The 53,706-nt window shown below is 38.4% G+C and carries 44 protein-coding genes, 1 pseudogene and 1 CRISPR repeat array (1 of these 46 cut by a window edge); of the genes and pseudogenes, 12 read left to right on the top strand and 33 right to left on the bottom strand.

From position 1 onward, the window contains the following. The 6 genes and pseudogenes from gntR to I6F40_RS11425 form a co-directional block, all read right to left on the bottom strand. Nucleotides 1-91 carry the 5' end (the start) of a gluconate operon transcriptional repressor GntR gene (gntR, locus tag I6F40_RS11400; protein ID WP_197192937.1) on the bottom strand. 920 nt of this gene lie to the left of the window's left edge, so only the first 91 of its 1,011 coding nucleotides appear in the window; it begins with the start codon at nucleotides 89-91; the stop codon falls past the left edge of the window. A gap of 225 nt (nucleotides 92-316) precedes the next feature. Beyond that, the gene (locus I6F40_RS11405; RefSeq protein WP_197192938.1) at nucleotides 317-1,588 is read right to left on the bottom strand and encodes an O-acetylhomoserine aminocarboxypropyltransferase/cysteine synthase family protein; all 1,272 of its coding nucleotides are present in this window, start codon (nucleotides 1,586-1,588) and stop codon (nucleotides 317-319) included. Nucleotides 1,589-1,918: 330 nt separating this feature from the next. Next, nucleotides 1,919-2,986, bottom strand: a complete 1,068-nt coding sequence (locus tag I6F40_RS11410; protein ID WP_197192939.1) for a hypothetical protein — start codon at nucleotides 2,984-2,986, stop codon at nucleotides 1,919-1,921. 527 nt (nucleotides 2,987-3,513) lie between these two features. Next, nucleotides 3,514-3,834, bottom strand: a pseudogene (locus I6F40_RS11415) (S46 family peptidase); the annotation flags it as partial. 23 nt (nucleotides 3,835-3,857) lie between these two features. Then, nucleotides 3,858-5,948, bottom strand: coding sequence for a sensor domain-containing protein (locus I6F40_RS11420; protein ID WP_197192940.1), 2,091 nt, complete (start codon nucleotides 5,946-5,948; stop codon nucleotides 3,858-3,860). Nucleotides 5,949-6,405: 457 nt separating this feature from the next. Continuing rightward, a complete protein-coding gene (locus I6F40_RS11425) occupies nucleotides 6,406-8,193 on the bottom strand; it encodes a M61 family metallopeptidase (RefSeq protein WP_197192941.1) in 1,788 nt (595 codons plus the stop codon). 203 nt (nucleotides 8,194-8,396) lie between these two features. Between I6F40_RS11425 and I6F40_RS11430 the strand changes: the two genes are divergently transcribed. The 8 genes from I6F40_RS11430 (at nucleotide 8,397) to ilvN (ending at nucleotide 18,160) form a co-directional block, all read left to right on the top strand. Further along, nucleotides 8,397-9,932: a GGDEF domain-containing protein gene (locus I6F40_RS11430; protein WP_197192942.1), complete on the top strand. Its 1,536-nt coding sequence runs from the start codon at nucleotides 8,397-8,399 to the stop codon at nucleotides 9,930-9,932. 65 nt (nucleotides 9,933-9,997) lie between these two features. Continuing rightward, nucleotides 9,998-11,341 carry a nucleotide 5'-monophosphate nucleosidase PpnN gene (gene ppnN, locus I6F40_RS11435; protein ID WP_007580678.1) on the top strand — a complete coding sequence of 448 codons (1,344 nt, stop codon included), beginning with the start codon at nucleotides 9,998-10,000 and terminating at the stop codon, nucleotides 11,339-11,341. 10 nt (nucleotides 11,342-11,351) lie between these two features. Further along, entirely contained in the window at nucleotides 11,352-12,125 is a 774-nt protein-coding gene (gene xni / locus I6F40_RS11440) for a flap endonuclease Xni (RefSeq protein ID WP_197192943.1), read from the top strand. A 69-nt stretch (nucleotides 12,126-12,194) separates the two neighbouring features. Next, entirely contained in the window at nucleotides 12,195-12,578 is a 384-nt protein-coding gene (locus tag I6F40_RS11445; protein WP_197192961.1) for a DUF3192 domain-containing protein, read from the top strand. An 11-nt stretch (nucleotides 12,579-12,589) separates the two neighbouring features. After that, entirely contained in the window at nucleotides 12,590-14,278 is a 1,689-nt protein-coding gene (locus tag I6F40_RS11450; RefSeq protein WP_197192944.1) for a hypothetical protein, read from the top strand. Nucleotides 14,279-14,485: 207 nt separating this feature from the next. Beyond that, entirely contained in the window at nucleotides 14,486-15,493 is a 1,008-nt protein-coding gene (locus I6F40_RS11455; protein ID WP_024598103.1) for an isocitrate dehydrogenase, read from the top strand. A 442-nt stretch (nucleotides 15,494-15,935) separates the two neighbouring features. Continuing rightward, nucleotides 15,936-17,663, top strand: coding sequence for an acetolactate synthase 3 large subunit (locus I6F40_RS11460; RefSeq protein ID WP_197192945.1), 1,728 nt, complete (start codon nucleotides 15,936-15,938; stop codon nucleotides 17,661-17,663). Beyond that, the gene (gene ilvN / locus I6F40_RS11465; RefSeq protein ID WP_149592936.1) at nucleotides 17,663-18,160 is read left to right on the top strand and encodes an acetolactate synthase small subunit; all 498 of its coding nucleotides are present in this window, start codon (nucleotides 17,663-17,665) and stop codon (nucleotides 18,158-18,160) included. Before I6F40_RS11460 ends, ilvN begins: the two co-directional genes overlap by 1 nt. 92 nt (nucleotides 18,161-18,252) lie before the next feature. On the opposite strand, the gene I6F40_RS11470 is transcribed toward ilvN, so the two are convergent. The 15 genes from I6F40_RS11470 to I6F40_RS11540 all read right to left on the bottom strand — a co-directional run bounded on the left by I6F40_RS11470 (nucleotide 18,253) and on the right by I6F40_RS11540 (nucleotide 29,534). Beyond that, a complete protein-coding gene (locus I6F40_RS11470) occupies nucleotides 18,253-18,528 on the bottom strand; it encodes an HU family DNA-binding protein (RefSeq protein ID WP_002962474.1) in 276 nt (91 codons plus the stop codon). A 210-nt stretch (nucleotides 18,529-18,738) separates the two neighbouring features. After that, nucleotides 18,739-19,278 carry a DUF3833 domain-containing protein gene (locus I6F40_RS11475; protein ID WP_197192946.1) on the bottom strand — a complete coding sequence of 180 codons (540 nt, stop codon included), beginning with the start codon at nucleotides 19,276-19,278 and terminating at the stop codon, nucleotides 18,739-18,741. Between the two features lies 1 nt (nucleotide 19,279). After that, a complete protein-coding gene (locus I6F40_RS11480) occupies nucleotides 19,280-19,768 on the bottom strand; it encodes a chalcone isomerase family protein (RefSeq protein WP_010552972.1) in 489 nt (162 codons plus the stop codon). A 54-nt stretch (nucleotides 19,769-19,822) separates the two neighbouring features. Then, entirely contained in the window at nucleotides 19,823-20,323 is a 501-nt protein-coding gene (locus I6F40_RS11485) for a DUF2878 domain-containing protein (protein WP_197192947.1), read from the bottom strand. Next, nucleotides 20,301-21,563, bottom strand: a complete 1,263-nt coding sequence (locus tag I6F40_RS11490; RefSeq protein WP_197192948.1) for an SAM-dependent methyltransferase — start codon at nucleotides 21,561-21,563, stop codon at nucleotides 20,301-20,303. Before I6F40_RS11490 ends, I6F40_RS11485 begins: the two co-directional genes overlap by 23 nt. A gap of 37 nt (nucleotides 21,564-21,600) precedes the next feature. Continuing rightward, a complete protein-coding gene (locus tag I6F40_RS11495; protein WP_197118948.1) occupies nucleotides 21,601-22,338 on the bottom strand; it encodes a DUF1365 domain-containing protein in 738 nt (245 codons plus the stop codon). Beyond that, complete coding sequence (locus I6F40_RS11500; RefSeq protein ID WP_197192949.1) at nucleotides 22,331-23,587, bottom strand: NAD(P)/FAD-dependent oxidoreductase; 1,257 nt, start codon at nucleotides 23,585-23,587, stop codon at nucleotides 22,331-22,333. Before I6F40_RS11500 ends, I6F40_RS11495 begins: the two co-directional genes overlap by 8 nt. After that, nucleotides 23,584-24,294, bottom strand: a complete 711-nt coding sequence (locus tag I6F40_RS11505; RefSeq protein ID WP_024591087.1) for an SDR family NAD(P)-dependent oxidoreductase — start codon at nucleotides 24,292-24,294, stop codon at nucleotides 23,584-23,586. The genes I6F40_RS11500 and I6F40_RS11505 overlap by 4 nt, the downstream gene beginning before the upstream one ends. A gap of 2 nt (nucleotides 24,295-24,296) precedes the next feature. Beyond that, entirely contained in the window at nucleotides 24,297-24,725 is a 429-nt protein-coding gene (locus I6F40_RS11510; protein WP_007580706.1) for a nuclear transport factor 2 family protein, read from the bottom strand. A gap of 1 nt (nucleotide 24,726) precedes the next feature. Beyond that, nucleotides 24,727-26,121, bottom strand: a complete 1,395-nt coding sequence (gene phrB / locus I6F40_RS11515) for a deoxyribodipyrimidine photo-lyase (RefSeq protein ID WP_197192950.1) — start codon at nucleotides 26,119-26,121, stop codon at nucleotides 24,727-24,729. After that, nucleotides 26,121-27,074, bottom strand: a complete 954-nt coding sequence (locus I6F40_RS11520) for a YbgA family protein (RefSeq protein ID WP_197192951.1) — start codon at nucleotides 27,072-27,074, stop codon at nucleotides 26,121-26,123. The genes phrB and I6F40_RS11520 overlap by 1 nt, the downstream gene beginning before the upstream one ends. Nucleotides 27,075-27,082: 8 nt before the next feature. Further along, nucleotides 27,083-27,763: a ChrR family anti-sigma-E factor gene (locus I6F40_RS11525; RefSeq protein WP_165728012.1), complete on the bottom strand. Its 681-nt coding sequence runs from the start codon at nucleotides 27,761-27,763 to the stop codon at nucleotides 27,083-27,085. Next, complete coding sequence (locus I6F40_RS11530; RefSeq protein WP_010552978.1) at nucleotides 27,756-28,379, bottom strand: sigma-70 family RNA polymerase sigma factor; 624 nt, start codon at nucleotides 28,377-28,379, stop codon at nucleotides 27,756-27,758. Before I6F40_RS11530 ends, I6F40_RS11525 begins: the two co-directional genes overlap by 8 nt. A gap of 68 nt (nucleotides 28,380-28,447) precedes the next feature. After that, the gene (locus tag I6F40_RS11535) at nucleotides 28,448-29,026 is read right to left on the bottom strand and encodes an LON peptidase substrate-binding domain-containing protein (RefSeq protein ID WP_197192952.1); all 579 of its coding nucleotides are present in this window, start codon (nucleotides 29,024-29,026) and stop codon (nucleotides 28,448-28,450) included. Between the two features lie 235 nt (nucleotides 29,027-29,261). After that, entirely contained in the window at nucleotides 29,262-29,534 is a 273-nt protein-coding gene (locus I6F40_RS11540; protein ID WP_197192953.1) for a hypothetical protein, read from the bottom strand. A 298-nt stretch (nucleotides 29,535-29,832) separates the two neighbouring features. Between I6F40_RS11540 and I6F40_RS11545 the strand changes: the two genes are divergently transcribed. Beyond that, the gene (locus I6F40_RS11545) at nucleotides 29,833-31,524 is read left to right on the top strand and encodes an alkaline phosphatase D family protein (RefSeq protein ID WP_197192954.1); all 1,692 of its coding nucleotides are present in this window, start codon (nucleotides 29,833-29,835) and stop codon (nucleotides 31,522-31,524) included. 60 nt (nucleotides 31,525-31,584) lie between these two features. On the opposite strand, the gene I6F40_RS11550 is transcribed toward I6F40_RS11545, so the two are convergent. Together I6F40_RS11550 and I6F40_RS11555 are read right to left on the bottom strand one after the other, a co-directional pair. Beyond that, nucleotides 31,585-33,069, bottom strand: a complete 1,485-nt coding sequence (locus tag I6F40_RS11550; protein ID WP_166376594.1) for a cellulase family glycosylhydrolase — start codon at nucleotides 33,067-33,069, stop codon at nucleotides 31,585-31,587. 400 nt (nucleotides 33,070-33,469) lie between these two features. Next, nucleotides 33,470-33,820, bottom strand: coding sequence for a hypothetical protein (locus tag I6F40_RS11555; protein ID WP_166376593.1), 351 nt, complete (start codon nucleotides 33,818-33,820; stop codon nucleotides 33,470-33,472). 185 nt (nucleotides 33,821-34,005) lie between these two features. Here I6F40_RS11555 and trhA point away from each other — a divergent pair, with 185 nt between their 5' ends. After that, nucleotides 34,006-34,635: a PAQR family membrane homeostasis protein TrhA gene (trhA, locus tag I6F40_RS11560; protein WP_166376592.1), complete on the top strand. Its 630-nt coding sequence runs from the start codon at nucleotides 34,006-34,008 to the stop codon at nucleotides 34,633-34,635. 75 nt (nucleotides 34,636-34,710) lie between these two features. After that, a CRISPR array of direct repeats spans nucleotides 34,711-38,039; the repeat unit is 28 nt; unit sequence TTTCTAAGCTGCCTGTGCGGCAGTGAAC. 128 nt (nucleotides 38,040-38,167) lie between these two features. Here the strand turns inward: trhA and cas6f are convergent. From cas6f to I6F40_RS11605, 9 genes are all read right to left on the bottom strand, one after another. Further along, complete coding sequence (cas6f, locus tag I6F40_RS11565) at nucleotides 38,168-38,821, bottom strand: type I-F CRISPR-associated endoribonuclease Cas6/Csy4 (protein WP_166376591.1); 654 nt, start codon at nucleotides 38,819-38,821, stop codon at nucleotides 38,168-38,170. Between the two features lie 27 nt (nucleotides 38,822-38,848). After that, nucleotides 38,849-39,883, bottom strand: coding sequence for a type I-F CRISPR-associated protein Csy3 (gene csy3 / locus I6F40_RS11570; protein WP_166376590.1), 1,035 nt, complete (start codon nucleotides 39,881-39,883; stop codon nucleotides 38,849-38,851). A 26-nt stretch (nucleotides 39,884-39,909) separates the two neighbouring features. Further along, complete coding sequence (gene csy2 / locus I6F40_RS11575; protein ID WP_166376589.1) at nucleotides 39,910-40,851, bottom strand: type I-F CRISPR-associated protein Csy2; 942 nt, start codon at nucleotides 40,849-40,851, stop codon at nucleotides 39,910-39,912. Continuing rightward, on the bottom strand, nucleotides 40,848-42,104 hold the full coding sequence (gene csy1 / locus I6F40_RS11580) for a type I-F CRISPR-associated protein Csy1 (RefSeq protein ID WP_197192955.1): 1,257 nt from the start codon (nucleotides 42,102-42,104) through the stop codon (nucleotides 40,848-40,850). The genes csy2 and csy1 overlap by 4 nt, the downstream gene beginning before the upstream one ends. A gap of 2 nt (nucleotides 42,105-42,106) precedes the next feature. Then, nucleotides 42,107-45,520 carry a type I-F CRISPR-associated helicase Cas3f gene (gene cas3f, locus I6F40_RS11585; RefSeq protein WP_197192956.1) on the bottom strand — a complete coding sequence of 1,138 codons (3,414 nt, stop codon included), beginning with the start codon at nucleotides 45,518-45,520 and terminating at the stop codon, nucleotides 42,107-42,109. Then, nucleotides 45,517-46,494 carry a type I-F CRISPR-associated endonuclease Cas1f gene (gene cas1f / locus I6F40_RS11590; RefSeq protein ID WP_197192957.1) on the bottom strand — a complete coding sequence of 326 codons (978 nt, stop codon included), beginning with the start codon at nucleotides 46,492-46,494 and terminating at the stop codon, nucleotides 45,517-45,519. Before cas1f ends, cas3f begins: the two co-directional genes overlap by 4 nt. A 132-nt stretch (nucleotides 46,495-46,626) precedes the next feature. After that, on the bottom strand, nucleotides 46,627-47,469 hold the full coding sequence (locus tag I6F40_RS19850) for a WYL domain-containing protein (RefSeq protein ID WP_166376585.1): 843 nt from the start codon (nucleotides 47,467-47,469) through the stop codon (nucleotides 46,627-46,629). A 122-nt stretch (nucleotides 47,470-47,591) separates the two neighbouring features. After that, nucleotides 47,592-47,903 carry an MGMT family protein gene (locus I6F40_RS11600; protein WP_166376584.1) on the bottom strand — a complete coding sequence of 104 codons (312 nt, stop codon included), beginning with the start codon at nucleotides 47,901-47,903 and terminating at the stop codon, nucleotides 47,592-47,594. Further along, on the bottom strand, nucleotides 47,887-48,789 hold the full coding sequence (locus I6F40_RS11605; RefSeq protein WP_166376583.1) for a LysR family transcriptional regulator: 903 nt from the start codon (nucleotides 48,787-48,789) through the stop codon (nucleotides 47,887-47,889). Before I6F40_RS11605 ends, I6F40_RS11600 begins: the two co-directional genes overlap by 17 nt. Before the next feature lie 122 nt (nucleotides 48,790-48,911). On the opposite strand from I6F40_RS11605, the gene I6F40_RS11610 reads away from it, so the two are divergent. Both I6F40_RS11610 and I6F40_RS11615 read left to right on the top strand, forming a co-directional pair. Next, nucleotides 48,912-49,994, top strand: coding sequence for an efflux RND transporter periplasmic adaptor subunit (locus I6F40_RS11610; protein ID WP_197192958.1), 1,083 nt, complete (start codon nucleotides 48,912-48,914; stop codon nucleotides 49,992-49,994). A gap of 2 nt (nucleotides 49,995-49,996) precedes the next feature. Continuing rightward, on the top strand, nucleotides 49,997-53,065 hold the full coding sequence (locus tag I6F40_RS11615; RefSeq protein ID WP_166376581.1) for an efflux RND transporter permease subunit: 3,069 nt from the start codon (nucleotides 49,997-49,999) through the stop codon (nucleotides 53,063-53,065). A gap of 109 nt (nucleotides 53,066-53,174) precedes the next feature. Here the strand turns inward: I6F40_RS11615 and I6F40_RS11620 are convergent, their stop codons facing one another. Continuing rightward, complete coding sequence (locus tag I6F40_RS11620) at nucleotides 53,175-53,507, bottom strand: PBPRA1643 family SWIM/SEC-C metal-binding motif protein (RefSeq protein ID WP_024592175.1); 333 nt, start codon at nucleotides 53,505-53,507, stop codon at nucleotides 53,175-53,177. Nucleotides 53,508-53,706: the final 199 nt, after the last annotated feature.

Consider the following 53,706-nt stretch of genomic DNA (forward strand, 5'->3'; position numbering starts at 1 on the left):
CGGGATTACGTAAATAACGACTCACCGTCATTTTGGTTACACTAACCGCATCGGCAATATCTTGAAGAGAAGAACGTTTGTTTTTTTTCATCACACACAATTAAATAAAATGTTACTTGTAACATACCAACTATTGTGAAAAATCACTACTTTTAGCCCTTTTTATTTGGGTTAAAGTAATAAATATTTAGCCTACCGCCTGTATTTAAACTGTTGCTAAATGAATGGCTAAAAAGGTTTAGAAAACCTAAACCTTTTTAGCAAACGATACTGTATTTACAGTAAAGCTGAACAAGCATTTCTAATTAATGTAATTTTAAGCTTTATCGAGCGCTTGGCTTACATCTGCCATTATATCTACAATGTTTTCAATACCGACCGACAAACGAATTAAATCGCGGCTTACGCCCGCATTAGCAAGCTCTTCATCATTTAATTGGCGGTGTGTAGTTGACGCAGGATGACACGCAAGCGACTTAGCATCGCCAATATTAACTAAGCGTAAAATCATGTTTAGCGCATCAATAAAACGAGTACCTGCTTCTAGGCCACCAGCAATACCAAAGCTTAAAATACCCGATGCTTTACCACTGGTGATTTTTTGACTCATTTCGTTATACGGGCTTGATTCAAGCCCTGCGTAATTAACCCAAAGCACTTTTGGATGATTTTCTAAATACTCAGCCAAGTGCTGTGCATTTTCGCAGTGGCGATCCATTCTTAAGCCTAAGGTTTCAAGGCCGATTAAAATGTCAGATGCGTTTTTAGGGGCAAGCGCTGCGCCGGTATTTCTAAGTGGCACTACTCTGCAGCGACCGATAAATGCAGCTTCAGCAAAAGCTTCGGTATAAACCACATTGTGATACGACGGATCGGGCTCGTTCATCATTGCAAAACGCGTAGCATTCGCTTTCCAATCAAATTTACCTGAGTCGACAATCATGCCGCCAATAGCAGTACCGTGCCCGTTTATATACTTTGTAAGTGAGTGAACCACTATATCGGCGCCCAGCTCAAATGGGCGGCATAAATACGGCGTAGCCACGGTATTATCAACAATAAGCGGCACACCTTTGCTATGTGCAATACTTGCTAAACGTTCAATATCAACAATATTACCTGCCGGATTACCAATAGACTCACAAAAAACGGCGCGGGTGTTGTCGTCAATGGCATTCTCGAATGCTGTAAAGTCATCAGCTTTAATCATGCGCGCTTCAATACCTTGCCTAGGTAGTGTATGAGCAAATAAGTTATACGTGCCACCATACACTTGGCTGGTACTCACAATATTAGTGCCTACTTCGCACAAGCATTGAATAGCATACGTAATAGCGGCCATCCCAGAGGCAACAGCCAGCCCACCAATACCCCCTTCCATCGCGGCAATACGTTGTTCAAGTACGGCATTGGTTGGGTTCATTATGCGGGTGTAAATATTTCCAGGTACTTTTAAATCGAATAAATCAGCGCCATGCTGCGTATTATCAAATGTATAAGAAGAAGTGTGATAGATAGGCACAGCAGCCGATTTGGTCGTAGGCTCAGATTCGTAACCGTGGTGCAGTGCTAATGACTCTAATTTCATAATTATTTCCTTCAATTAATTTACCACTAAGCTAGCACTTCTTGGTTATAAAATGCACATGAAATATATTAAAGGGTGTTGAGGTGCTTTGATTTAAGTTAAGGGCAAGCGGCCAAGATGTATGAAATCAAGATTTGAGCCCTTTGTTTATTATATTAATAGATAATTGATTACTTAAACCGCTAATGCTGAGCTTGTTGTTTTAGTTATTAGATTGAGATCTAAAAATCAAATATTACGTTCGTTTTTTTGCCATTGTTATACATTCTCTTATTATTTATAAGTAGGAAATAAATACTATTTAACTCGTCGTTTAAACGACCCTTTGATTTATTTTTTATTGAACAGCTTAAATATCTTAGAAAGATCAATTGAAGCATTATCATTTTTACCTATTTTTTGAACTTTATTTACTTTTAAAATGCCACCTAAAACCTCGAATTTACCTTCTTCCTTCAGGCTATTGATAAGCATAAGTTCTGAATCTTTTTCGCTAATTTCATTTATTAAGCTTCTGTTTGTTGCTTGATAACTTGCGATCACAGAGTCTTTCATTTGTATTTGTGTTTCTAGGTGTTGTACTTGCATCTTTACTACATGATAAACATGTAATTCTTGCGGGGTTAAGTTTGACTCTGGCGGTAATAACTCTGAGTATGGAAGTGATAGATATTGATAAAATAGCTTTTCTATTTCCGTGAGCAATTCAGGACATTCGTCTGGAGATACTATAAGCTGAGTTTGGTTTTTGCTTTGGTTTGTTGATACAGTAGCATCTATTCCTAAGTTCTGTAGAAACTCACCAAACCATATTAGATACTGTGAACAGATGTTTTTATATTCCGGAGGAAATTCAAAAACCTTGATGAATACATCATCTCTGGTTTGTTCAATTAAGATCTTTTCTGCTTCTAAATAACATTTTTTTAAATAACTATAAGCTTCGGTTAATTCAGGGAGTATGCTTTGATTTTCAATTTTATAAGAGTCTAAATATAGTTTAACACTGTAAATGAATTCTGAATTAAAAGGGCCATCTGTTAAAAGCTTTGTAAAGTATGTATTGAATTCAATAAAACTGTAACTATTTGCCCACTTTTCTAGATCATGCTCGACCTCCAGTGATATTTGGGAACAGTCTATTGAAATAGCAATTGAAGCCCCATTTATTGTTTTATAATCTTCTTTATGAAAATCAAAACATGCTGGAATTTCAGATAAAGATAAATTTAAAAGATCGTCTATTTCATCGTTCTCAAGTTCAAAATCATTATATAAAACATAACTAACATCACCAATAATATGGGATGCGGGCACCTCTCTAATATAATGTGTTACTTCAGTACCATCCACAAATAGGCAAATTCCTTTTTCCATTTCTTTGAATTCAACAGTCATACCTTTTACACCTTAGTCCTTTGAAGTACTCGTTCTAAATAATCAAGTACTGTAAACCTTGCGGATTCAATATATTTAGTCTCAATAATAAAGCCAAAGTAAACACTATTGACACTAGTCATTTTATAGTACTTACTTTTAAAGTCGTACTCAATACACCTTCAATAATATCATGGGAAATTAGGATGATACCGTTCTTAATAAAAAGAATTAGAATGACACCCATCTAAATAATTTTGGTTTTTCACCTTACTGCGCGCGAGGTAAACTCGCGACTACGGGATTCGTGTTATATTTGTAGGCGCGGCTTTATGCCATGTTTTTGGTTTTTCACCTTACTGCGCGCGAGGTAAGCTCGCGATTACGGGATTGGGGTTATATTTGTAGGCGCGGCTTTATGCCGCGTTTTCACCTTACTGCGCGCGAGGTAAACTCCCGCCTACACAAGAAAAACAATTAACGGTTAACTCCCAACAAAAAAGGCGCTTCCTTCATGGTAAGCGCCCTTCTCTTATTTCACTAATTACTTATTTTACGATTGTCATTTCGTCTAACAAGTTTTGTGCATTATCTACTTTATCCATTACCCACAGCATGTAGCGTGAATCAACGTGGATAGAGCGATTAAGCTCAGGGTTGTAATCCCAATCACCAATAATACTTTCGTAAACACCGTCGAACAGTAAGCCTACAAGCTCTGCTTTACCGTTAAGTGTTGGCGAACCTGAGTTACCACCGGTAGTGTCTACATTTGATAAAAAGTTTACTGGTACTGTATTCATGCCCCCCGTGTAATCATCGTAAAGCTTGGCTTTAATTTGCTCTTGTAACTTTTTAGGTGCAGTGAATTGTTACAATCGAGTATTTAATCTTACTTTTTATCAAAATTCATCGAAAAATCAAGAAACTGTTTTGCTGGTATTGGTTTGCTAAAGTAAAAACCTTGCATAAAATCACAGCCCAACTGTTTTAATAAAGTATGCTGCTCTTTTGTTTCTACACCTTCGGCTACAACTGTCAGTCCTAAACTGTGCGACATAGCAATTATTGCTCTTACGAGGTTAAAATCTTCTTTATTTAATACGATGCCATCAATAAAACTTCTATCTATTTTGAGTACATTAAAAGGGTACTCTCTCAAATAACTCAATGATGAATAACCAGTACCAAAGTCATCCAGTGATAAGTTAATGCCTAATGCAGTGATTTCAGTCAATATATCAACAACATTAGTATGACAACTCATCAATACTCCCTCCGTAATTTCAAATTCTAAACTTTCGGGATTTACATCAGCGTCGATCAGTGAGTTTTGAATAAAACGAAGTAATTCCTCATCTCTAAACTGACGAGGAGATAAATTGACTGCCATTGTATATTTTTGCTCGTGTTTACAACTACCTTGCCACTCATTTAAGAAGTGTAATGCTTGGCTAATCACAAACTTGCCAATAGGCACTATTAACCCAGTATTTTCAGCAATAGGTATAAATTCATCTGGTGTTACGTTGCCTAATACGGGGTTATGCCACCTTAATAAAGCTTCTGCGCCAATAATATGTTTATTTTTAACATCAAATTGGGGTTGATAGAATAATTCGAACTCATTGCGTTCAAGCGCTGAACTCATTTGCTCTTCAATTGCTAAACGCCGTTGGATAACTACGTTCATTTGTTTTGCAAAAAAAGAATAAGTATTTCGGCCGAATGCTTTAGCTTGATACATTGCGGTATCTGCATTACGTAGTAAATCCGAAGCTGAACTGCCGTTTTCAGGATACATAGCAATGCCAGCACTCAACGTAACCATTAATTCGCGGCCTTCTATTTTAAATGGTTCTCTAAAGTTTTTAAGTAATTTATCAATTATAGCTAGCGCACTTTTTGCACAGGTTAAGTTTGGTAATAATACAATAAACTCATCGCCTCCTAGTCTTCCTACCATACCGCTATCACTGATAGTTCCCTGAAGCCTTGCAGCTGCTTCAATTAATAGTTTATCGCCAACTTCGTGCCCAAGTGAATCGTTTATTTTTTTAAAATCATCTAAATCAAGAAAACATACAGCGGCATTAACTTTATGTTCATTTGCACTTTTCAAAATTTCAGATAACTTATCTAAAGCTAAAAAACGATTAGGAAGTGATGTTAAGCTATCAAAATAGGCTTGATGGCGTATCAGTTCATCTGATTTATGTTGTTCAGTAATATCACGTACAATAACCATAACTTGCTCATATTGAGGTACATGATTTATACGAGCTTCAAAATATACGGTGCCTTTAGGCAGTTTTAGTTCATATTCAAAGCTAACCATTACTTTTTGTTTTAGTGCTAGGGCAATATTAACCTGAAATTTAATCGCAATTTCATCAGGTAATACTGCAAACATTCTTTTACCAATAAATTCATCTGGATTAACATATAGGTTATTCTCATTGCTGGCGTGGTAGTCAACTATGGTGCCATCTTCTTGCATTAAGAAAAATAAATCAGGAATTGCTTCGAATATGGTTTCGAGCATTTTTTCTTTGAAGACAGCCTGCCCTTGGGCCTTTTTTACATCGGTTAAATCAATATCTATGCAATACATTTGTTTAATATTATATTGATTTATAAACATTACATGACTTGAAAAAACACACACCTGCGCGCCATTTTTACGCTGCAGAATAAGCTCCGCTGCAGGGATTTCTTCATCATTATTAAGCCAATTTGTATGAGCAGATACAACCGCATCTTGCATTGGGGGAGGAATAATTAAATCTTCAAGTTTTTGTCCAGAAGCTTCCTGTGCACTATAGCCATAAAGATACTCACTACCTTTATTCCAATAAATTACACGTCGTTGTTCGTCATACCCTTGCACAGAAATAGCATTAACCGCATCAAATAATTGATGGAGGGGGTCATTTGTAACAAATTGATGAGTTAGCGCATTTACAACTTTATCTATTTTCATTTCGATGACAGGGATCAAGAAGAACTTACTAATAATAATAGTATTTAATGACTAATTTTTCTCTAAAAAATGCGCTTAAATTAGTAATTAGTTTGATTTTAGCAATAAAACAAGATGATCGTTTGTTTTTAATACAGCAACTTTATCTAAACAGATTCTGTTTGAGTCAAAATGTAGCTGTATGCTCTGAATTATCAGGCCTAATAGCTCACTCTATTATTTTATGGTACTAATTTAGTCTTGAAATTACTTTTGATAAACTCAGTGCAAAGAACATGACAACTTTCCTCTGTTAACATTATTTCATTTTTTTAACATACCTAATTTCAATACACTAAAATTCAAGATTTACTTATCTTTATATATGAAACTAAAACTACACCAACACATAACGTGATCCACACTGTAATACTGTGAATCACGTTATGAAATCAACATAACAATATAAGTATTATAGTTATTTGCTAATTATATCATTTGGATGCTCTACGCCTATCCACGCTTTAAATAGCGCTTTTTGCTCATGTGTTGCGTCTTTATTGATAACTACTTTTTTAGGTTTATCAAAATCTTCTGATAATACTAATGTTAAGCTTTCAAGAGCATCGCGACGAAGATAGTCAATGGTTACTTTATCACCTTTTTTAAACGTTTCTAAGCTGGTTTTTAAATCTTTACCTACGTGATGCTTGTTTATTGCGACAATTTTATCATCGGTAGTTAAACCGGCTTTCCATGCACTACCATCACGGCGAACGTAACTTAGCGTAAGTAACTCGCCCGTGTTTTTAGCAGTAGCGTCAATACTTGCAAGCGCTTTTGCTTTTTCAGGCCGCTCAAATTTCAAGCCTACTTTTGAAAGTAAGTCATCAAAGTTGATACTGGCAGGCGACTCTACATTGTCTTGCCACCAGCTCGAGTAATCACGTCCTGTTAAATCTTTTAAGATATTAAGCACGTCTACGTCTGTAAAACCAGCTGGCATTTTATAATTGTTATAAAGTGCTTTGTGAACGTCGCGATAGCTTATTTTACCTTGGCTTTTTTCAAGTAGGTCGATATCTAAAGCTAAAGAGAGTAACGAGCCCTCTGAGTAAATGTTGGTGCTGTAGTTACGTGCATGATCGCCACCTTGGTTAATCCATTTATCAAAGCTTGTTTCGCTTGCGCTTTGCACTTCACGACCCGGTGTTTGTAAATGGCTATTAATGGTTTTGCTCATCACTTTAAAAAATTCATCTGTGGTTTCAATACCAGAGCGAACCATCAAATGGTCTTCAAAATAACTTGTTGAACCTTCAGCGATCCACAGTAGTTTTGAGTAGTTCATGTTTGTGTAATCGTAAGGCACTAAACCCTGTGGCCGATATGCTTTGACATTCCACGTATGAACAAACTCATGCGCAGCGGTACTTATAAAGGCTAGGTAATCTTCGCGGCTACCAAATCGGTCTCGTGGACGTTGTATAATCGTTGAGTTTAAATGCTCTGTAGCACCACCCGCTCCCGATGTAGCATGAACCATAAATACATAACGTTCATACGGATAGCCATCCCAAATTACATTGCCAGTAGCAACTAATTTTTTAAGATCGGTAAGCATTTGCTCTACGTCGTAGTTACCCTCGCCCCATATAACTAAATCATATTCACGGCCATCTACTTCGAATGTGTGTAGTTGGTTAATGCCCGTTTCGATTGGTGAATCAACAAGCACGTCGTAGTCGGCTGCTTTAAATGAATTTTTACCTTTTAAATTGTCCATACCCGACACAGAGCGCCACTTTTTAGGCACGTCTAAATTAACGGTTACTGGCTCTTGGCGAAATGACTCGCTAAACATAAAAAAGCCTGACGCATCTATAAATGCATGACTGTCGTCAATGTGGCGAGCGCGCTTACCAAGTTCGTTTGCATACACTTGATAGTCAACATTAACTTCTGTTGGCTCATTGAGGTGTATACGCCATGTGCTATGGTCAATTTTTTCCCACTTTAACTCTTTGCCGGCTTCATCTTTAGCTTTGAAATAACGAACGCCATTGGCAAGGTTCAGCATTTCATAGCGACCTGTTCGCCAAGCTGGAAGTTTTATATCAAGATGTGCTTGCGCTGTTTTTGGAAACTCTACACTTACATCACCTAAATGATGTTGTGGTTGCGAGATTTCTAAAGAATAATTTACGTCGGCAAATACAGGCGCTGAGCATGCAGCTAGAATAGAAAGGACTAATAACTTTTTCATAGAGACTCTTAGTGGAAACTTAATTGCCACAAGACTAACAAGCCCCTACCTAAAAGCGAATTAAATACGATAAATTACCTCATATACAAGTTTATGTGTTCTAGAGCATTAAAATTTTTAAGTTTTTTACTGGATTACTACACTTAACAAAAATTTGTTGTAAACTAAAGATAATAAAATTAATTTTATGGCGGTATGCTTAGGTGTCCGAAAGTTCTAATGCAACAGAAAAAAAACTCAAACAAGCAATTGATGCTCGTATGGCTGTTGAAAGTGCACGTAAACATCAAGTAGATATCCTGTGTGATTTTACGGCAAAATTATCGTTGAGCTGTAAAGGGCTCGATACTGAATTAGATAACCGCCTTGCAAAATTTAGAAGTGCGCTAAATAAGGGTGTAAGCTTTGAACACCTCTCTCCGCTTATTAGTGAAATTTTAACGCTACTTAAAAATCAAGAGTCGACTCAACAAACTCAGCAACGAGATCTGTTCAACAGTGTACAAAATGCAGGCAAGAAATTACAAAAAACCAAAGGTTTACCTGACGATACTCGCAGAACACTAAGAAACTTAATTGATAACGAAATTAATAATGTCCAGTCAACTCATGGCTATATCCCACTTCTTGATCAACTTATTACTTTTTATCATCAGGCTTTAATAACTAAACAAGACCCTGAGGTTGATAAGAAACGCCGAGCGAAACAAACTCATGCAAAGAAGCTGCTTGAGCTAGCTAATGAACTTGTTCTTGAAGAAGAAGCTACACTGCAAATTAATAATATAAAAAATAACATTACTGAAAGCGACACAGTCGATGCGTTACTCGACGTCGCGATCAACATAATTGAAGTCGTAGTAAAAAACATCAGTAAAGAGCGTAAATCGGCGCAAAGCTTTTTAGTTTCATTGAATCAAACCCTCGAGGACTTACATAATTCCATTGTCTCTACTAGCAGACACTCTGAGTCGATGAGTATTGAATTTGATTCGTTAAATAAAAGCATTGAACTAAAAATTAAAAACCTCAACAAACAAACGCAAAAAGCAACATCAATTTCATCTTTAAAAGAACTCGTGGATAACGAATTAAAATCACTAAGCGAAGACTTTCTAGTAAAAGAGAAGCTAGAGCAAAAAGATAGAAAAATGCTTAGCACTAGCTTTGGTGAAATAAATAAACGAATTGTTACTTTAGAAGAAAAATTAACAACCTATAAAAAACGTTTAAACGAACAGCGCTTTAAAAGTTTACTTGATGGGCTTACAAAACTGCCTAACCGAGCTGCATTTGATGAACGTTACAATCACGAAATGCATTTGTTTAATGTGCAGCCATCAGATGTTACGCTTGCAGTTATTGATGTTGACCACTTTAAATCTATAAATGATAGATTTGGCCATACAGCTGGCGACATAACTCTTCAGGTTATATCAAAAGCATTGCAAAAATCAGTCAGGAAATCTGATTTTATAGCGCGTTATGGCGGTGAAGAATTTGTACTTTTAATGCCTGGGGTGTCGCTAGAAAACGCAACCTTACCCTTGGATAAAGTAAGAGAAGCAATTAAAAGTATACCCTTCAAATTCCGAGATAAACAAATTGAAATCACTATTTCAGTTGGTGCAACTCAATTTAAAAAAGGCGATACCCCGCTCATAGCATTCGATAGAGCCGATGACGCTCTTTATAAGGCCAAAAACTCGGGACGAGATAGACTTTGTACCAGTAAATAATGTCATAGCCATTATAAATTTTATGACAAGTAGTTTTTTACGATTTAGCAGTAAGGAGAACGTCTATGTTAATACAGTTAAACCCAACTGGGGTTTTAGATTTACTGTCGCAATTAGAAGTTGATTTATTAGAGCAATCTTCTGCTAGTGAGCGTTATAAGTTATTTAGAAACTGCGTACTAGCAGTGCTTAATGTAGGTAGCCATACCGACGAAAGTAGCGATATATACGACAAATACAAAGATTTTGATATTCGTTTAGTAAGCCGCGAACGAGGCATTAAAATTGAGCTTGAAAACCCACCCGAAACCGCATTTGTTGATGGCGAAATAATTACCGGAATTCACGAGCATATATTTTCTGTTATTCGCGATATTTTGTTTATTTGTCAAAAATACGAAAAAGATTTAAAAGAGCAAAAAGCCATTACTCATATGGTATTCGATATGCTCAGAAATGCCGGTGCTTTGCGTGTTAATAGCGAGCCAAGTATGGTTGTTTGCTGGGGCGGACACTCAATAAACGAAGTTGAATATAAATACACAAAACAAGTGGGTTACGAGCTTGGCTTACGTGGATTAAATATTTGTACTGGTTGTGGCCCTGGTGCCATGAAAGGTCCAATGAAAGGTGCCACTATTGGCCATGCAAAACAGCGCAATACCAATAACCGTTACTTAGGCCTAACAGAGCCAAGCATTATTGCTGCAGAGCCACCAAACCCTATTGTTAACGAATTAGTTATTTTACCTGACATTGAAAAGCGCCTTGAAGCTTTTATAAGAACAGCTCACGCTATTATCATTTTTCCTGGTGGCGCAGGTACTGCTGAAGAATTGCTATATTTATTAGGCATATTACTTCATCCAGATAACACCAAACAATGTTTGCCTGTGATTTTAACTGGCCCTAAAGAAAGTGAAGCGTACTTTAAAGAGCTGTGTGAATTTGTTGAAATGACGCTTGGTAAAGAAGCATTAGATAAGTTTGAAGTTATTATTGATAATCCTGAGTTAGTTGGACAAAAGCTAAGATCGGCTATGGCCAATGTTCGTGATTACCGTAAAAGTGAAGGCGATGCCTACTACTTTAACTGGACGTTAAAAATCGATAACGATTTTCAACAACCTTTTGCCCCAACACACGAAAATATGGCAAGTCTTGATTTACATCTTGATCAACCAAAGCAGTTATTAGCGGCTAATTTACGCAGAGCTTTTTCAGGTATTGTAGCTGGAAATGTAAAAGACGAAGGCGTTAAAGCCATTAAGCAAAACGGTCCATACATTTTAAGTGGCGAGCCTGCCCTTATGGAAAATATGGATACGTTATTACAAGCATTTGTTGATCAAGGCCGTATGAAACTCCCTGGCAGCAAATATATTCCGTGTTACAAAATAAAAGCATGAGTTTTATAGTTTGAAACCCCATTTACTTCTTATTGATGCGCTTAATTTAATTAGGCGCATTTACGCCGTTGACGCAAATCAAAAACATCACAGTGATGAGCAAATGATACAAACGTGCTGTGCACGTGTAGCTCATGCGTGCAAAAAGCTTTTAGATACAAGCAATGCAACCCATGCCATTGCTGTGTTCGATGGAGACAAAAGCTGGCGTTATCATTTTTATAAAGACTACAAACACTCGCGCGCGCCAATGCCCCAAGTATTAAAAGACGCTCTATTGCACTTTAAAACTGCAATTGAAGAAACCGGCATTGTTGTATTTGAGCCTATTAACGATGAAGCCGATGACATTATTGCAACGCTTGCGTTTAAGGCATCAAATAATCAAATAGCTAATACTGTTGTTTCTACTGATAAAGGCTTTTTACCGTATATAGGCACTTATATTACAGTGTATGATTACTTTAAAAAACTATACCTTGATGAGACAAGTATAAAAGAGCGCTTTGGTGTTGAGCAAAATAAGCTTGTTGATTTTTGGGCTTTAGCGGGTGATAAGACAAATGATATTCCTGGCGTAAAAGGAATAGGTACTAAGTCAGCGCAGCAAATCGTTAATAACTACAATTCAATTGAACAAGCGGCAGAAGATGAGTCCCTAAGCCCGAGCATTAAAACAAAGTTAGCCGCTAATATGGATATGTACGTAATTTCAAAACACTTAGTTAGTTTACGCACTGATATAAACTTAGGTTTTAGTTTAAAGCAGCTAAGGCTTCATTAATCGCAAGTTGATAGCCTCTAAAGATTACAAAACGTATACTATTACCAGTTACTGGAGTCAGAGTAAGCCATATTGAAAAAATTTATCCGATATTTAATTTTAGGTTTAGGGCTATATGCGCTGATAGCTGCATTGGTGATCACCTTCTATAAAGACGATCCTCAGGCCATGATTTGGCAAGACAGAGAAGCTTTCAATAAACGTTATATAGAAAAATTATCACTTGAACAGCCAACAACATTAAATAGTGTTCTCGATTATTTAGGCAGTCCCGATCTTACTTATGCTAAACGAGATGGTGAACAAGTATTCCAGATAGTTTTTTACCGTACACAGCATATAACATCTGACGGTATAACCACTATGGATGAATGTACTGGGCTATTATTTAAAAATGGGCAGCTGTTTTTATGGGGCCCGAGTGCATACAATAAATATCAAGAACAAAATTAGGTGAAGGTTTAATGGATGAAGCTGTTTCAACTACTTTAGAGCAGCTGCTTAATAATACGCAGCTGTTTTTAAGCTATTACAATAATAAACAAAAATGGACAGCCTTATACCCCATGGCAAGTAAGCTAGCTGAGCAATATAGAGTGCTCTATAGCGAACAGCCATTCGCATTACAAGCTCGTTTAACGCTTTATAATCCTAATTATTCTTATGCCACCAACTTAGTTGTTAGTCAGAGTGTAATAACCGCTGCACTTTGTAAATCTCAACACTATAACAATGCCCTAAGCGAGCTATACATAGCAGCTTCACTCATTGAGCATTTATGTGTTGGAGCTCAATTAAACAAGCTCTATGAGCAAACACCTTTTCAAGACTATGATAAAAAAATTTGGCAAATGCGTCATCAGTTAGCTGCAAAAGTGATGTTAGCGGGTGGCAATTCAGCCAGACCCGTTACGCAATTACTAGCTAAGTTAAGTAAATATAAACAAGCATTGGTAAGCACCCCTAAAATAATGCTTTACGATGGAGGCATAACGCTGATTGCTTTAGCAAATATTATTAGTATGAATATTACTAGTAACACAGCTAATAAACACATTAGTTTATTTAAAGCACTTACTGACTTATATATTCGCACACCAAACGTGTTTGCATTACAGCTAATTAAATCACTCGTGGCGCATTTAGGGCCCTTATTACCAGGAAGCCGTGTTTTATATGCCGAGCAAACCATGATTTATTTAGCGACTGATGCACAGCAAAGGCATGTTTTAATTAGTACCGAAAATGCAAATAAATTAGCTTGGTATAGAGTAAAAGCAACACTTAACGATAGTCCAAAACAATGGCATTGCACTGATAAAACAATTAGCTTCAAAGTATTTAACAGTGAGCATGTAAAATTAAAAAGTACGATTGACGTTGATAAAGCACACTCTTTACTTGAACTAATAAGTAATATTAAGCTGCAACACGAATATAGCTATAAAGGATTAAGTCGTTTGTTGGCTGCTCATCCTCACGTGATTGCTAGTTTGTGTGAAGCGGTAAAACCTTATAATAAAGAACACCAGGCTGCTAGAGACTTAAAGCATAGTTTATCTATGGTCGGCTACTATAATGCACCTGCAATAATTCAACGGGTTGTTTTTGAAGAATTAGTTAATGTTACCCCACACCCTTTACAAGTCTATGTTGCTAACAGATTAAATGGATTTGTAAAAATAATGGCCTTATTGATGAGCAAAAATAAACACGACCAATTTGAGCACATCACTTTACCTTTATACGCTTATGCCCATTTTTTATTAACACAATGTAGTACGCAGCTTTCTCGTAAAACACTCATTGATGACACACCAAATAAAACACTAAGTGCGCCTATTTGTTCGTTTTTTGGGGTAAATTCAATTAACAACGAGCAACTAACACAACAGCTTACTCATTTATTGAGTGATAACCCATGGACAGCAGCACTATTAGACGCAGAGCAAACACCTAAAAAACATTTAACTGACTCTCATAAACTTTGGATCACACTTAAGATTGTTGCTCAGAATGTGTTTAAACCAGGACTTTCGCTAACTCCGTGGCAGCAGCAAACGTTGAATGAACAGCTAAAAATACTCAATTGGCACAATCCAGCAGATTTTTATCAAAATTTAGAATCTCTTGAGCTATTCGATAGTATTTAATTTATGAAAACCTATTTAACGTCTTTACACCCATTATAACCCTGGTGTATACCCAGTATTTTTTGTATAAACTAGCAAAATGGGTGATAAGCTGGTATAAATGCGCCCTTAAAATTTTCAAGCATGTTCACATAAATTTTCTAACAAGCGGTTACTCTCTCAGAGTAATAATTTATGTGCAAATCAAACTCTTTAAAGGAAAAGTCAATGGCCAAACAAACCATCACAGTGATCAAAGGCGACGGCATCGGTCCGAGCATTATCGACTCAGCACTAGAAATATTAAAAGCCGCAGGTTGCGACTTTGATTATGAATTTGTTGATGCTGGCCTAGCTGCACTTGAAAAAACAGGTGAGTTATTACCGCAAGACACGGTTGATACAATAGCTAAAAACAAAATCACCCTTAAAGGACCATTAACTACGCCTGTAGGTGAAGGTTTTACATCTATTAACGTAACGCTTCGTAAGCAGTTTGGTTTATACGCTAACGTACGCCCAGTTAAATCATTTGTTGGTACTAAAGCGCGTTACGACGATATTGATATCATTACTATTCGTGAAAACACGCAAGGTATGTACTCAGGTGCAGGCCAAATTGTAAGTGAAGACGGTAATGAAGCAGAAGCAAAATCGATAATTACGCGTGAAGGCGCAGAAAAAATCGTAACTTTTGCATATGAGCTAGCGGTACGTGAAGGTCGTAAAAAAGTAACTGCTGTTCATAAAGCTAACATTTTAAAATCAACATCTGGTTTGTTTTTAAAAGTAGCACGTGAAGTAGCTGAGCGTTACCCACAAATTGAATCAAATGAAATGATTGTTGATGCAACGTGTATGAAACTAGTAATGACACCTGAAGAGTTTGACGTGATAGTAACGACTAACTTATTCGGTGATATTTTATCTGACCTTTGTGCTGGCTTAGTTGGTGGCTTAGGTATGGCACCAGGTGCTAACATTGGTGAAGACGCTGCAATTTTTGAAGCTGTACACGGTAGTGCACCAGATATTGCTGGCAAAAACCTAGCTAACCCTACATCTGTAATTTTAGCATCTATCCAAATGCTTGAGCATTTAGATATGGGCGACACGGCAGAGCGTATTCGTAGTGCTGTTGCTGATGTAATAAAATCTGGTGATCGTACAACCCGTGATTTAGGCGGCAGCCACGGTACAACTGATTTCACTCAATCAGTAATTGACCGTCTGTAATATACAGTAAACTGTTAAAGTCAAAAGCCAGCATATTAGGGTAACTTAATATGCTGGCTTTTTTGTTTTTGTACATATCACATACACCCGACTTCAATCTGCATAATTTTGTCAGTCTAAGCCAAACTGAACTATAAGCTTTGGTACTTTCACATTAAAAAATGATAAAAATGAAATTTTAATGCAAATAAAGCATTTTAAGGTTGACGTGACGCCTCAAAACCCTTAAAAATAAACCTATACAGAATTTTTAATTTAAAAGCAGTGTTTTGCTAAGTAGAGTAAAAACTATGAACACACAAATAAACCTTTTAGTCGTACTCGTACTGGTCTTAGTTATAAGCCCAGCGGGGATGTATTAAAAGGTGATACTGCTTTTTAAAAACCCTCGCACTACGCGGGGGTTTTTTTATGCATAAAAAAAGCGCACAGAGGAATGAGGATGAGCAAACAAGAATATAATGGCTCTGAACTAGTAGTTCAGGCATTAAAAGAATTAAAGGTAAAATACATATTTGGCTACCCCGGTGGTTCGGTTTTAGACTTATATGATGCACTTTTTCAGCAAGATGATATTGAGCATATACTAGTACGTCATGAACAAGCTGCCACACATATGGCTGATGGTTATGCTCGTGCTACTGGAGACGTTGGTGTTGTACTTGCAACCTCGGGCCCTGGCGCTACAAACTGTATAACAGGTATTGCAACGGCCTATATGGATTCAATTCCTATGGTTGTATTGTCAGGCCAAGTGCCTACAAGCTTAATTGGCGATGATGCATTCCAAGAAACTGATATTGTTGGTTGTTCTCGCCCTATAGTTAAACACAGCTTTAACTGTAGAAGTGCTAAAGAAATCCCAACAATCTTAGCTAAAGCCTTTTACATAGCCAGTACAGGTCGTCCTGGGCCCGTTGTAGTTGAGCTTCCTAAAGATATGCTTAACCCTGCTATTAAGTTTGAATACGAATTTCCTAAAACAACAGAGCTAAGAACATACAGCCCTAATACTAAAGGGCATTCAAAACAAATTCGTAAAGCGGTAACAACTATTCTAGAGGCCAAAAAACTGGTTATCTATTCTGGCGGTGGTATTGTTATTTCAAATACGTCAGAGCAATTAACGCATTTAGTTGAATCATTAAATGCCCCCATTACAAATACACTAATGGGGCTTGGCGGTATATCAGGTGTACATCCAAACTTTGTAGGTATGCTAGGCATGCATGGTACGCTTGAGGCTAACAAAGCAATGGCAAACGCCGATGTGATTTTAGCGCTTGGGGCACGCTTTGATGATCGAGTTACCAATGACGTAAAAAAATTCTGCCCAAATGCAACAATTGTTCATGTTGATGTTGACCCAACTTCAATTTCAAAAACAATTAAAGCGCACATACCGGTTGTTGGTTGCTTAGCGACAGTACTAGAACAACTACAAGCGGGTATTGATAAAAGCCCAATTAAAATAGATCGCAGCGCCCAAGAGGATTGGTGGCGTCAAATTATCAGCTGGCGTGAACAAAAATGTTTAAGCTACAACACGACTGATGGCGACAAAATTAAGCCACAAGCCGTAATTGAAGCTGTTTATAGAGCGACTAATGGCGATGCCTATGTAAGTTCAGACGTGGGTCAGCACCAAATGTTTGCAGCGCAATATTACCCATTTAAGCATCCTCGTCAGTGGATAAATTCAGGCGGCCTAGGCACTATGGGTTTTGGCTTACCTGCAGCAATGGGCGTAAAGCTGGCCTTTCCTGATAAAGAGTCTGTGTGTATTACAGGTGATGGCTCTATTCAAATGAATATTCAAGAGCTATCTACCTGTTTACAGTATAACTTAGCGGTAAAAGTAGTATCCCTAAATAACCGATCTTTAGGTATGGTACGCCAATGGCAAGACATGGTTTATGGCGGACGACATTCATCCTCTTACATGGACTCATTACCTGATTTTGTAAAGTTAGTTGAAAGCTACGGGCATGTAGGCATACAAGTAAATACATTAGATGAATTACAACCGGCTATAGATAAAGCAATGAGCATTAACGATCGTTTGGTATTTTTAGATATCAACGTTGACGAAAAAGAACATGTATACCCAATGCAAATTAAGTTAGGCGGCATTGATGAGATGTGGTTACGTAAAGGAGTAAAAGCATAATGCGTCGTATTTTATCTATTTTACTAGAAAACGAACCCGGTGCCCTATCGCGTATTGTTGGGCTTTTTTCACAACGCGCATACAACATAGACAGCCTAACTGTTGGCACAACTGACGATCAGTCATTGTCGCGTATTACTATTACCACTATGGGCGATGACAGAGTCGTTGAGCAAATTACTAAACAGGTTAATAAACTTGTAGATGTGCTTAAAATTATTGATTTAACAGAAATGAGTCACATAGAACGTGAACTATTACTTGTTAAGGTATTTGCTAAAGACGAGACGACTCGTGCTGCAGTTACGCGTGTAGTTGATGTATTTCAAGGTGCTATATTAGATATGGGCCGACAAAGCTATAGCCTGCAACTAGTGAGCAGTACAGACAAAATAGAATCGTTTTTAGACACACTTCGCCATGAAACCGATATTATTGAAGTTGTACGTTCTGGTGCTGTTGGCATTGGCCGAGGCGATAAAGCCTTAAAAGCATAAATTTATAATATAAAGGCATCAATTGGTGTCTTTAATAAAAATAAAAAAAAAGAGCTAAATAGCTCTTTTTTTATTTTAATTCGTTAAACCTATTAAGGGTTTACTTGGTCTTTAAGACCTTTACCTGCTTTAAAGCTTGGGATAGTTGCCGCTGCGATTTGGATCTCAGCACCCGTTTGTGGGTTACGGCCAGTGCGAGCTGCACGTTCTTTTACTGAGAAAGTACCAAAACCAACTAATGCTACTGAATCACCTTCTTTTAAAGAAGAAGTTACAGCACCTGTAAACGCGTCAAGAGCACGAGTAGCAGCGGCTTTAGAGATTTCTGCATCAGTAGCAATTTTTTCAACTAATTGAGCTTTATTCATTGTTAGATTCCTATTCGTTATTATTTTGCCTTCGCAAAACCTATCTTTATGCATTTTTAAAGAGTTAGCAACAGCAAATTGCATTTTTTGCTTAAATTCTTAAAAAATGAGTAAAATTTAAATAATTCTCGGTAGAATACAGCGTGTTGGGTTAACAAAGACTTAATTTGAGTACAATTTTGGCGCAAGTTAAGCAACTGGGTAAATAAGCTATATTTTTTCGATAACTAAGGTCACTTCCCCGACCTCGACTCCAAACTTAACAATAGATGTGCGGTTTATCAAGCGCGATTGTGTAACCAGGTACATCCAATCGTCAAAATTCACTTCTAAAGTACTGCCATCGTATGGAAGCTCTACATCATAATTCCAATGAAATACGCTGCCGTCACTTTTGCCTTTTGCTGTACCTATAACATCAGCTGCTGTCCCCGTTAAACTATTGTCTTCATTTAACGTTATTTTCCAGATTCGCTTTTGGGTTTCGCCATCATCATAAACAAAGTCTTCTTCAATAACGCCCTGGTTACCGTCCCAAGTCGCATTCATATCTACGACAAGCTTTCGGGTCAATTCGCCTTTAAAGTCTTGTACAACACCATAGGCTTTCAAATTTCCGCTAAAAAACGTTTTAAAGTCGAAATTTGGCGATGTATTTTTATAATGTTCAACATTTGGTGCCGAACAGCTAATAAAAAGTAGAGCCGAGAGGCTCATAACAGCTGCTTTTAACGTGTTTAATATGTTCATATTAATTCCCTAATAATTGCTTTCGTAATTTTGGTTCAGAGGTTTTTTCATCAAGCCAAATAGCTAAAAAGTCACTCGAAAATTGAGGTTCATCAATTTCACCCATTTTTTCATCATTATGATAAAAAGTGCTCATACCTTGCTCATTTGTCACTAATGTTAGTGAGTCACCCTTTTTTATATCAGGCCAAATAGACAACAATTTACTGTCGTATTTATCTGCCAGCCCTGTTTTTCCAAGATGTTCCCACTGCTCATTTGTTGCTTTTACTATTTCTTTAGCGTCAAAGTCACGTAAATAGGTAAGCTTAAACTTAACAGGATGTGTTCCTGCGCTGTAATTACCTGAAGGGGTAAATAGCACAGCGTCATATACATCCCAAAATAAATACTCCATTCGTGCTTCGCCTACTTTATTAAATTGTGTGTTAGCTAAAACAATTGAAGTGGTAAGCAAATAAAAAGTAACTGCCTTTAGTAAAAATTTCAAAATAAGCTCCCTTTGAGTCAATGGGTAATGTTACGAAATAGAAATTGTGGAAGATCAGCGATTGATAAATAACTTGATTTTTTGGTTTATGAAAAGAATAACAGTAAACACTGTAGACCAAAGCGCCCCGTAAACGAGCCAGAATTGCCATAAAGGTAAATCTAAACTTATTACTTCAAAGCGCGCTCCAGCCCAATAACTTGCTGGCGCAAATGCCATACATACCAAAAAGGCCTGCCAAAGCTTTAATTTACTCAAAAAAACCATTGAGGTATTTAAAGAAAGTAGTAATGCAGCCCATAAAAACACGAGCCATAGAGGGAAGGGATAAACTTTAAATTCTAACAAGCCTAACTTTACCGCTATAAATTCTAACAATAGTGCTAAAGGTAGGGCTTTAATTAATAGTAAGGAGTCTTGTTTTTTCTGCTTTGACAAACAAAACATTAAAACAATAATCAAGCCACTAAAAAGTAGCGAATTGGCTTCAAGCAGCAATGATAAAAACCACACTGCTTGAAATAAAACAAAATTAGTAACCGAGCGCAATATCATCGTTATCACTAGTAAAACGAGGTTTACGCGCTATTAAATGTACCGTACTTGTTGCTCTGGCTCTAAACGCACCTTCACAATAAGCAAAATAAAATAACCATAAACGATAAAAGCGTTCATCAAATTTAGAGCGGTCTAAATCAGGCCAACTTTTTATAAAACGAGTTCGCCAATCTGCTAATGTTCGTGCGTAGTGAGCGCCAATATCATTAACAGTATGAATAACCATATCGGTATTATTTTTAATCTGCTCACTCATTTCGTTAAGCGATGGCAAACATCCGCCCGGAAAAATATACTGCTGGATAAAGTCAGAGTTTTTTAAGTAGTGCTTATAACGCTGATCGCCAATAGTAATTGCTTGAATAAGCATGGCGCCATCGTCTTTTAGGAGCTCACCACACTGAGTGAAAAAGCTAGGCAAATAATCATGACCAACCGCTTCTATCATTTCAATAGAAACAAGCTTGTCGTATTTACCTTTTAGTAGTCTGTAATCGAGCTTAAGTAATGTTATTTTACTTTCAAGACCAAGTTCAACAATCTTGTTAGCTACATAATCATGTTGCTCATCAGATATGGTTGTTGTTGTTACATGGCAATCGTAATGTGTGGCAGCATATATAGCAAATGCCCCCCACCCTGTACCAATTTCAATTACTGAATCATTTTTTTGAAGCTCAACTTGCTCACAAATGCGTTTAAGCTTGTATTGCTGAGCCTCTTCAAGTGTGGCTTCTTTTGTAGGATATACAGCACTTGAATAGAGCATTTCTTTACTTAAAAATGATTCGTACAAATCATTACCTAAGTCGTAATGAGCAACAATATTTTTCTTAGAACCCGATTCTGAATTTTTGTTTTTTATGTGATTAAACCGGTGTGCGATATTACTAAAAAATGCGAATTTTTTTTCAAACTCATCAAGTTGCTTTTCATTTATAGCAAATATCTCAATGAATGAAGTTAAGTTGTCACAAGACCAATGTCCCAAAATATACGCTTCGCCAGCGCCAACGCTTCCAGATAACGCAAACGCTTTATACATAGCTTTATCATTAACTGTTACTGTTGCTTTTAACGCAGACGATACATCACCAAAAACTGTACGCTCATTTCCTTCAATTAAAACAACTTGACCTGTTTCAATTGACGAAAAGGCTTTAGTCACTAATTTTTTATATATATTAGTTAACCAACTAGTGCTTTGTTCGCAATTTAAGCTCGACACTTTATCCATTAAAATACCTATTAATTGTCCTGACTACCTATGTGCTTTATGGCTTACCTGAGTGACCTAAAAAAGGCACTCGCTTTATAAACAACTTTAATGCTTGATAATAAATACCTTTGAAAATAGACCATGTCATGGCCGGAAAACGTTTAAACAACTTATTAATCTCTTCGTTAGTGAGTTCTTTACGTTTCAAGCGAAGTGTTGCATCAAATAATAACTCTTCATTTCGCTTATTTTCAATGTGTATCAATGTTTTATCAGGCGATTGTTTAACATGCCAATGATAGTTCATATCCAGATTCATAAAAGGTGATACGGAAAAAACCTTCTTAAAGTTCACTTTTTTTTCTAAAGGGACTAAATAATAATGACGTTCGTTCCATGGTGTATTACTCACTTCAGCTATCATGTACTTAAAACGGGTGTCGTTGTGGCCAAAAAAGTAAAAATTAACAGGGCTAAAATACACACCAAAACAACGAAACTGCCCTAACATGTAAATATGAGAAAAGATTTCAGTAATACCTAAATTGGCAAGTTGATCATGCGCACGCTCAATAAGAGGTCGTTTCGCAAGTTCTGAGGTATCTTTAAGATAATCAGCTTCATTAAATTTTAACGCTTTTAAGCCTGATGTACCTATGTGCTTATGCACACCATTTAGTTGTTGAGGATTATTTAAATCTACCCACATCATATACAAAGGGTAACTAAAACGATGTTCTTTAACAGCAAAACGGCGATGTTTTACATCGCCTAAATACACTGCACTAGTCAAATTCGACCCCAAGTTGCTTGGCTACATCTACACCACTGTGTACGCCATCTTCATGAAAACCATTGTACCAATAAGCACCACAAAAATAACTATTGTTTTGTCCATCAATACTGTGTTTAAGCTTTTGAGCAGCAATTGACTCTTGGTTAAATACAGGGTGATGATAAGTAAACTCGCGCAAAATTTTACTCTGGTTTATTCCTTCAAGATGATTAAGCGTTACACAAAACTGTGTATCCGATTGTATACCTTGCAAAATATTCATTTGGTAAGTAACAACAGCTGCTTTATCAGTGTTGTTATTAAGTAGGTAGTTCCAACTTGCCCATGCCGCTTTTCTATCAGGTAAAAGGTTTGTATCGGTGTGCAGCACAACTGAGTTCTCAGTGTAAGCTATTGCACCCAATACTGACTTTTCTTGCTCAGTCGCATCACCAAGTAGTGCAAGCGCCTGATCTGAATGACAAGCAAATATTACTTTATCAAACTTACTTTGCTCACCATTGGCAAACTCTATTGTTACTTCATCATTTTGACGCGTAACAGATTTAATATCTGTGTTAAGTTTAATTTTATCAGCAAAACCTCTAATCAACGGCTTAATGTACTGACGAGAGCCACCTGGTACTACATACCACTGTGGTCTGTTTGTTACATCTAAAAGGCCATGATTAAAGAAGAACTTAACAAAAAACTCTACGCCTACATTTTCCATTTCTTTAATACTGGTAGACCAAATAGCCGCGCCCATCGGAAGGATATAATGGTATTTAAAAAAGTCATTAAAGTGATTGTCACTAAGCAGTTGCCCTAATGATTGATCAGATTGGTAATCATCTTTTTCGTGCAAAGCTTTACATAACTTATTAAACCTAACAATGTCGTACAATAAACGCCAAAACTTTGGTCTAAAAATATTACGACGCTGTGCAAATAAACTTGTAAACGTATGGCCGTTATATTCAAAACCAGTAGCTTCGTTATGAACACTAAAGCTCATTTGTGTTTCTTGTTTGTCTACGCCAATTCGTGAAAGTAACTTTTCGAAGTAAGGGTAAGTTCTGTTGTTAAACACAATAAAACCGGTGTCTATTGCGTATTTTATGCCACACACGTCAACATTAACAGTTGCTGTATGACCACCAATATAATCATTTTTTTCAAATACGGTTACATCATAATGTTTGTGAAGCAAATGCCCACATGTTAAACCAGATACACCAGTTCCTATTATTGCTATTTTTTTCAACGGGCTAATCCTTTTGCGATTTTAAGCCAAATCGGGAGCGGCAAAATGCGCAGTGCTTTTAATATAAGTGTAAAACGGTACGGAAAGTGAACATCTTTTCGGCGCTTATGTATTCCCTTAATCATATAGTCTGCGGCTTTTTCAGCGGTAACGGCCATAGGCATCGGGAAATCATTTTTATTAGTAAGCGGAGTTTTCACAAAGCCAGGGTGAACTAAAGTCACATCAACATCATCTAAATCAACAGCTAAGCTTTTTGCTAAGTAACTTACACCCGCTTTTGATGCACCATAAGCTTCTGAACGAGGTAGCGCAAGATAGGTAACACTTGAGCTGACCAAAACAAGCTGACCACCTGAATTTATTTTAGGAAGTAGCGCCTCAAGGCAATACCCCATAGAGAGTAAATTTACGTTTATTACACGCTCAAACAATGCACTATCAAAGTTTCGTGCGTCATCTATATATTCACAGTTACCCGCGTTTAAAATAACACGGTCAAAATGAGGAAAGCCAATAGTAGACTCTTTAATGTCTTGTAGATTAGTTGCATCAAATTTACATGCTTGAATATTGTCGTATTTAGCAAGCTCAGCGAGCTTTTCACTATTACGGCCACAAGCGATAACAGTGTCTCCCAACTGCGCATATTTAATTGCTAACTGCTCACCAATACCAGAAGTAGCACCCGTTATAAGTGTGATCATAATTAACCTGCCCTTTTATCAATTAGCTTTATAACACTACCAAGTAAAGGAATATGTTTGTACAGCAACTCGCCCACATTAAAGTAGTCTCTGTGCTTGATAATTTTGCCATTTTCAAAAATAAGCTTGCTATGACCTTCTACCGAAATAGTTTTACCTGATGAAAGCTTTGGATGTGCATAGTGCATAGTCCAATAAATAAAAGCATTGTTGCCGCTATTAAACGAATCGCTAATATCAAACTGACAATGCTTAACATTGCTATATAAGTTAGCAAAGTACCTGCGCAATTCTACAATGCCATTAATTTCATGCATTGGGTCTATAAACTGTATGTTGTCACAGTAAATATCACTCAATAAATCAAGATTAGTGCTATCAAGCTGTTGGTATATTTCAACAAATTTATCTACTGGTAACTGGTTATCCATATCACACCTTAAATGCAGCAAGTGCACGTTCTCGTGCCGCTTTATGATCAACTATTGCTGGCCAGTAACATTCCTTATCTTTACCTATTGCGGCTAAATAAGTGTGTGGAAAATGAATGTGTTTATCTGGCACGTTTTCAAGCTCTGGCAAATACTTACGGATAAACTTGCCAGTTGGATCAAAGCGCTCGCTTTGTCTGATAGGGTTAAAAACTCTAAAGTAAGGCTGAGCATCACACCCGGTACTTGCAGCCCACTGCCAGCCACCATTATTTGAGGCTAAATCGCCATCAATTAGGTTCTGCATAAAAAAGCGCTCACCTTCGCGCCAGTCTATTAATAAATGCTTAGTTAAAAAGCTCGCAACAACCATACGTAAACGATTGTGCATCCAACCGGTTTGCTTTAGTTGTAGCATTGCAGCATCTACTAACGGGTAACCTGTACGCCCTTCACACCATGCTGTAAATTCATTTTCGCTTTTACGCCACACTACGGCGTTATACTTTTCGTTAAAGTTATCACCGCGCGAAAGCTTCGGAAATTCAGCAATTAAATGCCTGTAAAATTCGCGCCAAACAAGCTCGTTAATCCACGTAAACGTTTTACTTTTTGACGTAGTTAAAATATCAGGATAACGCTGCTGAATATTAATAAGCAGCTGTTTTGTGCTTACAATACCAAGTGCTAAATACGGGCTTAAACCTGATGTGCCTTTTACGCTGGGTATATCACGCTGATCATCGTAGCTTGTAAGTTTGTCACATATAAAGTTATCGACCACAGTAGAAAGTGTTTCGTCGTCAACCGGCCACTTATCTGAGCATCCATCACTTTTTAGTAAGTCGCTTTCATCAAATTTTATTGAATCAGAAGTTAAAGGCCATTGAGGCAAACTAAAGTGTGTATCTTGATACTGCTTTAACCATGCTCGCTTAAATGGAGTAAACACTTTATACATTTCATTACTTTGATTTTTAACCGTTCCAACAGGTGCAATTAAATCACCTTCGTACAAAGTAAAAGTAATTGAAAGCTCATCGCATTCGTGCAAAATTGCTTTATCGCGGTTTACTTCATTAAGCTCATATTCTGTATTAGCAATTACGTGTTTTACATCGTTTGATTTACAAAAATCAATAAGCTCACGCGTACAATCAGAAAAGCTAGGCGCTTCAATAACATGTAAAGTAATGCCGTAATCAGCAAGCTGAGATTGAAGATAAGTAACTCGGCGCTTGAGTAAGTCAATCTGAATAGGCGCAGCTTGGTGCTGTTGCCACTGTTTTTCAGACACAAAAAAAATGGCGTGTTTAGCGCCATTATTTAGCGCTTGAATTAACGCTTCGTTAGAAAAAAGGCGCAAATCGCGCCTAAACCAAAATAATGTATCCATTAAATACCAAATCGTAGTTTTAAATCGTGAGGGTAAGGGTTAAAAAACACTTGTTTTTCAAGGTACTCATTTGGGTGAACCTTCAAATGATGTTTTAACAAGGTAAGTGGTACATACAATGGCACCAAACCTTCGCGGTATTCATCTATCGCATCACGAAGTTCTTGTTTTTCAACCTTCGATAAATCAGTTTTAAAGTAACCTTGTAAATGCATTAGCGTGTTGCAGTTATTTCTGCGAGAAGCTGGCTTTTTAAGACCCGTCATCAACCCTAAAATATATTCATCAGCAACTGCATTTATATCGTCACCTACATAAGTCCCCAGCAGGTTACCCAAATCACGATAAGCTTGATAGTTATGAGCCATTAACAAGTACTTATACTGAGAGTGAAATTGAGTAAGCTTATGAACCGTAAGCGGCTCTTGTACTAATTTTTGCCAGTTTTTAAATACGTAAATTCTCATTACAAAGTTTTCACGTAAATGCATGTCGTTTAAACGTCCGTTTTCTTCACATGGCAATAATGGGTTGTGCTTCATTATTTGCTCAGCAAAAAAACCAACACCTTCTGAGGTATTGCCTGTACCAGCTTCGTTGTATATTTTAATGCGCTCCATGCCACAGCTCGGGCTTTTAGCACAAAATACGAATCCGCTTAGTTCTTTAGCTTGTTCAGTTGCAATTTTTTTACCATATTCGGTAAGTTGTTGCCCTACTTCGCCGCTACCATCTGGGCGACATACTTTAATAGTATCGCCTACTTTAACTTGACGAATAGTTGGACGAGGTATCGGTAAACCTACTGCTACCTCCGGACAAAAACGTGTATATTCAACGTGTTTGCCTAATTCATCCATGCAAAAATTAGACTTTTTATGTCCTGTGTCAAATCTGACTTTTTCGCCTGCTAAGCAGGCGCTTATACCTATTTTTATTATATCTGTTTGCATATGTTCTCTTAGTAAATCAAATTACCGATTGGATTTAGTAACTTGCTGAAGCCCTTATTAAAATGTAGCGCACTACTGACAACTGTAAAGCATAAACATCCATCTTTCGTTAAAGGTGTATGTTGATGACTACCATCTTGCCAAATAAAGTCGCCTGGTACGTAATTACCATCTTCATCACTAAACTCACCGTCTAGTAGTAAAGTAACTTCAAATCCGGTATGTGTATGCTCAGGAATTTCACCACCAGCATCAATATGCAATAAGCTTGAACGCAGCGCGCCATCATCTAATGCAACACGAGAACGCGCTAGCTTACCAACTTGTGTAAATTTGCTATGAGAAATACGTGTTAAAGCACGCGGCAGCTGATAATTGTGTTCGTTAATACTTACAGACACAGGCTCAACTTCATAAACCTCATCGATAGAATCATCAGACATGATCATATCAAGTACGTTTAATTCAAATTCTTCAAGTAATTCAGATTGCTCAGTTTGAGGTTTCTCAAATTTGGCTGGCTCTTCACTAAATAATGCGTCCGCATTACTTGCTTCAATTTTGGCTACTTTAGCTTGGCACACAGGGCACATATCTACATGTATAGATACGGCTAAACTTAGTGATGTAGCAAGTGATGCATCGCAATACTGTGTCAGTAAAGTTTCACTCGGGTGATGTTTAATCATGCTGATCTCCCATTTCATTACGTAATTTTTGCAAGGCCAAACGTAATCGTGATTTTACCGTGCCTACTGGAATATTAAGTTGATGCGCAAGTTGCTCTTGCGACATATCTTGAAAATAAACGCCTCTTACCACTTCGCGTTGAGCAATAGGTAATTTATCGAGGTAGCGTTTAATTTGCTTATCTTCTAAATGATCACTGTATTCGTGATGTGTATCTTGTGAGTCGTTTAATAACGGCCAAATGTCTTCGCTTATGTTTTCTTCTTTATTACTTTTCATTTTACGAAGCATATCGAACGAAGCGTTACGCATAACGGTATAAACCCACGTAGTAGCAGCGCCTTTTTCACTATGATACAAATGTGCTTTGCGCCAAACTGACGTTAGTGTCTCTTGCACAAGCTCCATAGCTTGCGCTTCAACACCAAACTGCTTAATTCCAAAGCGTTTAATTTTTGGCGCAAAGTATTCAAATAAATAGGAAAATGCTTTTTTATCGCGTGATTGCGCAACATCTATAAGCGCTTGCATGAGCTCTTTACTCGGCGTTTCTGGCATGGCAGTGTACTTACCTGTATTAGGTTCACAACGTGGTGACTGTTGTTGACTTACCATAATAATTTATCCCGTTATTGCTTTTGTATTAAGTAATACGGGCAATAATTAATTTAGGATCATAAAATTTAGGCAAATTCGTTATTAATCACAGTATGGAGGAAACTCAGCAAGTTATCAAAGTTCGTTTCAAACGCAAGTTGCTGTTTTTTCTCAATTGATATAGGTAGGAGCTCAAGCCAACGTGCTGCAATCCAAGGCAACTTGTCAAAATGAGTTTTTTTGTACAATAAATTAAGCTCTGAATTACCTGCAAATACGTTTTTAAGCGCGTCGTGTAATAGGTAATGATCGCCAATGTCGTTGTTAGAATCCTTATACCAATAAGGCGTATTGCAAGGCGACACTAAGCCATGACGTAGTTCGTCTTCGTCTTGGTAAACATCGTTTATTTGCACATTTTGCGAGGCAAATACATCAATTAATAATACATCGTTATCGTCTTGGTCAAAATCAATAATATCAACAAGGCAACCTTGCGCGCTTATATTAAAAGGCGTGTCATGCTCGAACGTACAAAGCACAAACCCTGTATTATTTTTTAATGCGGTTTTAACCATATTTAAGTAGCGAGGCTCAAATATGCGTAATCGCGTATAACCTTCAGGTAACATAAAAATGGGTAATGGAAAAATCGCACGTTTCATAAAGTCTACTTATTTCAAACACTCTGCCTTTATTTACGTGCGCTTTTGCTAAGTCGATCAGCTTTGTATGAATCGAATTAATTACCAGCTATATAATTGGCTAAAGATTAAACCAACCTCCCATAGCTTTAAACACTTGAACCGAGTAATAAGCGCTAATCATACTGACTACGGGTGCTAACATTAATGCAAATAATCCAAGTTCACTGCTCATCGTTTTAATCCTTTAAGTGGTTTATTTTACGTTTTTTATACTAGTGTCAGTATTTTTAAGCGTTGTGCTATCTGTTAAAACGGGCTCATCTAATAACCCCTCTAAAACAGTTTTAGCATCAAAATAAAGCGTTTCCTTTAGTGATTTTTCAAGCTCGATTGTGGTTTGCTTAACATAGCTTGCTACACTTTGAGTTAATATATCAGTTACATCTAGGTCCACTTCTACTGCATGTACTTGCGCAGAACCTAATACTAATAAACTTGCCATAGCGATTTTAATTGAATATTTCATAATGGTATTCCTTGTTTGTGTATTGTTTAGACGTAGTTATATACTCAAGGGTTGTGCCAACATAAAAATAAAATATAAACCATTATAATTAAAAGACTTTATGTCCGGTTGTTTAATTCGATAAATTCATACCTCGTTAATTTAACCATTTAATTTAATTTTTTGACTACTTTTTAGTTAATAAATAAAAGGATTTAAAGGTATTAATACCGTCACACTAAATACATTTAGCGTTTATAAAAACGTCATATCTAATCGTTAAAATACGCACCACTATAAATAATTTAAAAAGTGCAGTATGACCCTTTCATCACGTCGAAATTTTTTAAAAACCTCAGCAGCAAGCATATTTACCGTCGCAGTATCGAGTGCCATTACAGGTTGTGCTCAAACATTAATAAACAAACCTCTATCGGCTATTGAATTTAAACACGGTGTAGCGAGTGGCGACCCGCTTAGTCATGCTTTAATAATTTGGACACGTGCAACCACTTCTCAATCAAATTTTGAAGTTACTGTTGCTTGGGAACTGGCAAGTGATTCTCAATTTAAAAACATCATTCGCAGCGGGCAAGAACAAACAGATAAAAGCCGAGACTTTACAATAAAAATAGATGTGCAAGAACTTGCTCCAAACACAGAGTACTTTTATCGGTTTATGAGTTTAAATACACAAAGCCCAATTGGCCAGGCTAAAACACTACCAATAAATAACATTGAACAAATTAAAATGGCTGTTGTGTCGTGCTCAAACTACCCAGCTGGATACTTCAATGCCTACACCGATGCCGCTAAGCAAAAAGATTTAGATGTGGTACTGCATTTGGGAGATTACATTTACGAATACCCAATGGGTGGATACGCTACCGAAAATGCTGAAAACATTGGCCGCCAATTAGCAGCTGATAACAGCGGTGAAATTATTACCCTTAGCGACTATCGTAAACGTTATGCTATTTACAGAACAGACCAAGGCCTTCAAGCACTTCACGCTGCAGCGCCTTTTATCGCAATATGGGATGATCACGAAGTTACCAACGATACCTATAAAAGTGGTGCTGAAAATCATACCCCTGATGAAGGTGATTTTTTTAAGCGCCGTGCAGCAGCTATTCAAGCCTATTACGAATGGCTACCAATTAGACCGCCTATGGGCGAACAAAGCCCGCAAATATATCGCACCTTCGATTTTGGTAACTTAATAAGCTTACATATGCTAGATACGCGCGTAATAGCACGCGATAAACAACTCGCTTACAGCGACTACAAAAACCCCGAGACCAAGCAAATGGATGTTGCGCGCTTTGTCAGTGATTTAAATAATCCAAAAAGGCATTTACTAGGTAACACACAACTAAACTGGCTCACCAGTGCAATAACTAAATCAAATGCAAAATGGCAAGTATTGGGCCAGCAAGTATTGATGACTAAAATGTGGCTACCTACTGAAATATTCTCGCAATCCGATCGCACTAAAATACCGCAGGTGTTAAAAGAGCTTGTTGCCATTAAAAAAGCCGTGTTAGAAAATAAAGCGGTAACACCCGCGCAACTCGCACGCGTAAATACTTTAATGCCTTATAATTTAGATGCGTGGGATGGTTACCCAAGCGAACGCGAAGCATTATATAAAAGCGTTACCGCATTAAATAAAAAGTTAGTCGTGGTTGCAGGTGATACGCACAATGCGTGGCATGGCACATTAAAAAATGCAAAAGGCGAAAGCGTGGGAGTAGAATTTGCAACACCCGGTGTTACATCCCCGGGTATGGAGCATTATTTAGCGCTTAATACAGCACAAGCAAAGCTAATGGCTGACTCGCTTTCATTGTTAATAAACGATTTAAACTATTGTGACTTATCACACCGTGGGTATATGTTACTGACTATTACTAAAGAGCAAATCACAACCGATTGGCGCTATATAGATAATATAGATTCCCCAAGCTACAATATTGTTGAACAACACCAAAGTGTTTATAAAGGCTGATACTTTTAAAAAGAAGGTAGATGTATTATTTACCTTCTTCGCATATTTTATTTAACGTGCTTAATTACAAGTATAAAGAAGCGTCCACGAAGCATCACTTCCTGGAAGGCTGTTTGTATACCAATTTGCGCTGTATGCATTACCTTGATATTGCATTTTATCGTCAGTGTTATTGTGAGTAAACGGACCACCTGAGTAATCTTTGTTCACCCAATTAGGGTATGCATTAATACCATTACAATCTGTTGAACTTACAACACTGCATCCATTTGTATCAACACTTGTACCAGCGGGTGTATCTGGGCACTGATCAATATCATCATTCACACCATCGATATCCGCATCGCTTTGTGGCTCAACTACTTCAACAACACAACCTATATTATTAACAGTTTCACCTGCAGGTGTATTAGGGCATTGATCAACATTATCGCTTATACCATCGGCATCGCTGTCAGTTACTGCACAACCAATACTATCAACCGTTGTACCTGCGGGAGTATTATTGCACTGATCAAGGCTGTCACTTACGCCATCCCCGTCGCTATCTAAATCAACATTGCTACTACCACCACCCCAACCTTGAATGATCTCTTTAACTTTAGTGCCTGACGATGTTAGTGAATTCCAACTACCGCCTGGAGTAAATAACGAAGCACCTTCGTTTTTATCGTTTAAAGCCCAGTTAGCGTGGCTAATATTGTTTGTTTTAAAAAATGCCATCCATGCATCGGTTTCATTAATATTAACACCACCATTACCATCAGCATTAACTGTTCCCCACTCTGTGGCGAATAGTGCAATGCCGTTATCGAGTGCTGTTTGTGCTTTATTTCGATACGATTGACCATGCGTGCCAGCATAAAAATGCAGAGTGTAAGCAATATTGGCGCGATCAATTGGGTTTTGTGATGCCACATCAACATCTTGCGACCACGTAGGCGTTCCAACCACAATTAAGTTATCAGGATCGATTGCTCTAATTTTATCAATAACTGTTTCTGCATAAGGCTTAATATCGTTAACCCACGAGATTTGTAACGGCTCGTTATAAATTTCATAAATAACATTGTCGTACTGCCCATATTTGGTAGCTACGTCTTCAAAAAAGCGAACTGCAGTTGCTTGATCGGTATGTGCTTCATGGCTATGAAAATCAATAATAACGTACATATCTTCGCTAATAGCTGCGTTTACAACAGTATCAAGACGGCTCATATTGCCCTCCCAATCAAAGTTCAAACTACCACCAGTACTCGTACCATGGCCAATAGCGGCACGAATTAATGTTGCATTAAATTCAGTTTTTGCCTTTGCTACTGTTTCTGCTGTATAAAATTTTTCAGCGCCCCACCCCGTGTTACTCCAAAATAGGCTAGGTCCTGCAAAGCTTGTGCTTTCCCCACCTGCAAGAATTTGATTTCCACTCACCGTTAACTTTTCAACAGCGGCATTGGCCATTGTTGAGCATCCTAATAATAAAGCTAACGATAAGCTCGCCACTTTAAAATCCTTTCTTTTGTGATTATTTGAACTGTTATTCATCGTATTTCCTTAAATTGAAATTATCAGTCGTCATTGCTTGACGTAATAAATTGACACCAAACCAATACTTAATAGTCAAATAAAGTTAATTTGGCGAGCAGAAAGTACCATTTATTTATTAACATTAAATGAATAAAAAGGTACAAAGATAAGGATTTTAGTTAACTAAATATCAACAAGTGAGCGATTTAACGAGGTTTGAGGATTTTACTGGGTATATACAGGCATTTACACGATGTTTACATGATGCGGGCAAAAAATTTCGGTTACAAAAAATATGTATAAAAATGAAAAGGCGGTAATAATAATTATTACCGCCATCAATAATAGCTAAATATCAGGGATAAATATGCGGGAAGAAAATTAATAAGCCAACCAAACCGAGTTCTAATTAAGTGGCTTATTTTTTAGTGGGCAGCGCTTTTCTGCCCAAACGGTATGCATCCATCATGCTCAGCACCCAAATTATAATCATTAAAGGTAAATATTTATATTCAGCGAGTTGAGCGCAAGCGTCAGATGGTTGTTGCGCAGCTTTTAAAATGGCCGTAACCGACATGGGGATTTTTCCGTTTACAATTTCATTTGCAGTACACTGTGCAATCGCAAATATATCTTGTAGGGTTAAAATTAAAAGAACAGAAAATACACCCGCAAAAATAGCGCCTATAAGGTGTTTTTTTAAAGAAAAATGCCCCGCTCCAGGATAAACAATGGCGGTAAGTAAAGCAGCTTTTAGATCTTGTTTCATGGTTATTTCAGCTCGTAATATGTATTACACTAGACACCAACATAGTGAATTAATTCTCTTTAAAATCAAGTAAAAGCTAAAGTAGCGTATCAAATAAAGTTATTTAGAATTACTCACAGCTAAGATTGAAACCTTCAGCGTACAGTTGTACACTGAAATTAATTCCAATAGTGGTAGGAACAGTTATGTCGTTAGAAACGCCTTATTCCCGTAAAGAAGAGAAATTAAACGTAATCAGCCATGCACTCGGTATTATATTTGCCGCGTTTGTTATGTGGGATTTATTTAGCCAAGCCACCAGCACTAAAGCGTATATTAGTACTGCAATTTATGGCAGCAGCCTATTTGTGCTGTTTTTGTCATCCACTTTGTACCATGCCAGTATTCAACCGCGCTTAAGAGCCTTTTATAAAAAGTGCGATCACTGCGCCATATACTTATTAATTGCCGGCACCTACACTCCCTTTTTATTAATCTCATTAACCGGTGCTTGGTCATGGGCAACACTTACATTTATTTGGACTGTTGCACTAGCAGGCGTTGCGTACAAAGTATTTGTAAAAAACGGTAATAAAAAAATATCGCTCGCCACCTACTTGCTCATGGGTTGGTTTGCACTGGCTATTGTATATCCGCTTTATTCAAGTGTTGATGTAAAAGCACTTTACTGGCTACTTGCCGGCGGCATTTTTTATAGTTTAGGTACATTATTTTACAGCGCTAAAAGCACCCAATTTAGCCACGCAATTTGGCACTTATTTGTTATTGCTGGGTGTGTTTGCCATTATATTTCAATTAGTAATTATGTTTATTGAATAAGTTAGAGAGCAAGTTAATTGACCTCTATAGCTGCATATGCTGCAGTGAGCTTGACCCAAAGTGAACTCAATTTTCTAAGCTGCCTGTGCGGCAGTGAACGAAATTGCTAAATTATTACTCGCAGATCCACGTTTCTAAGCTGCCTGTGCGGCAGTGAACTCGCAGCGACTGACGGCACTGACGTTATCTTATTTCTAAGCTGCCTGTGCGGCAGTGAACCCTAGGGCCATTAGTTCGTTTTTAGGTAGGGTTTTCTAAGCTGCCTGTGCGGCAGTGAACTTGTTGTTCGTTCACAGCGGTAAGCGTTGCCATTTCTAAGCTGCCTGTGCGGCAGTGAACAGCCCCTACTTTGGGTAGTCCAAACGGCTTAATTTCTAAGCTGCCTGTGCGGCAGTGAACGACAGCATAGCAAAAAGCCAGTTGAATTTTACTTTCTAAGCTGCCTGTGCGGCAGTGAACTTAAGAAGGCTGAGCATGACGGTTTTTCGACTTTTCTAAGCTGCCTGTGCGGCAGTGAACTTAAGAAGGCTGAGCATGACGGTTTTTCGACTTTTCTAAGCTGCCTGTGCGGCAGTGAACGTTAGTAGCAAATCATTCAGTTCGTCAGGTTATTTCTAAGCTGCCTGTGCGGCAGTGAACCTGCACTTTCACCAGACACATTCATTGATTTGTTTCTAAGCTGCCTGTGCGGCAGTGAACGCGTAAAATTAGCGCGTGAGAGCTACGCAGATTTTCTAAGCTGCCTGTGCGGCAGTGAACGACGTTATCGGTGCGTTTGACCATTCAGATATTTTCTAAGCTGCCTGTGCGGCAGTGAACAGCAACTAGGAGCACTCACCATGCGTTTATCATTTCTAAGCTGCCTGTGCGGCAGTGAACAGATAACCCGATTTTCGCGTATTGCACTGTGTTTTCTAAGCTGCCTGTGCGGCAGTGAACTTTGATGAGTTAGGTAAAAAGGTTCGCATCAATTTCTAAGCTGCCTGTGCGGCAGTGAACACAAAGCGAGTTGCGGAAACAAGGCGTTGACTTTTCTAAGCTGCCTGTGCGGCAGTGAACCTCCAGTTGATTGCGTTGTTTCGTTTCAGTAGTTTCTAAGCTGCCTGTGCGGCAGTGAACATACTAACATCGACTATAAGTGGGGTTAATGATTTCTAAGCTGCCTGTGCGGCAGTGAACGTCTCTTATGAAGTTGGTTTTAATGTCGTAAATTTCTAAGCTGCCTGTGCGGCAGTGAACCCCACAGTAAATTATTATCAACTTGGCGTGGATTTCTAAGCTGCCTGTGCGGCAGTGAACTATCCAATCTTTCGGCAATAACTGGCGCAACTTTTCTAAGCTGCCTGTGCGGCAGTGAACCAAATAACAGCAGATCAACGCAATGAATTGCTTTTCTAAGCTGCCTGTGCGGCAGTGAACTAAGCACTTTTGCACCGAAGCATTCACGCTATTTTCTAAGCTGCCTGTGCGGCAGTGAACGCCTACGCATATTTAGAAGATGAAGCATACGATTTCTAAGCTGCCTGTGCGGCAGTGAACATTTACTGTGGGCTAATTGGCTTGGTATTTATTTTCTAAGCTGCCTGTGCGGCAGTGAACCAACGTTAACTTGCATCTCTGAATCACCACCTTTTCTAAGCTGCCTGTGCGGCAGTGAACCAAGAAAATAAATCCATAAACAACGTTGAAAATTTCTAAGCTGCCTGTGCGGCAGTGAACGTCAGCGCCGCCAGCTTGATAAATCTCGCGCTTTTCTAAGCTGCCTGTGCGGCAGTGAACCTGACAGCGATGATGATGATAGTTCTGCGGTATTTCTAAGCTGCCTGTGCGGCAGTGAACGTTGTCTCGATAATCCAAACAGTTGCTAAACGTTTCTAAGCTGCCTGTGCGGCAGTGAACGTATTTATGAGTTCTTTGGTGATTTATTTGAATTTCTAAGCTGCCTGTGCGGCAGTGAACGAGCGCTGACCCTGTATCAAGCTCAGGATACATTTCTAAGCTGCCTGTGCGGCAGTGAACAAGCCGTAAAAGAAATTCTTCACGACCCTCAATTTCTAAGCTGCCTGTGCGGCAGTGAACCCATCAACAAAAACAATTTGATTTCCGTTGTCTTTCTAAGCTGCCTGTGCGGCAGTGAACCTGACGGTAAACTGTGGAAATACGTCGGGACTTTTCTAAGCTGCCTGTGCGGCAGTGAACTCCCTCAAGTCCATCCAAGTAAACCCTTGCTGTTTCTAAGCTGCCTGTGCGGCAGTGAACAAAAACACAAGAGTTATTAGTCGCATTTTATCTTTCTAAGCTGCCTGTGCGGCAGTGAACTTAATTTCTCGTAAATGTAAAGCTCACCCGCTTTTCTAAGCTGCCTGTGCGGCAGTGAACGTCGGTAGCGCCTGAGTTATCGTATTCCTGAGTTTCTAAGCTGCCTGTGCGGCAGTGAACCTATTGCTGACGCGGTTGTGAATATAGCTAGCTTTCTAAGCTGCCTGTGCGGCAGTGAACAGTCAGGAGCGGCAACACTGTCAAAGGGTATTTTTCTAAGCTGCCTGTGCGGCAGTGAACTGTCGCCACCAACAACGAAAGTATTTCCGATTTTTCTAAGCTGCCTGTGCGGCAGTGAACATCCTAGTGGCCTGTTTCCAGTATTATCCATTTTTCTAAGCTGCCTGTGCGGCAGTGAACGTTATTATTGCCAGTAATAACGGGCAAAAACATTTCTAAGCTGCCTGTGCGGCAGTGAACTATGGCCTCATAGTACCCGTTGTACTCTCGAATTTCTAAGCTGCCTGTGCGGCAGTGAACTATTCTAGCTCTTTTATTTGTTCGGCTACTTTTTTCTAAGCTGCCTGTGCGGCAGTGAATGTGAAGTGCATGTAATTACCTGCCAGCGGAGATTTCTAAGCTGCCTGTGCGGCAGTGAACGCATTTTTATAGCGGTGTAGCGTGGGCTGCTCTTTCTAAGCTGCCTGTGCGGCAGTGAACTTAGAGGGTCAATACTTGGAGCCGGCGGTGCTTTTCTAAGCTGCCTGTGCGGCAGTGAACTATAGGTGATGGGGTTTTGGTTTATTGTGTGTGTTTCTAAGCTGCCTGTGCGGCAGTGAACGAGCCTGAGCAATACGAGTCGGGGGAGTTAGATTTCTAAGCTGCCTGTGCGGCAGTGAACCTAAAGAGCGTTATGCACTTATGCATACTGGTTTTCTAAGCTGCCTGTGCGGCAGTGAACAGCAGCTCACAGAATACCCATGACGCAACCAATTTCTAAGCTGCCTGTGCGGCAGTGAACTTGTATCTAAGACGTTCCCCTTCCACTCGTAATTTCTAAGCTGCCTGTGCGGCAGTGAACGATAGGCTTCACCCGACAACATATTTAAATCATTTCTAAGCTGCCTGTGCGGCAGTGAACAATAGAATATCACGCAAAAAACAAGTTACAACAGGTGATTAAGGTAAAATATGAATTTTTACCTTATTTTTATCGTTTGTTGTAACTTGTTGTTTTAGTTTTTTATTTTTAAAGAACAAAAATAAAGGTTAAAACTGGGGGATACTTGCCAGTTTTTCTTTATGGTTATGATTTACACTCAAACCATAACAATTAAACTTTCCAAATTGTTGCTCAGCAACGTCTACCTTTTTGATAAACAGTGGAAATTTTCTACTGCTAGCTAAATCACGTTGTTTCGTTTCTTGGCTTTCTAACCAAATAAAAGGTGCGTTGTTATTCGCTTTAGGTTTACTTTTTTCAAGCTCGGCTAAACAAATATCAAGCGGTTGTCCAGATTTTTCAGACCAACGCTGCGCTTTGCTGAGCATATCTTTTTCTATACGTGCTTCACCTTTGACTTGCACCCTAACAAAACTCACATGCGTCACCTTTTCTGGTACGGGTTTTATTGATTTTATATGCACGTAATCTTCAAAGCGATTAAGCCACTTAGCTATGTTTAATTCAGTTAGTTGCGACTCTGCATCTGCCAGTAATCTTAATTGATTACCTAACGGAAATACTTGCTCAGCACTTTTTTCAGCATTATAACGAGGGAAACTAACGGCAATAGCCGACTCATTATTTGCTACCTTGTTATCAACCAAGGCGATATGCACTTGTTGGTAAACCTTTTGCCAAATGAAGCCAAGGGTGATGTCGGCTTCTGGCAATAAGGTTATATCGAGATAATATTTCATTTTCTTTGTTCCTATATGAAATAAAGGCTATTTGTCGCTTTCCCCAAACACACCGCCACGCACTAAAATAGCCATAACATAGTGCTCATCTTCCACTCGTTCTAACTCTGTGCCGCGTGCCCATTTATCAAAAAAGGTGTAGAAGTCTTGTTTATCTTTAGGGGTTCTGTACGCTTTTCCTAAATTGGTCACTGCGCCATAAGGTTCTATAGCGATAGGGCCTGCTGTTTTTTCTTCATCGTCAAACTCTGGATACCACGTATCAATACTACGTAGCGCATTACCTAACTTTTGAGAATGCATAGCGGCAATGTCGTGCACTGAATAAAGAATTTTGCTTTTTTTACCTTTTCCTTTATCAAGCACTAACTCCTCACTTGGGTAGACTTCTTGTGCTTTACCTACTTGTACAAAGCAATTGACTTCCAACATTAGAAAATCGTCTTCGCTTGATAGTGCAGCTGCGATACGTTCGCCTAGTTCAATAACTTGCTTATCATCATGATTAAAGTGGCGCGTACTAAATTGTGTTGCATCAAATACCCATGACTGTTTGCTGTTTTTATTTAAGGCGTTTACTTGTACTTCTATATTTTCAGCGCCAACACGGTTACGCCATAAAAAGCGCGCATTAGCTAAGTTAAGTGCATAACGTTTACCGAGTTCTTTAAAGCTTTCTTTTTCAATGTAGGTATTTACCGCTTTAGTGTAACTTTCTTTAAATAGTGCATTGTTACAAGCAGAAGGGGTTTGCACGCCACCCAATACTTTTAGGGTGAAATGCAGCTTTAACGTGTCTTGCTCGGGTGCAAGTGCACAGCTGTCAACGGTTTGTAAATTCGCTTTTTCTACTTCCGCATTTAACTTTACAGGATCACTTTTAATTGCTGCTTTTAAGCGGTTTGAAATAGTACCGCGCACTGACTTTTCAATAAGTTTTAACGAAACTTGGTTGCTTTTGTTATTACGTTCTTCCCATTGTGTGCCATACATATAACCGTCTGACGGTACTAATTTCTTTTCAAATGCCAATACTGATGCGGTGTCTTGATTCTTAGCCATGATAATTTTCCTTTTAATAAATTAAGTTATGCGTAATAAGCGTTTTCAATTTCTTCTTCGGTTTGAACAATTTTTTGATTTTGAGTACAAAGATATAAGTTATTGCTTTGATCTGTTTGATAGCGCCACAAGATTTCGTCGATTGATTTAATTTTATGAGGCATTTTAAATTCACCTAGCGTCACCACACTTTCAGCAAAGCGATGCGGTGTGTTTGGATCTCGTTGATTTTTGGCTTCACCTAATTCTGTTAAACCGTGAAAACCTGTTGCTATGGGTACAATCCAACCTTTATTTTTTCGCTTGCTCGTCCATTTAAAAATTTCATCACTTTCAGGTAACGATTCATCACATTTATGATGAATAACGAGATTATCTAACAGCGCATCCATTGCGTCTTGCCCTGATCTCATTGCGTCAATCATTAAGTCTCGACGCTCAATTAATGCATAACCGGGCATAAGTTTTCGTGTTAACGCGCTAAGATCTGTAGTATTACCATTTTCAACCTTGAAAAACTGCGGCGCTTTAAACGTTAAAATATCACCGCCAGCCATTTTCATGTTGCTGTTCAGCAAATGCGTAATTTTTTCTTGTATGACGGCTTCATCATCTTTTTCAATACCGATGTACTCAATCACTAATGACACAGTTAAATGACAACGTGCTTCTTCGATAAAAGCACTTCTTGCCCCTGTTTTATCTAACGGGTTACCTGTACCAATAATTGAATGCACAAAATCATCAATACCTTTATGGGTTTGTAAGTCACATTGATGGTTAACCACAGCAACGCTATTAAATTTAATATCACTATAACCTTGCGCATTTAACTTTCGTTGCAGTGCGTGTACCGCGCCAAGCCATGCCGTCATCGCAGGAAAGCCAATAGTAAACGGACTAGAAAGTGCATTAGCGTTATGTACTTTTATATGGGGTAATAGTAATAATCGTTTTAACTGGTTCATTTTAAAAACTCCTTATTACGTTCAATCACTTCGGCAAAGTGTAAACGTTCGGCTTCACCTAATTTGATTGCTTTTTTGTCTAATACCTTTTCATAACTACGCGTTAACCATGCAGATATTTCAGTGATGAGTGAATTTAGCCATTGCTCTGATTTTTCTCTTTCATCAGCAAAGTCATCATGTAACCAAGTACGTTGAGTACTTGATAGTGAAAAAGTGTCTGCGTGGTATTGCGTTTGTGAAACCGCACGGACCGCCCACATTTTCTCAATCAGTAAATCTATGATTTGTTGAAGGTTACGATCTCTTGCATCGCGAAGTTTGATGTTGTTGTAGTCAGCCTGAAATAATTTATGCAGTGCTTTGAAATTGGCAGCATATTCATATTTTTTAAATGACTCGGTAAAAAAATCACTTTTAGGAAAGTTAACATTTCGCTTTTCAATACTCGGCGGTAATGACGATAAAAGATGCGCTTTACCGCCATTTTGATTATTTAACACGCTGATATTTTGTGGTTTTGTACCGCCATAACCTATGGTGGTTAAGCCATATATTTCACTATAACCTTGCTCGCTAAATTCGTTTTTACGCTTTTTATCTCGAAGTGCTTTAACTTCTTCTGAAAAACGTAATTTATCTAATCGAGAACGCAATTGATAAACCATGCCCGAATTAGTTAGCAGTGATAGTTGGTGATAATCATCGTCAACGGGGAAATACACTTGTTTTATTTTAGAACTAGTAATGTTTTCCGTTCCGCTTTCAACCATTGCTAAAAAACCACTCCTCAGCTCTTGATAATTAGCAGATTTAATCGCTAATAATGTTTGTGCTAAGTCTGTTTCTTGTTGAATGTGTGTTAATAAATTTTCACCATCTTGCATGGTTAAAGTTAAGAATTTATAAACATCTAATGCGGCAGCATTACCTAATGCGTCAGTAGCAACAACCACATTACCCGTTTTTAAGTAACCATCTTCAATTCTGTCTATTTCAGCTAAAACAGAGGAAACATAACCATTTTTATTTTTTCTAGCACTAGGGTGGCTAAAGGTGCAAGGGTGAGTAGACATAGATATTTGTCCTGCCCTTTTCGCTGCATTAGGCAACCATTCATTTAATGAAAATTGTTGCTCGCATAATTGCTCTAGTTCTTGTAGCTCATGCTCTTGCAAAGCTGCTTTGGTATTCTTTTTTAACCATGCTTCTTTTCGTTCAGAAAAGTAATTCTGTATTGCAGGATCTAACATTATTAACCTCCTTTTTTGTTCACTTTAACTAACCCAAACTGGTCGTTATATTCATACTGTGCATTTTCACGCTCTGCCATATTTATTTCTCCGTAGCGCAATGACACCCATTTTCGCGTTGTTAAGCTCGATTCACCGATGTAATTTGCTAATAACTGTTGGTAGTTGCGCTCAAACCATAAGTTTTGTTTCTGTTTATCTGTTAATTCTACCTGCTTAATATTGTGTATATTTTCTCGATTAATGGCCTGATAGTTCATATCTAACAAAGGCTTACCTGCATCATCTTTTTCAGTGAAATAACAGGCATCTTCATTCTCGTTATAAAAGAGGAATAAATTAATGCTCGCTTCACTTTTTCTAAAAGGGGTTAATACTTGTGGTAAAGCTGTTAAGTACCATGTTTCGGTTAAATACCCCTGTAAAGTGTTTGCGCCAAATGCAGAAAAGTTTGTGAGTTGTTGCGCGGTTACTTGATGTTCCATAAACGCTAATAACTGCTTATCTGCTTGAATAGGTACTTTTATCCTAGGAATGGCATTTAAACTTTTGTTAATACGTGCTTCATTGACTAATTTATTAAGGTTGTGGCTGTGTAGTGTTTGAGCCCAACCATCTTCATAACCCGGTTTAATGAAATACTTACCATCTTGCTTATCATTAGCTTTAAATGCCTTGAGGTTATATTGCATTACACCAATATTGGCTGATGCTACTTCTTCAGATCTATGTCGTCGTACACGCCCAGCCAGTTGTACAATGGAGCGATAAGATGAGGGTTCGATAATTGCCCAGTCAAAATCATGATCTCGTCCGACTTCTTCAACAGGCGTCGCCATTAAAATAAACAGTACATTGTTAATACGGCTATTATTTTTAGCGCATGATTTTTTTGCACATAAGTCGAGATGGTTGCGGATCACAGGGTTGGAAAATGCTTGTTGAGGCTCTCCTGCTTTTTCTTTTCGTTTTAACACCTCATCAAGGTGTTTTTCTTGTTCATGACGCAGTAGCAAAACTTGTTGGCTGTGATATGCCATTACTTTTACTTGGGTATCTTGTGGGTAGTCGGCTTGTAGTAAATATTTGGTTAAATCAACACAGGGCGAAATATTAGCGACGCGAATAACGCCAAATGAAACCTTGATTGCTGTTTTGCTATCAATGCTATGTTGTTGTTGATGCTTGGTTAAAGTAGCTTGTTTTACTACTGAAAAATAATGAGATTGTTTACTTTCTTCACATCCATTTTCAGGTGTTGTTGCTTCTATCGATATTAGTGGGCAAGGCAGAATGTCAGCTTTACGTTTGGCTACTTGCTTATTTAGACTGTTAATACGTTTATCGATAAAGTTATTGTGATTAGCCTGATATTTTTCAAGCGCGCTATTAGCTTGTGTTACGTTGCTTTGTACTACTTTGCTTTGTGTAACGTTAACGCTATGCACGTGTGTGGTAAATTCATCTATCCATGCGCAGCCTATTTCAGCTTTTGCTTGGTCTCGACTTTGAGTAAAAATTTGCCAACCTTTTTTGTAGGCATTGAAGTAACCTAATGCTAAATCGGGTGGAATAGTTGCCGATGAAATCATGACTTTTCTACCTAGCATGCCTGCTAAATGAATAAGTCTGCCAATGGCGATTAAATCATCACCGGTAAAGTCGTCTATTTCATCAATCACTAAATCTGACGACATTAACCGCAAACTCGGTAAAATATAACGTCCGCCACGCTTTGTTTCTGTTGCCGCCATTAAGTGATCAATGGTGCACGCGAGTACTGGCGCGTATAAAAACTGTTTATCTCTAGTGCACGTTAGTACAGTACTTAGCCCTTCTTCAGGTATTTCGCAGTCATAATCAATAAACTCCTCTAACAAGGCCTCTTGTGATTCAGAGCCTAACACCTCATCTGTTATTTCATCTTGTTTAATTTCTCGTTGGTTGTGCAGTTCAGCAACCGCCCTTGAGCCTATTAATACCGCAAGATCTGCATTGGTTAAGCCTATTCGGTCACGATATTCATCACCTGTTTGCAACGTTAATGTACGTAACCCCAGCGCAAGAATATAACGCAGACTTTTGCCGTCAGCCGATAACGCACGCATAACCTTAGCGTTGGCAAAGGTTTTACCACAACCAGTACTTGCCATGTTCACCGCGAAAAAACCTGTTACTTTTTTGTTTTGCTGTGTTTTCCAGTCATTAATTTTGGTTACGGCTTTATCTTGCCATTTATATTTAGGGTCTGAACTTACCCGCCTTAATGCTTGAATGTCAGTTGCCACGGGGGGCTCTTTTTCAAATGCTGGTAATAAATGTGCGGTGTCTAAGGCATTTTTTGCCACGCCTACCAAGTGCTCATCAAGCTTTTGCTTTAGTTCGCTGGTATCTCGATCGGTATTAGCGAATAGCCCTGTGCTATTTTTCCAGTTTTTTGCAGCATCTTGTGATGAATAAAAGTGATCACCTAGCATTAAACACAAACGCGCATGGTGCAATACCAAACGGTAACTTCCGTCTTTCATCGCTGATTCAAGCAAAGGTAAATTATTGAGTAGGCTAGTAGCCCAACGTTTTATTTTTTGAGTCCACTGTATTGATTCAGATAACAAACCATTGGGAAATTCAAAACAATGCTTTACCCGTTTGTTGTATTCTGTTTCATCTATCTTGTTTTCATAGCCCCATTCTTGCGTTATACGTTTGAGCATAGCGGATATATCAGGTGCTTTTTCATCACGCCAATCACTTTTTATGTAAGGTAAACGATGATGAGAGACTATTAACCAAGCCAACAATTTAGCACCACTGGGAAGCTTATCTAATGGTGTTGAATTTTGTGTTTTAATCGTTGTTTTTAACTGTGATTCAGTAAAACCGTTTTGCGCTAATTCGGTTAACCATGTTTCATCACTTTTACTATTCACTAAAGCATTAAGTAATAAAACAGAAATCCATTCATGCCTTAACGGATCACCTTTGAATTTATTTTTACTATTAGGACTTAACTTCTCTTGAAATAAACGAGACGCTTTTCCCCAGTCATGGAGTAACGCTGATAGCGCTGAGAGTGATTTAATTAACGGTAGATATTTCCAATCATTTTCTATTTCACTGTTTAACAAGTTTTTTCTCGTACTATTTACAGGCACTATGCCCTGTTCATTAAATTTATGTTTATTACCCACCACCCAAATAAACTGACTACGCGATCGGCTTCGTATCCAATGACAACTGACTGCTGTACTTTTGCTTGCGGTTTGCTTGAGCATTTTTTTAACGGTTAATAAACCGTCTTCAGTGATTAAGGTTTGCCAGGTGTTATCACCAATACGATTGGCGAAAGCGTCGAGTACACGGCGTGTTTTTTTGAGCGCGTTTTTTTCGCACTGTGATACAAACGTGACCATCATAAATTGTGTTCCTCTATGTGGTTTTGTGAGTAATTTTGCAGTGCAATTGCTTTAATCGTATCAAACATGTAGTCGAGTGCTTTGTGATCTGTAAAGGCTTGTAATACTTGTTGGCGAAACTCTTGCTCTGTGGCGTTTTCTTTGGCGCATATAAATGCCCAAGGTAGAACAATGGCATCTTTTATTAAATCTGCTACATCAAACACTAAGGCGCCGCGTCTGGTTTTTCCATGCATTACAGCAAAACCATGAGGAATGCCTAACACCCATAAACAGCTTGCCGCTAATCCGTAGGCAAGGTAGTTACCATGATTTAAAAAGTCGTTTGCTTTGTCGGTGCTTTGGTGCTGGCGTTTAAATGCTGCGGTGCTGGTATTATTAGCGGCGTATTTATAAAGTACTTTGGTTAATTGCGCTTCAGTAAGGAGTAACTCTGATTGTTTAGTTGCTGCACTAGTGCGTGCTTCAAACGTACTTAATGCTTTTTGCATTTTTTCACTATTGAAGTCAAACCCTTCGTTTTTTAAGTCGCGGTCTTTGTTCCAAACTTTTTGTAAGTAACTAATGCGGGCTTGTTGCATTGTTTTCGCGGCTAATAGTCGTTTTTCGTCTTCAAACCAAAACTGTAGCCAGCCATGCAAATATTCGGTTGGTCTATATTCGCTTTGTGGTGTAAACCACTCGACCTCGCACGCCATATGTAAAGGAGTGCCTCCGCCACCGGTAAAACCAACAAGCACGCCTGCTTGGGCTAGCATTCTCATTGCTGCTTGCGTTATTGATGTTCCATTTCCTAGTAATAGTACGGTGGTATTAGCAATAGGTACGTTAAAGTATTGGTTTTCGTTTTTAGCTTCGGTAAGGTACAAAACACGCCCATCTTTTTGCATAACACGGCAGTATTCTAGGTAATACATATTGGCGCGTTTTGAGTGTAAAATTGTCTTTAAGTCGCTTGGGCTAAAATCGTCCATTACTTTCATCCTTTATTGTCATTCCCTTTAAATTACTGGCTGCTTAGCTTTTGAGCAACACTGTACGTTTATCACCTGTCGTAATTTTAGGCATATTTTTAGTTTATTATTATTTACGTTGCTCGTTAAATACTATGGCATGTAAGGCTGTAAGTTAGCTAAGCAATTGGGGCTGAGTATAATTTGTTGCGCTTCGGGGTTTGCTTGGTAACTGTCTACACGTAGTTGTTTTAATAGATAAAGTAATAAAGCGGCGCGTATTTTTATATTGCGTGTGTAATGGCCATTTGATTGCTGATTCATTTGGTGATCGAGTGCTATTATTCTTGCTTTATTAGCGGTTAATCGAGGGTCGGGCTCTATGCTAACGGTAAGTTGGGTTTGCCATAATGTGTCGTGTTGTTGGTCGTACTCTGCGGGTCCTTCTATTTCACACTCGCCATTAAAACGAGTAAGAACAAAGTCTCTAAAATCTCGATTTTTTTCACAATACGCACGTACATGCCAACGGGTACCATCAAAAACTAAATTATGCGGACTAATAATACGTGATTCGAACTCAGGACTTGATACAGAAGCATAACCTACATCAATTCGTTGCTTATGTTTTAGTGCGTGTAATATACCACTCACCCTTTGAGGGTTTACTGGCACTAGGGGGGATTGCATTGCAGTAAAGTGATTATAGTATTCACTTTGAATACCTTGCTGGGTAAAACTTAAATAAGTACCAAGATCGTGTTCACCATACTCTGGTATAAAGTATTTTGTCGCTTGATATCCTTTTTTTGAGTTGTTGTAAATCAAAAAATCAGGATGCTGTTTTAGGTAATTTTGTATATATTTAGATGCACTTGAACGGCTTATATTAAAATGTTGTTGTATGTGCTTTGTAGTTAAGCGATTTTCCCAAAATACAATAAGTTCTATAAAATGAAAACGCTTAATTAAATCGTAATTTGAATGTGTTATCACGCTGTTCCTTAGCTGTTTTTTCCTTTTTACAAAGTATCAAATTAGGTAAAAATAACAATAAAAATTTACTCTTTGTTATCTGCATCGATATAGATGAAAGCCGTTAGTAGTTCACGAAAGCTTTACTCCCACCGGCACTGCCGCATATTCACTTTGTCGTTATTAAACAATACGCCTTCTGATAATAACTTTTCGCGTTGTTCTTGGTATTTTTCGCTGCCCGCTGGGAATGATATTTTACCTTGGCTGTTTACCACGCGATGCCAAGGTATAACTGAGTCGTTTGGCATCACTTTTAATAAGCGCCCAACCAATCGTGAGTTTTGAGGATAGCCAGCAAGGCCTGCAACTTGCCCGTAGCTTGCTACTTTACCCACTGGTATGCCTGCGATAACAGTATAAATAAGAGTTTCTTTATCAATATCTGCGTTCATTTAAATACGCCTCACTAAGTACTTTAAATTGCTCCCAAATAGTGCGCGCTACAGGGCCGTGATGCACTGCATGTTGTCTAAAGGCTCTAATTTGTGCACTAAACTTATGCTCTCGGTCAGTTATGTGTATTTCTTGAAGTAAGCCTGCTTTTATTTCAGGAGCACAGTGTTCTAGGCTCATCATTGCCCAACCTGCGCCTGAGAGTAAAAACGATTTTAAGGTCGATACATCATCAATTTTCATCATGGCGGAGCCTTTTGAGTACGATAATCTGTCGCTGTCGATACTCAAGTCACTTTCAAACATGGCTAAACACGGATACGTTTGCAGTTCGCTATAGGTGAGTTTTTGAGGGAGTACGCCTTTAGCGCTCACAATGCCAATATCGAGCCTGCCTATGGGTACGCTTTCTAAATCACCTGTAGCATGAAATAAATCAAACCACGGGCCAATGCCTAATTCGGCTTGCCCACTGTTTACTTGCTCTAATGAGATAAAGCGTTTTCCGCTTGTTAAGCTAAATTCTGTGCTTGTAAACAACCTAAAAGTATTACTTATGATCTCGTTGTAACTTTGCATATGGCAAAGTTGTTCGTAACAAATTCTAAATTGGGGCTCATTGCCCAATGCTAATTCTTTAGCGAGTTGTGCCAGCTCATCGTTGGCATGCAAAAGTTGCTTCGCTTCGCGGTGAAAAATACGCCCTTTTTCAGTAAGCTGTAATCGGTACTTACTTCTGTCTAGTAACTCAAACCCTATTTTTTCTTCTAGATTTTTAATCGCGAGTGTAAGCGCTGGTTGCGTTTTATGTAGCTTTAGTGCTGCCCCGCTTAAGCTCGCGCTTTGCACTATGGCATCTAAAATTATTAATTGATTCAGCTTCATATAGCACTCTGTAACATTATAAGTAAAACTTATTGAGTTTCTAAAATTTAATGATTTTTATTTTATATGTTTGCAGCGTATGCTGCACTTAATTATTTTGCCATCATTGCAACGGAGAAGACATGAAACTCTTTCGTCTATGTTTATTAACTACGACACTACTAAGCTTACTTGCCTGTTCTGAACCAGAACAACAAGTTAAAGAAGAGCCCATTCGCCCAGTTAAATTATTCAACATAGGTCATGATTCTCAAACTAACATTCGTAGTTTTCCTGCTGAGGTGGTTGCAAACCAAGGCTCTTACCTTGCTTTTAGAGTAAATGGCGAACTTATTAAGTTTCCTGTGCTTGCTGGTGAACACGTTGAAAAAGGTGATTTATTAGCAAAACTAGACCCTGAAGATTTTCAGTTACAGTTTGACGAGCGCAAAGCGCGCTTTGAATTGGCAAAATCACAACTTGGCCGTATTGAGCAATTATTTGAGAAAAAAATCACCAGCCAATCAGAATTAGATCAAGCCACTGCTAATATGCAAATTGCTGAATCTGCATTTAGAATTGCACAAACGAACCTTGAGTACAGCGAGCTACGCGCACCATTTTCAGGCACTGTTGCTAAGGTATTTGTTAAAAACTTTGAAAACATTCAAGCCAAGCAAAATATTTTACGCTTAGAAACACGCGATTTAATGGACGTAGAAATCCAGGTTCCTGAAAAAATAGTCGCTCGCTTTAAAAAAGGCACCGATTACCACCCAACTGTAAAGTTTGATGGCTTTGACGATAAACAGTACACACTTGATATTAAAGAGTGGGATACCCAAGCTGATCCTGCAACGCTTACCTATAAAGTTGTATTTTCGCTACCAGTACCTAAGGACTTTAATTTACTAGCAGGCATGACGGGGAGCGTGCTTATTGATTTAAGTAAAGTTACGCGCTCGCAAGTTGCTTATACAATCTTACCTATCGAGTCGGTGTTTTCTGAGCCGCAAGAATCAATTGAAGATAACGCCTACGTATGGCTTTTTGATTCAAATACTGGCCAGGTTCATAAACAAGCTGTAAAAATTGGCCAATTGCATCGTGATGGAATTGAAGTGTTAAGTGGCATTGAAGAAGGTCAAATTGTGGTTTCTGCCGGTGTGCATTCACTAAAAGAAGGCATGAAAGTAAGAGCATGGAATAAAGAGCGAGGCTTATAATTATGAGCTTTGCACAACTCTCCATAGAGAAAAAAGTAATCAGCTGGATGTTTACGCTGCTGTTATTAATTGGCGGTAGTGTATCGTACTTTGATTTAGGACAACTAGAAGACCCTGAGTTTACCCTTAAAAAAGCCATGGTTATTACCATGTACCCTGGTGCTTCGCCGCAGCAAGTTGAAGAAGAAGTTACTTTTCCAATTGAAAACGCGATTCAGCAATTGCCTTATGTTGACTACGTTACGTCTATTTCGTCTAACGGTAAGTCGCAGATTTCGGTAGAGATGAAAAGCAATTATCGAAAAGAGCAGCTTCGCCAAATTTGGGATGAGATGCGTCGTAAAATTAACGACCTTTCTCCGTCATTACCCAGTGGTGTTTACCCTAGCACTATTTTGGACGACTTTGCCGATGTTTACGGTGTTATGTATTCGGTAACCGGTGATGGTTATTCGTATGATGAGCTTAAAGATTACGTCGATTTTTTAAAGCGCGAACTAGTCCTTGTTAAAGGTGTTAGTAAAGTAACGGTTGCAGGGCAACAACAAGCTCAAGTAATGGTTGAAGTATCTACCCGTAAACTTGCTCAATTAGGTATTGCACCAAGCCATATTTTTGCATTATTACAATCACAAAATACGGTTTCTAACGCGGGTAAAATTCGCGTGGGCGATGAATCAATTCGATTGCACCCTACCGGCGAATTTAAAGATGTAAAAGAGCTCGAAACACTATTAATTTCAAAACCGGGTGCCAATGAGCTTATTTATTTAGGCGACGTAGCAAAGGTTTACAGAGAGTACGCAGAAGTACCTAACAATATTATTCGTTATAATTCTCAGCAAGCTTTGCTTATTGGCGTGTCGTTTATGTCGGGTGTTAACGTGGTTGATGTGGGTAAACACATTGACGATCACTTAGCCTCACTTGAGTATCAACGCCCTCATGGTATTCACATAAATTCGGTATACAACCAACCACAAGAGGTTCAAAAATCGGTTGATGGTTTTATTATCAGCTTACTTGAAGCCATCGCGATTGTTATTGTAGTACTGCTCTTATTTATGGGATTAAAAAGCGGTATTTTAATTGGTGGTATTTTACTGCTTACCGTACTGGGTACGTTTATATTTATGAAGTTGTTTGCTATCGACTTGCAACGCATATCGCTTGGGGCACTTATTATTGCTCTTGGTATGCTGGTTGATAACGCAATAGTCGTCACTGAAGGGATACTAATAAACCTCAAACGTGGCCAAACAAAACTCAAAGCGGCTATTAATATTGTTGAGCAAACAAAATGGCCATTACTAGGGGCAACAGTCATTGCGGTTACTGCGTTTGCGCCAATTGGCTTAAGCTCTGATGCCAGCGGTGAATTTGCCGGTAGCTTGTTTTGGGTGTTGTTTATTTCGCTTTTATTAAGCTGGATCACAGCGATTACCTTAACGCCATTTTTTGCTAATTTAATGTTCAAAGAAAACGAATTTAAAAACGAAGAAGGCCAAGAAGATGAAGACCCATACAAAGGGTTTATTTTTAATGGTTATAAAGCGATTTTAGATTTAGCACTGCACTTTAGAAAAACCACACTGATATTAATGATTGCTTTACTGTGTACTGCGGTTGTTGGTTTTGGCTCTGTAAAACAGTCGTTCTTCCCTGCATCTAATACACCTATGTTTTATGTCGATTACTGGCAAGAACAAGGATCTGATATTCGCTCAACTATTGAGGGCGTTAAAAAACTTGAAGAATTTTTACAAAAAGAAGACCTTGTTGAAGAAGTAACAAGCACAACAGGGCAAGGTGCACCGCGCTTTATGCTTACCTACGCACCAGAAAAATCATACCCGGCGTATGGGCAATTGATTATTCGTGTTGCCGACAGAGAAGCCGTAGCAACTGTAATGCAAACAGTGCGCGATTATTCAGACAATCATGCGCTTTCTGCACAGCTTAAAATTAAACCGATGGAAATTGGCCCCTCTACTGATGCAAAAATAGAAGCACGTTTTTCGGGCCCAGACCCTGTTGTTTTAAGACAACTCGCCGCTACAGCCGAAGAATTGATTGGTAGCGACGATGGCGCGTATAATATTCGTGATGACTGGCGCGCACGTACCAAAATGATTCGCCCACAATTTAACGAGCAAAAAGCACGTCGATTAGGTATTAGTAAATCAGACCTAGATAATGTATTACTAACAAGCCTTTCAGGTAAACAAGTGGGTGTATATCGCGATGGTACGCAATTGCTGCCCATTATTGCTCGCTCTCCTGCTAACGAGCGCTTAAACGTAGAAAGCGTACACGACCTTCAAATATACAGCCCAGTATTGGGTGTATTTGTACCAGTGACTCAAGTTGTAGACGAATTTGATGTGCAGTGGGAAGACAGCCTAATAATGCGCCGCGATCGCAAACGTACTATTACAGTAATGGCCGATAATAATGTATTAGGGGATGAAACACCTGCAAAACTATTTGCCCGTATTCGCGGTCCGATAGAGAACATGGAACTACCGCGTGGTTACCAACTAGAATGGGGCGGCGAGTTTGAGTCATCAAGCAAGGCGCAAAAAGCAATATTTGGCTCATTACCGCTGGGTTATTTAGCGATGTTTGCAGTCACGGTATTACTTTTTAACTCACTTAAACAGCCACTTGTCATTTGGGCAACTGTGCCGTTGGCTATTATTGGTGTAAGCGCGGGCTTGTTAGCGATGAATGCTCCGTTTAGCTTTATGGGGCTACTTGGTTTGTTAAGCTTAAGCGGTATGCTAATTAAAAACGGTATTGTATTAGTTGATCAAATAAATCTTGAATTAAGGGAAGGTAAATCGCCCTATGAAGCCGTGTTTGACTCTGGTGTGAGCCGTGTACGACCGGTTGCAATGGCAGCTATAACCACTATTTTGGGTATGATCCCGCTGTTATTTGACGTGTTTTTTCAGTCAATGGCGGTAACAATAATGTTTGGTTTGGGCTTTGCTACCATACTAACCCTCATTGTAGTGCCAGTACTTTACACGGTTATATTTAGAATTGATTACGAACCGCGTAAATAATTAAACATATAATTGGTTAACATTAAAAAATGCCACTGGCTCAAGGTCAGTGGCATTTTTATTTAATACCGATGAAAAAAGAAAGGCTACATATTTAGTTGTTAAAAAACTAACCGCAACACTTTTTATATTTTTTGCCGCTACCACATACACAAGGTGCGTTACGCTCTGGTACTTTATCAAATACTTGTGGTGTTGACTTGCTAAGCGCAAAGTCTAGTTCGCGAATATCTTCTGGTACTTCAGCTTTAACTTCAATTGAAGCAAACAGCGAATGCTCTTCTAGTATTGCTTCTATTTCTGATTGTCGTTCAGCTGAGTTTACAATTAGCGTTAACGGGTGTAACTCTGTGCCGACCTTTGCGGTACGATTTGGCGCAAATCCATTACTGTTATTTTTACCCATTATGTCGGGCTTACCCATAAAGAAAAATTTTGACATGTTACTTCTATAACCTTTCTACATTATTAAGACGGCGCATCTTAACAGCTTACCCAAAATATAACTAAGGTGTACTTGCAGGGCAAGATCACGAACTTTACCTTGACTTAAAAGTATGATCTTATACTCCTTTTTTAAGGAGCATTCTCATGCTTGATATTCAGCTATTTAAATATTTCGAATCAATCGATGATCCTCG

Origin of the sequence: Pseudoalteromonas sp. SWXJ133 (genome assembly GCF_015864365.1) — a bacterium.
Taxonomy (GTDB): domain Bacteria; phylum Pseudomonadota; class Gammaproteobacteria; order Enterobacterales; family Alteromonadaceae; genus Pseudoalteromonas; species Pseudoalteromonas arctica.

Bases quoted from the DNA above. Each gene is read 5' to 3' on its own strand.
- csy1 (WP_197192955.1), bottom strand. From the start codon at position 42,104: ATGTTAGATCCTGCAATACAGAATTACTTTTCTGAACGAAAAGAAGCA.
- csy3 (WP_166376590.1), bottom strand. From the start codon at position 39,883: ATGGCTAAGAATCAAGACACCGCATCAGTATTGGCATTTGAAAAGAAA.
- phrB (WP_197192950.1), bottom strand. From the start codon at position 26,121: ATGGATACATTATTTTGGTTTAGGCGCGATTTGCGCCTTTTTTCTAAC.
- I6F40_RS11540 (WP_197192953.1), bottom strand. From the start codon at position 29,534: ATGAAATATTCAATTAAAATCGCTATGGCAAGTTTATTAGTATTAGGT.
- I6F40_RS11550 (WP_166376594.1), bottom strand. From the start codon at position 33,069: ATGAATAACAGTTCAAATAATCACAAAAGAAAGGATTTTAAAGTGGCG.
- I6F40_RS11610 (WP_197192958.1), top strand. From the start codon at position 48,912: ATGAAACTCTTTCGTCTATGTTTATTAACTACGACACTACTAAGCTTA.
- I6F40_RS11425 (WP_197192941.1), bottom strand. From the start codon at position 8,193: ATGAAAAAGTTATTAGTCCTTTCTATTCTAGCTGCATGCTCAGCGCCT.
- I6F40_RS11470 (WP_002962474.1), bottom strand. From the start codon at position 18,528: ATGAATAAAGCTCAATTAGTTGAAAAAATTGCTACTGATGCAGAAATC.
- I6F40_RS11455 (WP_024598103.1), top strand. From the start codon at position 14,486: ATGGCCAAACAAACCATCACAGTGATCAAAGGCGACGGCATCGGTCCG.
- I6F40_RS11530 (WP_010552978.1), bottom strand. From the start codon at position 28,379: ATGGTAAGTCAACAACAGTCACCACGTTGTGAACCTAATACAGGTAAG.
- I6F40_RS11460 (WP_197192945.1), top strand. From the start codon at position 15,936: ATGAGCAAACAAGAATATAATGGCTCTGAACTAGTAGTTCAGGCATTA.
- I6F40_RS11525 (WP_165728012.1), bottom strand. From the start codon at position 27,763: ATGATTAAACATCACCCGAGTGAAACTTTACTGACACAGTATTGCGAT.
- I6F40_RS11410 (WP_197192939.1), bottom strand. From the start codon at position 2,986: ATGACTGTTGAATTCAAAGAAATGGAAAAAGGAATTTGCCTATTTGTG.
- cas3f (WP_197192956.1), bottom strand. From the start codon at position 45,520: ATGATGGTCACGTTTGTATCACAGTGCGAAAAAAACGCGCTCAAAAAA.
- I6F40_RS11405 (WP_197192938.1), bottom strand. From the start codon at position 1,588: ATGAAATTAGAGTCATTAGCACTGCACCACGGTTACGAATCTGAGCCT.
- ilvN (WP_149592936.1), top strand. From the start codon at position 17,663: ATGCGTCGTATTTTATCTATTTTACTAGAAAACGAACCCGGTGCCCTA.
- I6F40_RS11605 (WP_166376583.1), bottom strand. From the start codon at position 48,789: ATGAAGCTGAATCAATTAATAATTTTAGATGCCATAGTGCAAAGCGCG.
- I6F40_RS11450 (WP_197192944.1), top strand. From the start codon at position 12,590: ATGGATGAAGCTGTTTCAACTACTTTAGAGCAGCTGCTTAATAATACG.
- I6F40_RS11420 (WP_197192940.1), bottom strand. From the start codon at position 5,948: ATGAAAATAGATAAAGTTGTAAATGCGCTAACTCATCAATTTGTTACA.
- cas6f (WP_166376591.1), bottom strand. From the start codon at position 38,821: ATGAAATATTATCTCGATATAACCTTATTGCCAGAAGCCGACATCACC.
- I6F40_RS11520 (WP_197192951.1), bottom strand. From the start codon at position 27,074: ATGCAAACAGATATAATAAAAATAGGTATAAGCGCCTGCTTAGCAGGC.
- I6F40_RS11490 (WP_197192948.1), bottom strand. From the start codon at position 21,563: ATGGATAAAGTGTCGAGCTTAAATTGCGAACAAAGCACTAGTTGGTTA.
- cas1f (WP_197192957.1), bottom strand. From the start codon at position 46,494: ATGGACGATTTTAGCCCAAGCGACTTAAAGACAATTTTACACTCAAAA.
- trhA (WP_166376592.1), top strand. From the start codon at position 34,006: ATGTCGTTAGAAACGCCTTATTCCCGTAAAGAAGAGAAATTAAACGTA.
- I6F40_RS11510 (WP_007580706.1), bottom strand. From the start codon at position 24,725: ATGGATAACCAGTTACCAGTAGATAAATTTGTTGAAATATACCAACAG.
- I6F40_RS11535 (WP_197192952.1), bottom strand. From the start codon at position 29,026: ATGAAACGTGCGATTTTTCCATTACCCATTTTTATGTTACCTGAAGGT.
- I6F40_RS11485 (WP_197192947.1), bottom strand. From the start codon at position 20,323: ATGATATTGCGCTCGGTTACTAATTTTGTTTTATTTCAAGCAGTGTGG.
- ppnN (WP_007580678.1), top strand. From the start codon at position 9,998: ATGTTAATACAGTTAAACCCAACTGGGGTTTTAGATTTACTGTCGCAA.
- I6F40_RS11600 (WP_166376584.1), bottom strand. From the start codon at position 47,903: ATGAACGCAGATATTGATAAAGAAACTCTTATTTATACTGTTATCGCA.
- I6F40_RS11475 (WP_197192946.1), bottom strand. From the start codon at position 19,278: ATGAACATATTAAACACGTTAAAAGCAGCTGTTATGAGCCTCTCGGCT.
- I6F40_RS11505 (WP_024591087.1), bottom strand. From the start codon at position 24,294: ATGATCACACTTATAACGGGTGCTACTTCTGGTATTGGTGAGCAGTTA.
- I6F40_RS11555 (WP_166376593.1), bottom strand. From the start codon at position 33,820: ATGAAACAAGATCTAAAAGCTGCTTTACTTACCGCCATTGTTTATCCT.
- I6F40_RS11620 (WP_024592175.1), bottom strand. From the start codon at position 53,507: ATGTCAAAATTTTTCTTTATGGGTAAGCCCGACATAATGGGTAAAAAT.
- csy2 (WP_166376589.1), bottom strand. From the start codon at position 40,851: ATGAACCAGTTAAAACGATTATTACTATTACCCCATATAAAAGTACAT.
- I6F40_RS11545 (WP_197192954.1), top strand. From the start codon at position 29,833: ATGACCCTTTCATCACGTCGAAATTTTTTAAAAACCTCAGCAGCAAGC.
- I6F40_RS11615 (WP_166376581.1), top strand. From the start codon at position 49,997: ATGAGCTTTGCACAACTCTCCATAGAGAAAAAAGTAATCAGCTGGATG.